Origin of the sequence: Burkholderia sp. AU31624 (assembly GCF_020420065.1) — a bacterium.
Classification (GTDB): Bacteria; Pseudomonadota; Gammaproteobacteria; order Burkholderiales; family Burkholderiaceae; genus Burkholderia.
In genome coordinates this window covers 839,022-895,083 of the sequence record NZ_JAIZRT010000003.1, presented here as the reverse complement: position 1 = coordinate 895,083, position 56,062 = coordinate 839,022, and the positions used below count along the sequence as shown (strand labels likewise).

56 protein-coding genes (2 of these 56 only partly in view) are annotated in these 56,062 nt (G+C 68.2%); 26 read left to right on the top strand and 30 right to left on the bottom strand.

The annotated features are described in order from the left end of the window. On the bottom strand, nt 1-237 hold the 5' portion of the coding sequence (locus LGM89_RS14430) for a helix-turn-helix domain-containing protein (protein WP_089495799.1). The gene continues 549 nt to the left of window position 1, outside the view; the window shows 237 of its 786 coding nt (coding positions 1-237); it begins with the start codon at nt 235-237; its stop codon lies beyond the left edge, outside the window. A 434-nt stretch (nt 238-671) separates the two neighbouring features. On the opposite strand from LGM89_RS14430, the gene LGM89_RS14425 reads away from it, so the two are divergent. After that, entirely contained in the window at nt 672-2,522 is a 1,851-nt protein-coding gene (locus tag LGM89_RS14425) for a M24 family metallopeptidase (RefSeq protein ID WP_226273283.1), read from the top strand. Between the two features lie 19 nt (nt 2,523-2,541). On the opposite strand, the gene LGM89_RS14420 is transcribed toward LGM89_RS14425, so the two are convergent. The 4 genes from LGM89_RS14420 to flgA form a co-directional block, all read right to left on the bottom strand. Further along, nucleotides 2,542-3,897: an SGNH/GDSL hydrolase family protein gene (locus LGM89_RS14420; RefSeq protein WP_226273282.1), complete on the bottom strand. Its 1,356-nt coding sequence runs from the start codon at nt 3,895-3,897 to the stop codon at nt 2,542-2,544. 165 nt (nt 3,898-4,062) lie between these two features. After that, a complete protein-coding gene (locus tag LGM89_RS14415) occupies nt 4,063-4,503 on the bottom strand; it encodes a flagella synthesis protein FlgN (protein ID WP_089431819.1) in 441 nt (146 codons plus the stop codon). A gap of 71 nt (nt 4,504-4,574) precedes the next feature. Then, nucleotides 4,575-4,904: a flagellar biosynthesis anti-sigma factor FlgM gene (flgM, locus tag LGM89_RS14410; protein WP_089426519.1), complete on the bottom strand. Its 330-nt coding sequence runs from the start codon at nt 4,902-4,904 to the stop codon at nt 4,575-4,577. Between the two features lie 118 nt (nt 4,905-5,022). Then, nucleotides 5,023-6,318 (bottom strand): flagellar basal body P-ring formation chaperone FlgA, encoded by a 1,296-nt coding sequence (flgA, locus tag LGM89_RS14405; RefSeq protein WP_226273281.1) that lies wholly within the window; start codon nt 6,316-6,318, stop codon nt 5,023-5,025. Between the two features lie 204 nt (nt 6,319-6,522). On the opposite strand from flgA, the gene flgB reads away from it, so the two are divergent. From flgB to LGM89_RS14340, 13 genes are all read left to right on the top strand, one after another. Continuing rightward, nucleotides 6,523-7,011, top strand: a complete 489-nt coding sequence (flgB, locus tag LGM89_RS14400) for a flagellar basal body rod protein FlgB (RefSeq protein WP_039369170.1) — start codon at nt 6,523-6,525, stop codon at nt 7,009-7,011. Nucleotides 7,012-7,051: 40 nt separating this feature from the next. Beyond that, nucleotides 7,052-7,477 carry a flagellar basal body rod protein FlgC gene (flgC, locus tag LGM89_RS14395; RefSeq protein ID WP_011353470.1) on the top strand — a complete coding sequence of 142 codons (426 nt, stop codon included), beginning with the start codon at nt 7,052-7,054 and terminating at the stop codon, nt 7,475-7,477. 44 nt (nt 7,478-7,521) lie between these two features. Further along, nucleotides 7,522-8,271: a flagellar hook assembly protein FlgD gene (locus tag LGM89_RS14390; protein WP_089495795.1), complete on the top strand. Its 750-nt coding sequence runs from the start codon at nt 7,522-7,524 to the stop codon at nt 8,269-8,271. Between the two features lie 33 nt (nt 8,272-8,304). After that, complete coding sequence (gene flgE, locus LGM89_RS14385; RefSeq protein ID WP_089495794.1) at nt 8,305-9,546, top strand: flagellar hook protein FlgE; 1,242 nt, start codon at nt 8,305-8,307, stop codon at nt 9,544-9,546. Nucleotides 9,547-9,565: 19 nt separating this feature from the next. Then, the gene (flgF, locus tag LGM89_RS14380; RefSeq protein ID WP_089426515.1) at nt 9,566-10,324 is read left to right on the top strand and encodes a flagellar basal-body rod protein FlgF; all 759 of its coding nucleotides are present in this window, start codon (nt 9,566-9,568) and stop codon (nt 10,322-10,324) included. A 34-nt stretch (nt 10,325-10,358) separates the two neighbouring features. Then, a complete protein-coding gene (flgG, locus tag LGM89_RS14375; protein WP_069249069.1) occupies nt 10,359-11,147 on the top strand; it encodes a flagellar basal-body rod protein FlgG in 789 nt (262 codons plus the stop codon). Between the two features lie 20 nt (nt 11,148-11,167). Beyond that, a complete protein-coding gene (flgH, locus tag LGM89_RS14370; RefSeq protein WP_089495793.1) occupies nt 11,168-11,860 on the top strand; it encodes a flagellar basal body L-ring protein FlgH in 693 nt (230 codons plus the stop codon). 5 nt (nt 11,861-11,865) lie between these two features. After that, the gene (locus LGM89_RS14365) at nt 11,866-13,050 is read left to right on the top strand and encodes a flagellar basal body P-ring protein FlgI (protein WP_089495903.1); all 1,185 of its coding nucleotides are present in this window, start codon (nt 11,866-11,868) and stop codon (nt 13,048-13,050) included. Then, complete coding sequence (gene flgJ / locus LGM89_RS14360; RefSeq protein WP_226273280.1) at nt 13,051-14,034, top strand: flagellar assembly peptidoglycan hydrolase FlgJ; 984 nt, start codon at nt 13,051-13,053, stop codon at nt 14,032-14,034. 220 nt (nt 14,035-14,254) lie between these two features. Continuing rightward, nucleotides 14,255-15,010 (top strand): flagellar brake protein, encoded by a 756-nt coding sequence (locus LGM89_RS14355; protein WP_089431814.1) that lies wholly within the window; start codon nt 14,255-14,257, stop codon nt 15,008-15,010. Nucleotides 15,011-15,207: 197 nt separating this feature from the next. Continuing rightward, entirely contained in the window at nt 15,208-17,190 is a 1,983-nt protein-coding gene (gene flgK, locus LGM89_RS14350; RefSeq protein WP_226273279.1) for a flagellar hook-associated protein FlgK, read from the top strand. Nucleotides 17,191-17,212: 22 nt separating this feature from the next. Then, nucleotides 17,213-18,454, top strand: coding sequence for a flagellar hook-associated protein FlgL (gene flgL, locus LGM89_RS14345; RefSeq protein WP_089495790.1), 1,242 nt, complete (start codon nt 17,213-17,215; stop codon nt 18,452-18,454). A 288-nt stretch (nt 18,455-18,742) separates the two neighbouring features. Continuing rightward, the gene (locus LGM89_RS14340) at nt 18,743-20,050 is read left to right on the top strand and encodes a solute carrier family 23 protein (protein ID WP_226273278.1); all 1,308 of its coding nucleotides are present in this window, start codon (nt 18,743-18,745) and stop codon (nt 20,048-20,050) included. A 58-nt stretch (nt 20,051-20,108) separates the two neighbouring features. Here the strand turns inward: LGM89_RS14340 and LGM89_RS14335 are convergent, their stop codons facing one another. Further along, on the bottom strand, nt 20,109-20,993 hold the full coding sequence (locus tag LGM89_RS14335) for a transcriptional regulator GcvA (protein ID WP_089495786.1): 885 nt from the start codon (nt 20,991-20,993) through the stop codon (nt 20,109-20,111). Between the two features lie 96 nt (nt 20,994-21,089). Between LGM89_RS14335 and LGM89_RS14330 the strand changes: the two genes are divergently transcribed. The 6 genes from LGM89_RS14330 to gor all read left to right on the top strand — a co-directional run bounded on the left by LGM89_RS14330 (nt 21,090) and on the right by gor (nt 26,689). Continuing rightward, nucleotides 21,090-21,728: a chromate transporter gene (locus LGM89_RS14330; protein ID WP_226273277.1), complete on the top strand. Its 639-nt coding sequence runs from the start codon at nt 21,090-21,092 to the stop codon at nt 21,726-21,728. Further along, a complete protein-coding gene (locus LGM89_RS14325) occupies nt 21,725-22,252 on the top strand; it encodes a chromate transporter (RefSeq protein ID WP_089495784.1) in 528 nt (175 codons plus the stop codon). Before LGM89_RS14330 ends, LGM89_RS14325 begins: the two co-directional genes overlap by 4 nt. Before the next feature lie 57 nt (nt 22,253-22,309). Continuing rightward, complete coding sequence (locus LGM89_RS14320; RefSeq protein WP_089495783.1) at nt 22,310-23,008, top strand: YoaK family protein; 699 nt, start codon at nt 22,310-22,312, stop codon at nt 23,006-23,008. 350 nt (nt 23,009-23,358) lie between these two features. Then, a complete protein-coding gene (locus tag LGM89_RS14315; RefSeq protein WP_034190325.1) occupies nt 23,359-24,480 on the top strand; it encodes a porin in 1,122 nt (373 codons plus the stop codon). A gap of 375 nt (nt 24,481-24,855) precedes the next feature. Then, entirely contained in the window at nt 24,856-25,086 is a 231-nt protein-coding gene (locus LGM89_RS14310) for a hypothetical protein (RefSeq protein ID WP_069249385.1), read from the top strand. A 244-nt stretch (nt 25,087-25,330) separates the two neighbouring features. Next, nucleotides 25,331-26,689 carry a glutathione-disulfide reductase gene (gor, locus tag LGM89_RS14305; RefSeq protein ID WP_226273276.1) on the top strand — a complete coding sequence of 453 codons (1,359 nt, stop codon included), beginning with the start codon at nt 25,331-25,333 and terminating at the stop codon, nt 26,687-26,689. 73 nt (nt 26,690-26,762) lie between these two features. Here the strand turns inward: gor and LGM89_RS14300 are convergent, their stop codons facing one another. From LGM89_RS14300 to LGM89_RS14250, 11 genes are all read right to left on the bottom strand, one after another. Further along, a complete protein-coding gene (locus LGM89_RS14300; protein WP_226273275.1) occupies nt 26,763-28,064 on the bottom strand; it encodes an NAD(P)/FAD-dependent oxidoreductase in 1,302 nt (433 codons plus the stop codon). 25 nt (nt 28,065-28,089) lie between these two features. Further along, a complete protein-coding gene (locus tag LGM89_RS14295; RefSeq protein WP_226273274.1) occupies nt 28,090-29,394 on the bottom strand; it encodes an NAD(P)/FAD-dependent oxidoreductase in 1,305 nt (434 codons plus the stop codon). Between the two features lie 111 nt (nt 29,395-29,505). After that, entirely contained in the window at nt 29,506-31,101 is a 1,596-nt protein-coding gene (locus LGM89_RS14290) for a DUF3138 family protein (RefSeq protein ID WP_089473680.1), read from the bottom strand. Between the two features lie 116 nt (nt 31,102-31,217). Continuing rightward, on the bottom strand, nt 31,218-32,057 hold the full coding sequence (locus LGM89_RS14285; protein ID WP_089473679.1) for an ABC transporter permease subunit: 840 nt from the start codon (nt 32,055-32,057) through the stop codon (nt 31,218-31,220). Then, nucleotides 32,054-33,040, bottom strand: a complete 987-nt coding sequence (locus LGM89_RS14280) for an ABC transporter permease subunit (RefSeq protein ID WP_226273273.1) — start codon at nt 33,038-33,040, stop codon at nt 32,054-32,056. Before LGM89_RS14280 ends, LGM89_RS14285 begins: the two co-directional genes overlap by 4 nt. A gap of 10 nt (nt 33,041-33,050) precedes the next feature. Further along, nucleotides 33,051-34,205, bottom strand: a complete 1,155-nt coding sequence (locus tag LGM89_RS14275) for an ABC transporter ATP-binding protein (protein WP_089495777.1) — start codon at nt 34,203-34,205, stop codon at nt 33,051-33,053. 188 nt (nt 34,206-34,393) lie between these two features. Further along, nucleotides 34,394-35,512, bottom strand: coding sequence for a polyamine ABC transporter substrate-binding protein (locus tag LGM89_RS14270; protein WP_089495776.1), 1,119 nt, complete (start codon nt 35,510-35,512; stop codon nt 34,394-34,396). 63 nt (nt 35,513-35,575) lie between these two features. Beyond that, nucleotides 35,576-37,018 (bottom strand): aspartate aminotransferase family protein, encoded by a 1,443-nt coding sequence (locus LGM89_RS14265; protein WP_226273272.1) that lies wholly within the window; start codon nt 37,016-37,018, stop codon nt 35,576-35,578. A 37-nt stretch (nt 37,019-37,055) separates the two neighbouring features. Next, nucleotides 37,056-38,393 carry a glutamine synthetase family protein gene (locus tag LGM89_RS14260; protein ID WP_089441191.1) on the bottom strand — a complete coding sequence of 446 codons (1,338 nt, stop codon included), beginning with the start codon at nt 38,391-38,393 and terminating at the stop codon, nt 37,056-37,058. Between the two features lie 27 nt (nt 38,394-38,420). Beyond that, a complete protein-coding gene (locus LGM89_RS14255; protein ID WP_226273271.1) occupies nt 38,421-39,206 on the bottom strand; it encodes a gamma-glutamyl-gamma-aminobutyrate hydrolase family protein in 786 nt (261 codons plus the stop codon). Between the two features lie 283 nt (nt 39,207-39,489). Continuing rightward, a complete protein-coding gene (locus LGM89_RS14250) occupies nt 39,490-39,675 on the bottom strand; it encodes a hypothetical protein (protein WP_043184603.1) in 186 nt (61 codons plus the stop codon). A 455-nt stretch (nt 39,676-40,130) separates the two neighbouring features. Here LGM89_RS14250 and LGM89_RS14245 point away from each other — a divergent pair, with 455 nt between their 5' ends. Both LGM89_RS14245 and LGM89_RS14240 read left to right on the top strand, forming a co-directional pair. Further along, entirely contained in the window at nt 40,131-40,682 is a 552-nt protein-coding gene (locus LGM89_RS14245; RefSeq protein WP_069249383.1) for a cupin domain-containing protein, read from the top strand. A 96-nt stretch (nt 40,683-40,778) separates the two neighbouring features. Beyond that, nucleotides 40,779-42,269, top strand: coding sequence for an aldehyde dehydrogenase (locus tag LGM89_RS14240; RefSeq protein ID WP_226273270.1), 1,491 nt, complete (start codon nt 40,779-40,781; stop codon nt 42,267-42,269). A gap of 64 nt (nt 42,270-42,333) precedes the next feature. Here LGM89_RS14240 and LGM89_RS14235 read toward each other — a convergent pair whose 3' ends face one another. Next, nucleotides 42,334-42,534, bottom strand: a complete 201-nt coding sequence (locus tag LGM89_RS14235) for a heavy-metal-associated domain-containing protein (RefSeq protein ID WP_011353438.1) — start codon at nt 42,532-42,534, stop codon at nt 42,334-42,336. 349 nt (nt 42,535-42,883) lie between these two features. Between LGM89_RS14235 and LGM89_RS14230 the strand changes: the two genes are divergently transcribed. Together LGM89_RS14230 and LGM89_RS14225 are read left to right on the top strand one after the other, a co-directional pair. Next, on the top strand, nt 42,884-43,216 hold the full coding sequence (locus LGM89_RS14230; protein ID WP_039355343.1) for a cupredoxin domain-containing protein: 333 nt from the start codon (nt 42,884-42,886) through the stop codon (nt 43,214-43,216). Between the two features lie 12 nt (nt 43,217-43,228). Beyond that, the gene (locus LGM89_RS14225) at nt 43,229-44,065 is read left to right on the top strand and encodes an FTR1 family iron permease (protein WP_089495773.1); all 837 of its coding nucleotides are present in this window, start codon (nt 43,229-43,231) and stop codon (nt 44,063-44,065) included. A 117-nt stretch (nt 44,066-44,182) separates the two neighbouring features. Here LGM89_RS14225 and LGM89_RS14220 read toward each other — a convergent pair whose 3' ends face one another. From LGM89_RS14220 to LGM89_RS14190, 7 genes are all read right to left on the bottom strand, one after another. Further along, on the bottom strand, nt 44,183-44,401 hold the full coding sequence (locus LGM89_RS14220) for a hypothetical protein (RefSeq protein WP_011353435.1): 219 nt from the start codon (nt 44,399-44,401) through the stop codon (nt 44,183-44,185). Further along, nucleotides 44,401-44,892 carry a hypothetical protein gene (locus LGM89_RS14215; protein ID WP_226273269.1) on the bottom strand — a complete coding sequence of 164 codons (492 nt, stop codon included), beginning with the start codon at nt 44,890-44,892 and terminating at the stop codon, nt 44,401-44,403. The genes LGM89_RS14220 and LGM89_RS14215 overlap by 1 nt, the downstream gene beginning before the upstream one ends. A gap of 59 nt (nt 44,893-44,951) precedes the next feature. Further along, nucleotides 44,952-46,769, bottom strand: coding sequence for a glutamine--fructose-6-phosphate transaminase (isomerizing) (gene glmS, locus LGM89_RS14210; protein WP_089495771.1), 1,818 nt, complete (start codon nt 46,767-46,769; stop codon nt 44,952-44,954). A gap of 50 nt (nt 46,770-46,819) precedes the next feature. Continuing rightward, nucleotides 46,820-48,181, bottom strand: coding sequence for a bifunctional UDP-N-acetylglucosamine diphosphorylase/glucosamine-1-phosphate N-acetyltransferase GlmU (glmU, locus tag LGM89_RS14205; RefSeq protein ID WP_226273268.1), 1,362 nt, complete (start codon nt 48,179-48,181; stop codon nt 46,820-46,822). Nucleotides 48,182-48,316: 135 nt separating this feature from the next. Further along, nucleotides 48,317-49,312, bottom strand: coding sequence for a tRNA 2-thiocytidine(32) synthetase TtcA (gene ttcA / locus LGM89_RS14200; protein WP_046544270.1), 996 nt, complete (start codon nt 49,310-49,312; stop codon nt 48,317-48,319). Continuing rightward, nucleotides 49,309-49,713 carry a dihydroneopterin aldolase gene (locus LGM89_RS14195; RefSeq protein WP_089495770.1) on the bottom strand — a complete coding sequence of 135 codons (405 nt, stop codon included), beginning with the start codon at nt 49,711-49,713 and terminating at the stop codon, nt 49,309-49,311. The genes ttcA and LGM89_RS14195 overlap by 4 nt, the downstream gene beginning before the upstream one ends. A gap of 79 nt (nt 49,714-49,792) precedes the next feature. Beyond that, nucleotides 49,793-50,536: an SDR family oxidoreductase gene (locus tag LGM89_RS14190; protein ID WP_226273267.1), complete on the bottom strand. Its 744-nt coding sequence runs from the start codon at nt 50,534-50,536 to the stop codon at nt 49,793-49,795. A gap of 13 nt (nt 50,537-50,549) precedes the next feature. Between LGM89_RS14190 and LGM89_RS14185 the strand changes: the two genes are divergently transcribed. Further along, nucleotides 50,550-51,743 carry a class I SAM-dependent methyltransferase gene (locus LGM89_RS14185; RefSeq protein WP_226273266.1) on the top strand — a complete coding sequence of 398 codons (1,194 nt, stop codon included), beginning with the start codon at nt 50,550-50,552 and terminating at the stop codon, nt 51,741-51,743. A gap of 11 nt (nt 51,744-51,754) precedes the next feature. Continuing rightward, nucleotides 51,755-51,949 carry a DUF2905 domain-containing protein gene (locus LGM89_RS14180; RefSeq protein ID WP_089495768.1) on the top strand — a complete coding sequence of 65 codons (195 nt, stop codon included), beginning with the start codon at nt 51,755-51,757 and terminating at the stop codon, nt 51,947-51,949. Between the two features lie 26 nt (nt 51,950-51,975). On the opposite strand, the gene LGM89_RS14175 is transcribed toward LGM89_RS14180, so the two are convergent. The 5 genes from LGM89_RS14175 to LGM89_RS14155 all read right to left on the bottom strand — a co-directional run. Next, the gene (locus LGM89_RS14175) at nt 51,976-52,197 is read right to left on the bottom strand and encodes a hypothetical protein (protein WP_011353424.1); all 222 of its coding nucleotides are present in this window, start codon (nt 52,195-52,197) and stop codon (nt 51,976-51,978) included. A gap of 100 nt (nt 52,198-52,297) precedes the next feature. Then, nucleotides 52,298-53,206: a carbohydrate kinase family protein gene (locus LGM89_RS14170; protein WP_089495767.1), complete on the bottom strand. Its 909-nt coding sequence runs from the start codon at nt 53,204-53,206 to the stop codon at nt 52,298-52,300. Beyond that, nucleotides 53,203-54,483: an AGE family epimerase/isomerase gene (locus LGM89_RS14165; RefSeq protein WP_089461733.1), complete on the bottom strand. Its 1,281-nt coding sequence runs from the start codon at nt 54,481-54,483 to the stop codon at nt 53,203-53,205. The genes LGM89_RS14170 and LGM89_RS14165 overlap by 4 nt, the downstream gene beginning before the upstream one ends. Continuing rightward, the gene (locus LGM89_RS14160) at nt 54,480-55,502 is read right to left on the bottom strand and encodes a LacI family DNA-binding transcriptional regulator (RefSeq protein WP_089441179.1); all 1,023 of its coding nucleotides are present in this window, start codon (nt 55,500-55,502) and stop codon (nt 54,480-54,482) included. Before LGM89_RS14160 ends, LGM89_RS14165 begins: the two co-directional genes overlap by 4 nt. A gap of 363 nt (nt 55,503-55,865) precedes the next feature. Next, nucleotides 55,866-56,062 carry the final stretch of an EAL domain-containing protein gene (locus LGM89_RS14155; RefSeq protein WP_226273265.1) on the bottom strand. 1,642 nt of this gene lie beyond the right edge of the window, so the window shows 197 of its 1,839 coding nt (coding positions 1,643-1,839); its start codon lies beyond the right edge, outside the window — the gene reads right to left on this strand; the stop codon is at nt 55,866-55,868.

Below are 56,062 nucleotides of genomic sequence, written 5' to 3'. Positions count from 1 at the left end.
CTCGTACGAATCGGGCTGGGCCTGGCGCGGCTGGTCGATCAGCGCGCCGAGCGGCACGCCGAGTGCCTTCGCGACGTTGACGAGCGACGACAGCGAGATGCCCGTGAGGTGGCGCTCGACCTGGGACAGGAACCCGACCGACAGTTTCGCCTCGGTCGCGACTTCCAGCAGCGTCTTCTTCGCTTCCCGGCGCAGGCGGCGAATGCGCTGGCCGATACGCATGATGTCTGAATCCATGAATCTCTTTCGTGACAACGAGTCGGGAGGCGAGCGGACGGGCGGTGCAGTCGCCGGACGGTGATTTCCGCGCCTCGCACGAAGCACGGCCGTCGGGACGGCGATGCCGGCGCATTGTACCGCGCCGTGTCGCCGGGCGAATTCATGTGGCGTTGTGCCGGGATGCGCAGGCGCCGCGCCGATTTTAGCCCTACGAAAATTTTAGCTTGACCTCAATTTCGGCGTGCTCTAGATTCTGTCGCGCGTATCAAAAAAAGTTAAGTGGGACGAAAATTTTTTCAAGGACTGCTGCCGGAATGGCACGGCGGTCCGGCGCCGTGCCGCGCCGGGCCGGACGTCCACCTGCAGCGGCGCCGTGCCGCTCAGGCCCGCCTCGGGCCTGCACCCCGCCGCGTCACCGCCGGCCGCCGACAACAATGCATAACGGGCTTCCGATGATCGATCGACTGAAATACAGCTTCTCCGGCCTCCCCCCGTACGACGCATCCGTCGTCGACACGCAGGCGGGCCTGTCGCGCCTGCTCGATGCGGCGCGGCTCGACGCGGTGCTGGTCACGTCGCAGGACGAATACGTGACCGAGTACCTGCCGCTCGCCAACAATCCGCGCTATGCGGTGTCGGGTTTCGACGGCTCGGCCGGCTGCGGGATCTTCCTGAGCGCGGCGACCGCGCAGGCGCTCGATCTGCCCCCGTTCGTGCTGTTCGTCGATGGCCGCTATCACCTGCAGGCCGAGCAGCAGTGCGATCCGGCGCGCGTGCGCATCGAGAAGCTCGGGATGAACGTGACGATCTGGCAGGCAATGGCCGACTGGCTGGTCGCGCACGGCAGCCGGCTTGCGCGGGTCGGCTACGACGCGCGGCGGATCAGCGTCGCGCAGCGCGATCGGCTGTTCGAACGGACGCAGGCCGCGACGCTCGACTGGACGAGCCTCGTCGACCGGGAGATCGATCGCGCGATCGCGCTGCCGGGCTGGGTCGTCGAGCGGCCGATCTTCGAAGTGCCGGAATCGGCGACCGGCCTGAGCGTCGCGCAGAACCTCGACACGCTGAACCGCCAGCTCGCCGCGCATACCGGCGCGCCGGACGGCAAGACCGCGTTCTTTACCTGCGCGTCGGACGACCTCGCCTATCTGCTGAACAGCCGCGGCTATCACATTCCGAATGCGTCTTCGCACCTCGGCTTCCTGTTCGCGGTCGGCGGCCAGGTGGCGTTGTTTCTGCCGGAAGGCTGCGAGCGCTGCGAGGTCACGCTCGCGTCGTATCCGGCGCTGCACGTGATCCGGCGCGATGTCGCGGCGCTCGAACGCTTTCTCGCGCAGTTCGACGTCGAGCACGTGTGCTACGGCTTCGAATCGGTGAACTGCGCGCTCGTCGACGCGGTGAAGCGGGTGTGGCCGCACGCGCGGCAGGCCGACTTCAACCCGGTCGAGGCGATGCGGGCCAGCAAGACGCCGGCGGTGCTCGACCAGTTCCGCGACGCGTTCGCGCGCAGCTCCGCGGCGATCGCCGAGACGATGCGCTGGGCGAAGGCCGGCGAGCCGGGCGCGCGCCATACCGAATACGATCTGGCGCGCACGATCAACGACGCGTACGGCGCACGCTCGGCGGTGGCGCTGACGTTTCCGTCGATCGCGGCGAACGGCGCGAACAGCGCGTTCGCGCATTACACGGCGGCGAGCGCCGACGTCGAACTGACGGAAGGCGAACTCGTGCTGCTCGACAGCGGCGCGTACTACGAAGCCGGCTTCGCGACGGACTGCACCCGTGTGGTGCTGCGCCGGATCCGGCCGGAAACGGTCGCGCAGCCGTGGCAGCGCGAGATCTACACGGTCGCGCTGAAGGCCTGCATCAAGGGGCTCGTCGCACGCTTCCCGAGCACCGCGAAGGGCGGCGACGTCGATGCGCTCGTGCGGCAGGTGTGCCGCGACCACGGCCACGACTTCGGCCACGGCACCGGGCACGGCGTCGGGATTCACGTGCACGAGGGCGGCGTGCGGTTCGCGCCGGGCGCGCAGTACGGGCTCGTGCCGAATGCGGTGATCTCGGTCGAGCCGGGCATCTACGTGCCGGGCAAGGGCGGCGTGCGGATCGAGAACATCGTGATCATCCACCGGGACGACGCGCAGCCGGACACCGTCACGTTCGAGAACATCGTGACGGTCGGCTACGACTGGGACCTGATCGATCTCGACCTGCTGGACGACGACGAGCGCGCGTACCTGCGCGACTACGAGCGGCTGTGCGTGGAGCGCGGCACGCAGGTCACCGCGTGTCCGCTGCTGTAGGCACGGCCGGGCGCGCCGCTCAGTTCAGCAGGCGTGCCCGCACGAACGGCGCGATCCGCTCGGCGAGCCACGCGTGCGTGCGCGTGGTCGGGTGCAGCGTGTCCCAGAACACGAAGCGCGCCGGATCGCGGCAGTCCGCACGCGGCGTCTGCGCGCTCAGGTAGGTGAGCGACGACGGTTTCGGGATGTCGAGGCATGAACGCTTCGCATCGTCGAAGCCGTACTGGGCCGGGTGGCTCAGCAGGTCGTCGAACAGCGCATACGCGTCGAATACCTCGAGCCGCAGCGTCGCGCCGTAGCGGGCGCGCAGCGCGGCGGCCGCGTCCGCGAGGCGCTGGTTGTAGTCCTTCACCTGCGCGGCGACGCTCGCGGTGTCGCTGCGGGTCGCGAACACCGGCGCGCGCGACACGTCCGGCAGCGTGACGAGCATGATCCGCGTCGCGCCGGCCGCGGCAAGCCGCTCGAGGCTGTCGCGCACCGCATTCGCCGCCTGCTCGGGCGAGCGCCCGTAGTTCACCAGGTCGTTGCCGCCCGCGAACACCGCGAACAGCGTGTTGGCGGGCCGGTAGTCCGGCGCGCGATCCATGTATTCGCGCCACGAGTCGATCTGCTGCACGAGGCCCGGCACGACGAGGTGCTGGTCGGTCGCCGCGCCGCCGATTGCCCAGTTGTAGAACGGCAGCCGCAGCGTATTGGCGAGATATTCGGCCCACACCGGGCCGTTGCTGAAGCGCCCCGCATTCCAGCTCGTGCCGTTCGGCAGCTTCCACTGGCTCGCGTTGAACATGTTCTGCGTGTCGGACAGGCTGTCGCCGAACACGATCAGCTTGTTGACGCGCGCGTCCTGCTGCGCGGCGTCGATGGTCCACACCGTGTAATTGAACGACAGCGCGTTGTTCGCCGCGACCGCCTGCACGAGGTCGGTCTTGATGCCTTTCGCGGCCAGCGTCTTGCGGCACACGTCGGCGAGCGTGTCCTGCGGCGTCGTGCTGTAGAACATGTTCTTCCACTGCGTGATGCCGTCCGCCCACCAGTAGCCCGACACGCGATACCAGTCGCCGCCGGCCGGGTTGCGCGCCCATTCGTAGGTCGCGGCCGGCTTCAGCGGGTCCGCGTCGAGCCGGTACCAGCAGCGCAGGTACGTGTAGGTGTCGGAGCCGCGGCGGGACGCGCGCGGCGTGGCGCCGGGCGGACTCGAGGCGGCCGGCGGCACGATGTCGGGGCCGGCCGGCGACAGCGACATGTCGCCCGTCGGCGTGGGCAGCGGCGCGGGGCCGGCGGCCTGTGCGGCGGGGAGCGTCAAGGCGGCGCCCAGCGTGGCGACAGCGGACACGGCGGCGACGCGGGATGAAAACGGAATGCGGAAAGTTGGCATGCGGCCCTCTTCTGATTGTTGTGACGGGACGGCGCGCGGCTGCGCGACCGTGTATCGGAAGGGACCGTGGGTGCCGGGCTCGGGCCCGGTCTGTCGAAACGTGACGTGCCGCGAACGGCGGGGAAAGTACGGTGGTGGCGGCGCTGCCGCCGATCAGTCAGTGCTTCAGCGCGTGAGAGCCGACACGCGGCCGTCGGCGCCGTAGATGCCGGCCGGTGCGGGCGCCGAGCGCAGTACCGCGAGCGCGCGCTCGTTGTAGTCCATCCGGATCCGGATCAGCATCCCGTTGTTCGCGTTGGCCTGGCGCGCGCGTTCGGCGGACTGCTGCAGCAACTGCCAGCGGCCGGCGAGGCGGGCATCGCGCTCGGCGGCCTGGTCCATGCCCTTCTTGCCGGCCGGAAAGCCGAGTGCGGAAAGCTGCGTGTCGCGCGTGCGTTCGAGCTGCGCGAGCCGGTCGATCAGCTCGCTTTTCTTCTCGACGATCCCGGGCAGCATCTCGAGCGGCTGCGCCATCGTCAGCGCCTTTTCCTCGTACGCGAGCAGGGACGCGAACGCCTCGACCGTCGCATGTTCGTCATTGACCGTGGCCAGCAGCTCTTCTCTCATCGCGTCGTGCTCGTCGCGCCGGCGCGGGGAGCGCCGGCAAACCGGGGGGGGCGGGCCTCGCGAGGCCCGCTTCAGTTGCCCGGGCGCTGCTGCTGCAGCAGCTCTCGGGCGGTATTCAATACGCCGTCGGCGATCTTGTTCGCGTCGATCGTCAGCGTGCCGTTGTTCAGCGCGTCCTTGATCGACTGGACCAGGCCCGTGTCGATATCGCCGTTGCCGGACGCGGATACCGAGCGCAACTGGCCGGACAGACCCGACAGGTTCACGCTCCGGTCGCCGCCGGTCGACCCCGCATCGGCCGCCTGCGCGGACGAAGACGAGGCCGTGCCGGATTGCGCACGGGTCGCGCCGTTGCCGGTCGGCGCCAGGGGGCTCGGGTTCGGAGTGGAATCGATCTTCACGATGGGTTTCCTGTTCGGTTTGACCCAGATAACGGCCGGGTCGGCCCGAACTTTAGCATCGCGAGCCCGAAATGCCCCGAATAAACAATTCTTTACATTCTTGCCGCGAGATCCGTCCCTATAGCGGAATTTCCACGGTGCCGGCGTCCTTGACGATCGCCGTGACGATCTGGCCCGCCGCCATCCGCACCCGTACCGACTGGCCGGGCGCCGCATTCGCCAGCGCGCTGCCCTCGGCCGAAATCGTGAAACCGGGCCCGGCCGCGACCACCCGCACCGTCTGGCCGGCCGACACCGACGCCGCGCTCTTCAGCAGGTCCTGCCGCAGCGGCAGCCCGGCCGAGATGCGCGCTAGCGCGGTCGCGCCGATCGCCTGCGCCGGATCGGTGATCACCGCGAGCGGCAGCACGGTCAGGTCGCCGTCGCGGGCGACCAGGTCGGCCGCGGAAAGCGGCTCGCCGGGCGCGATCTGGCGCGCGGCGACGTAGTAGGTGGCCTGCACGGTGACTTTCGCCTGCAGGTAGACGGTCCACGGCCGCTCACCCGCGCAGCGCACGCCGACCGTCGTGCGGCCCCACAGGCGCGCGCCGGTCGGCATGAACGGCTCGAGCGTCGTGCACGCGGCGAGCCCGCGCGGAAACGCGGTCGTGACCGTCGTGGTGGTCTTGCCGGGCAGGCCCGCGACCTGCTGCTGCAGGAACGCGAGGGCCGTGCGGCGGATCGACTCGGGATCCTGCTGGCCGGGCGGCGTCGCGGGCTGGGCTGCATTCGCCGCATTGGCCGCATTGGCCGCATTGGCCGCGTTGGCGACATTGGCCACCGGGGCCGGGTTCGCGGAAACCGGGACGGCGCGCGGCGCCGGCGCGGCGGACGCGGCGCGGGCCGCCGCCAGGCGCGCGGCCATGGCCGGCTGCGGGGCCGGCCGTACGGGATTCGATGCGGGTTCGGCCGTGCCGGCGACGACCGTCGCGATCGCGTTCGGATCGGCGGCGCGCGGCGCGCCATATCCGGTTCCGGCGTTCATGCGGGCGGCTGCGTAGACAGGGCGCGGCACCGGGGCTGGCGCAGGCGCCGGGACGGTCGTCACGACCATCGTGCCAGCCGGTTGCGCCGCGTAGCCGGCGCCGGACGCGCCGGCGGCGGCACCTGCACCCGCGCCGCTCGCGGCACGACCCGTGTCCGGCGCCAGGCCCGAACCCGGCGCCGTCGCCGCATTCCCGCCGAACTGCCCGCCGCTCGCCGCATTGGCGTGCGCGAGCGCGGTTTCGGCCGTCTCGCCGCGCCCCGGAATCACGATCATCGCGTCGTCCGCGTGCGCGGCCGGGGCGGCGATCCACAGCGCCGCGGCGAGCGCAAGCGCACGCCGGACGTGCGTGAGCCGCCCGTTCCTTCCGCGAAGTGCGCTGCCAGTCATCGCCGTATCCCCGATCCGTTGCTCCGCTTCGCATTCTAGGGAGCGGGGCGGTCGCGCAAACGATGAATAGAGGGGGCCTTTGCCGCGTTATTCGCCCGATTGCCGGTTGCGTCCGGCGCCTACCATCGCTGTCATGGAAAAAAGCCTCTCGAGTCGCCATCCGGCGCGAGGGGCGTGCAGCGCTTCATACGGAGAGACGCACACATGCTGGACAAACTCGATGCGGAATTCGCGTTCGGCCGACAGGCGCTGGACGTGCGCGCCTACCGGCAGGAACTGCTGTCGTCGAACATCGCGAACTCCGACACGCCCGGCTACCAGGCCCGCGACGTCGATTTCGCGTCGACGCTCGCGCGCTCGCTGAAGCAGGCGGGCGGCGGCCTCGCGCCGAGCAACGCGGCGCAACTGCCGATGGCGCAGCCGGCCGGCGTGACGAACGGGATGTCGATGGTGTCGACGGCGGCGGGCCACATGGCCGGCACCGCGAAGCTGATCCCGACGGGCGGCCCGTCGGACGACTACGGCCGTGCGCAGTACCGGATGCCGCTGCAGCCGGCGCTCGACGGCAACACGGTCGATCTCGACGTCGAGCGCGTGCAGTTCGCGAACAACGCGCTGCACTACCAGACCGGGATGACCGTGATGACCCAGCAGATCAAGGCGATGATCGCCGCGATCACGTCGAACCAGTGACGGCGCGCACCGCCGCCGAATCCGAGCAAAAGGAGCTTCCATGCCCTCGTTGATGAACATCTTCGGCGTCGCCGGCTCGGCGCTGTCCGCGCAGTCGCAGCGCCTGAACGTCACCGCGTCGAACCTCGCGAACGCCGACAGCGCGACCGGCCCCGACGGCAAGCCGTACAAGGCCAAGCAGGTCGTGTTCGCGACCGACCCGATCGGCGGCGCGCGCACCGCGTCCGGCCAGGGCGTGGGCGGCGTGCGCGTGACGAAGGTGATGGACGACCCGTCGCCGATGAAGTCGACCTACGACCCGTCGAACCCGGCCGCCGATTCGAACGGCTACGTGCAGATGCCGAACGTCGATCCGGTGCAGGAGATGGTGAACATGATCTCGGCCTCGCGCTCGTACCAGGCCAACGTCGAGACGCTGAACACCGCGAAGACGCTGATGCTCAAGACGCTGACGATCGGCTCGTAAGCCGCGCCGACCGACCTTACCGACCCGACAGAAGGCCACCCAGGATGACTTCCTCCAGCACGACGATCGGCAGCAACGGCACCAACGTGTCGAACCTGCCGACCGACACGATGAACACCAACAAAGTGTCGACCAACGGCACGTCGGCGAGCGACCTGCAGGCGACGTTCCTGAAGCTGCTCGTCACGCAGCTGCAGAACCAGGATCCGACCAGCCCGGTCGACAGCTCGCAGATGACGTCGCAGCTCGCGCAGATCAACACGGTGAGCGGCATCGCGCAGCTGAACACGTCGCTCACGTCGCTGTCCTCGCAGCTCACGGCCGGCCAGCAGACGCAGGCCGCGCTGCTGATCGGCACGAACGTGCTCGCGCCGGGCAACGCGGTCGCGGTGAAGAGCGGCGCGGCGTCGCCGTTCGGCGTGTCGCTCGCGAATTCGGTGTCGAACCTGACGATCACCGTGAAGAACGCGGCGGGCACCGTGGTGAACACGATCAACGCGGGCGCGCAGTCGGCCGGCACGGTGCCGTTCAACTGGACGCCGACCGACGCGGCGGGCAACGCCCTGCCGGACGGCAAGTACACCGTCAGCGCGTCGTACACCGACAGCAACGGCACGCCGCAGCCGGCCACGACGCTCGCGGCGTCGACCGTGCAGAGTGTGATCAAGCAGGCGGACGGCACGGCGGGTCTCGTGCTGTCGAACGGCACGACCGTGGGGCTGACCCAGGTTGCGTCGATTTTCCCGAACACCACCGCGTCGCCGCCATCGGGCAGCGGCACCACCTCCAACTGATACTGATCGAGCAATCTCGAAACGGAGACCGAAATGGGTTATCAACAGGGTCTGAGCGGCCTCGCGGGTGCATCGAACGCGCTCGACGTGATCGGCAACAACATCGCGAACGCGAACACGGTCGGCTTCAAGTCGAGCACCGCGCAGTTCGCCGACATGTATGCGAACTCGGTCGCGACGTCGACCAACACGCAGATCGGTATCGGCACGTCGCTGAACGCGGTGCAGCAGAACTTCGGCCAGGGCACGATCAACACGACGAGCTCGTCGCTCGACGTCGCGATCAACGGCAACGGCTTCTTCCAGATGTCGAACAACGGCGTGACGACCTACTCGCGCGACGGCACGTTCCAGCGCGACAAGAACGGCTTCATCGTCGACTCGCAAGGCCGTAACCTGATGGGCTATGCGGCCAACGGGGGCGGCGTGATCAACACCGCGCAGACCGTGCCGCTGCAGGCGCCGACGACCAACATCGCGCCGACCGCGACGACCAAGATCGGCGCGCAGTTCAACCTGAATTCGCAGGACGCGGTGCCGGCCAAGACGCCGTTCAGCGCGACCGACAACACGACCTACAACTACTCGACGTCGATCCAGGTGTACGACTCGCTCGGCGGTTCGCAGGCGGTCAACATGTACTTCGTGAAGTCCGCGGCCGGCACGTGGGAAGCGTACGCGGGCGTGCAGGGCGGCGCCACGACGGATCTCGGCACGGTCACGTTCGACGCGTCGGGCGCGATCAAGAGCACGACCACGGGCACGCCGCCCACGCCGACCACGTCGGTCGGCCAGTTCCAGTTCACGGTGCCGAACACCGACGGCTCGGCGACGCCGCAGAGCCTCACGCTCGACCTGACCGGCACGACGCAGTACGGCGGCAAGAACGGGGTGAACAACCTCGCGCAGGACGGCTACGCGAGCGGCACGCTGACGACCTACACGATCGGCACCGACGGCAAGCTGACCGGCAACTACTCGAACGGCCAGACCGCCGTGCTCGGCCAGATCGCGCTCGCGAACTTCAACAACCCGAACGGGCTGGTGAGCCTCGGCGGCAACCAGTACGCGGAAAGCTCCGCGTCGGGCGTGCCGCAGATCTCGGCGCCGGGCAGCACGAACCACGGCAAGCTGCAGGGCAGCGCGCTGGAAAACTCGAACGTCGACCTCACGTCGCAGCTCGTCAACCTGATCACCGCGCAGCGCAACTACCAGGCGAACGCGCAGACGATCAAGACGCAGCAGGCCGTCGACCAGACGATCATCAACCTGTAAGCGCGGATAACGGGCAGCCATGGACCGACTGATCTACACGGCGATGACGGGTGCGTCGCAGTCGCTCGACCAGCAGGCGGTGGTCGCGAACAACCTCGCGAACGCGTCGACGACGGGCTTTCGCGCGCAGCTCGCGACGTATCGCGCGGTGCCGATGAATTTCGGCGACGGCAGCACGAGCGACCCGACGACGACGCGCACCTACGTGCTCGCGTCGACGCCCGGCGCCGACTACACGCCGGGTCCGATCACGCGCACCGGCAACCCGCTCGACGTCGCCGTGCAGGGCGCGGGCTGGCTGGCGGTGCAGGCGGCCGACGGCAGCGAGGCGTACACGCGCGCCGGCAACCTGCACGTCGACGAGAACGGCCAGCTCGTCAACGCGAGCAACCTGCCGGTGGTCGGCAACGGCGGCCCGATCTCGGTGCCGCCGAACGCGGAAGTGACGATCGGCAAGGACGGCACGATTTCCGCGCTGATGCCGGGCGACCCGCCGACGGCGGTCGCGATCGTCGACCAGATGAAGCTCGTGAATCCCGACCCGGCCACGCTCACGCGCGGCAACGACGGGCTGTTCCGCACCGCCGACGGCAATCCGGCCGACGCCGACCCGAACGTGGTCGTCACGCCGAATTCGCTCGAAGGCAGCAATGTGAACCCGGTGACCGCGATGGTCGCGATGATCGACAACGCGCGCGCGTTCCAGCTGCAGTCGAAGCTGATCCAGACGGCCGACCAGAACGAGCAGACGGCGAACCAGCTGCTCAATTTCAGCTGAGCGCCCGCGCCACCCTACGCAGGAGAACTGACAAGTGAACCGTTCGCTCTACATCGCCGCCACCGGCATGAATGCGCAGCAAGCGCAGATGGACGTGATTTCGAACAACCTCGCGAACACCAGCACGAACGGCTTCAAGGCGTCGCGCGCGGTGTTCGAGGATCTGCTGTACCAGACCATCCGCCAGCCGGGTGCGAACTCGACGCAGCAGACGGAACTGCCGTCGGGCCTGCAGCTCGGCACCGGCGTGCAGCAGGTCGCGACCGAGCGCCGGTACACGCAGGGCGGCCTCACGCAGACCGGCAACGCGAAGGACGTCGCGATCAACGGCGCGGGTTTCTTCCAGGTGCTGATGCCGGACGGCACGAACGCGTACACGCGCGACGGCGCGTTCCAGACCAACGCGCAGGGCCAGCTCGTCACGTCGAGCGGCTACCAGGTCCTGCCGGCGATCACGATCCCGCAGAACGCGACGTCGCTGACCATCGGCAAGGACGGCGTCGTGACGGTCACGCAGGCGGGCTCGACCAATTCGGTGCAGATCGGCTCGCTGCAGGTCGCGACCTTCATCAACCCCGCCGGCCTCGAGGCGCGCGGCGAGAACCTGTTCTCCGAGACGACGTCGTCGGGCGCGCCGAACGTGTCGCAACCGGGGCTGAACGGCGCGGGCACGCTCAACCAGAACTACGTCGAAGCGTCGAACGTGAACGTCGTACAGGAGCTCGTCAACATGATCCAGACGCAGCGTGCCTACGAGATCAACAGCAAGGCCGTGACGACGTCCGACCAGATGCTGCAGACCGTCACGCAGATGAAGAGCTAACCGGAACACCCGCCGTCGCCATGAAGCAGGTTCGCCTCCTCCCGTCAGCCACCGTCCGCGCCGCATGCGCGGTCGCGGTGGCGGCGTTCGCCGCCGGTTGCGCGCAAATTCCGCGCGATCCGATCATCCAGCAGCCGATGACGGCGCAGCCGCCGACGCCGATGTCGATGCAGGCGCCCGGCTCGATCTACAACCCCGGCTACGCGGGGCGGCCGCTCTTCGAGGATCAGCGTCCGCGCAACGTCGGCGACATCCTGACGATCATGATCGCGGAGAACATCAACGCGACCAAGTCGTCGGGCGCGAACACGAACCGGCAGGGCAACACCGACTTCAACGTGCCGACGGCCGGCTTCCTCGGCGGGCTGTTCGCGAAGGCGAACCTGTCGGCGGCCGGCAACAACAAGTTCGCGGCGACCGGCGGCGCCAGCGCGGCGAACACGTTCAACGGCACGATCACGGTGACCGTCACCAACGTGCTGCCGAACGGCAACCTCGTGGTCAGCGGCGAGAAGCAGATGCTGATCAACCAGGGCAACGAATTCGTGCGCTTCTCGGGGGTCGTCAACCCGAACACGATCTCGGGCGCGAACTCCGTCTACTCGACGCAGGTCGCCGACGCGAAGATCGAATACTCGGCGAAGGGCTACATCAACGAAGCCGAGACGATGGGCTGGCTGCAGCGCTTCTTCCTCAACATCGCGCCGTGGTGATGACGATGCAGAAGACGCTTCTCGACCGCCTGTCTGCCCGCGTGCACGCCGCCGCGCGGCTCGCCGTCGCGTTCGTGGCCGTGGCCGCGGCGTGTGGTTTCGGCGCGGCGCCCGCGCACGCGGAACGCCTGAAGGATCTCGCGCAGATCCAGGGCGTGCGCGACAACCCGCTGATCGGCTATGGCCTCGTCGTCGGCCTCGACGGCACGGGCGACCAGACGATGCAGACGCCGTTCACCACGCAGACGCTCGCGAACATGCTCGCGAACCTCGGCATCTCGATCAACAACGGGTCGGCCAACGGCGGCGCGTCGCAGCTGAGCAACATGCAGTTGAAGAACGTCGCGGCCGTGATGGTGACCGCCACGCTGCCGCCGTTCGCGCGGCCGGGCGAGGCGCTCGACGTCACCGTGTCGTCGCTCGGCAACGCGAAGAGCCTGCGCGGCGGCACGCTGCTGCTGACGCCGCTGAAAGGCGCGGACGGCCAGGTCTACGCGCTCGCGCAGGGCAACATGGCGGTCGGCGGCGCCGGCGCCAGCGCGAACGGCAGCCGCGTGCAGGTGAACCAGCTCGCGGCCGGCCGGATCGTCGGCGGCGCGATCGTCGAGCGTTCGGTGCCGAACGCGATTGCGCAGATGAACGGCGTGCTGCAGCTGCAACTGAACGACATGGACTACGGCACCGCGCAGCGAATCGTGTCCGCGGTCAACTCGAGCTTCGGCCCGGGCACCGCGACGGCGCTCGACGGGCGCACGATCCAGCTCGCCGCGCCGGCCGATTCGGCGCAGCAGGTCGCGTTCATGGCGCGGCTGCAGAACCTCGACGTCAGCCCGGACAAGGCCGCGGCGAAGGTGATCCTGAACGCGCGCACCGGCTCGATCGTGATGAACCAGATGGTCACGCTGCAGAGCTGCGCGGTCGCGCACGGCAACCTGTCGGTCGTCGTCAACACGCAGCCGGTCGTGTCGCAGCCGGGGCCGTTCTCGAACGGTCAGACGGTGGTGGCGCAGCAGTCGCAGATCCAGCTGAAGCAGGACAACGGCGCGCTGAAAATGGTGACGGCCGGCGCGAATCTCGCCGACGTCGTGAAGGCGCTGAACACGCTCGGCGCGACGCCCGCGGACCTGATGTCGATCCTGCAGGCGATGAAGGCCGCCGGCGCGCTGCGCGCCGACCTGGAGATCATCTAAATGGCAGCCAGTCTCCCGAACGCGAACGACCTCACGCAGCGCTTTGCGCTCGACGTGCAGGGTTTCGACGCCCTGCGCGAGCAGGCCAGGCAATCGCCGCGGGCCGGTGCGAAGGCGGTCGCCGGCCAGTTCGACGCGATGTTCACGCAGATGATGCTCAAGAGCATGCGCGACGCGTCGCCCGACGGCGGGCTGTTCGATTCGCATACGTCGAAGATGTACACGTCGATGCTCGACCAGCAGCTCGCGCAGCAGATGTCGACGCGCGGGATCGGCGTGGCCGACGCGCTGATGAAGCAGCTGCTGCGCAATGCGGGGCAGGGCGCGGGCAGCGACACGGCAGCCGGCGTCGGCGCGGCCGGGCTGGGCGCGGACGGCTTCGGCGCGTCCGGCAACGAAGGCGGCCTCGCCGCGATGAACGCGATGGCGAAGGCCTACGCGAACTCGGCCAACAACGGCGGGCTCGCCGGCACGCGCGGCTATTCGGCCGGCAGCGCGCTGACGCCGCCGCTGAAGGGCGCGAGCGGCGTGCAGGACGCCGACGCGTTCGTCGACCGGCTCGCGGGCCCCGCGCAGGCGGCCAGCGCGTCGACCGGCATCCCGGCGCGCTTCATCGTCGGCCAGGCCGCGCTCGAATCGGGCTGGGGCAAGCGCGAGATCCGCGCGACCGACGGCTCGACGAGCTACAACGTGTTCGGCATCAAGGCGACCAAGGGCTGGACCGGGCGCACGGTGTCGGCGCTGACCACGGAATACGTGAACGGCACGCCGCGCCGCGTGGTCGCGAAATTCCGCGCGTACGATTCGTACGAGCACGCGATGACCGATTACGCGAACCTGCTGAAGAACAACCCGCGCTACTCGGGCGTGCTGAGCGCGAGCCGCAGCGTCGAAGGCTTCGCGCACGGGATGCAGAAGGCCGGCTACGCGACCGACCCGAACTACGCGAAAAAGCTGATCTCGATCATGCAGCAGATCGGCTGACGGCCCCCGTCGGCGCCCGCCTGTTGCACCCTCTGGACCGCGCCCGGCAGCCCGCCGCGCGCGGTTTCAACGTTTGCGCGAAAAAAATCCCCAATTCGATCTAAACTTTCGGTCAGCACTGCCGCTAAGTGTGAGAGACCTGCGACCGGGCCCCCGTTCTGGCCCGGTTTTATTGCGCACCGGTTGCCCGGGCGCCCATGACAAGAATGACCGGCTAGCCATGAATATCGAAACGTCGACGGACCCCAGCCTGGATGCAGGCCACTCCGGGCCCGACTATGCCCGCCGCAATCCGCTGGAAATCGGCGTGCAGCTGCGCAACCTCGTCAATCGCGGCGATTTCCTGACCGTCCAGTACCCGGGCGGCCAGCTCGTCACGCGCCTGCTCGAGGTGGATGTCGGCGCGCGGACGTTTACGTTCGACTGGGGTGCGCTGGCGGAGCAGAACGCCAGCATCCTCGGCGCGTCGCACTGCACGTTCGCGGCCGCGCCGGAAGGCGTGCGCGTCGAATTCTCCACGGGCACGCCGCGCGAGACGCGCTACGAGGGGCTGCCCGCGTTCGTCGCCGATTTCCCCGACGTGCTGATGTGCATCCAGCGCCGCGAATATTTCCGCGTCGATGCGCCGATCGTCGATCCGTTCCTGTGCCGCGGCAAGCTGCCGGACGGCGAAAGCTTCCTGTTCGAGGTGCATAACCTGTCGCTCGGCGGCGTGGGGCTGCGCACGGCCGACGAGCGCGTCGAGGCGCTCGAGGTCGGCACGCTGCTGCCCGACGTCGAGCTCGAGCTGACCGGCCACGGCAAGCTGTCGCTCGACCTGCAGCTCGTGTCGCAGCGTTCGACGCAGATGCCGAACGGGTCGCGGCGCTACCAGCTCGGCTTCCGCTACATGTCGCTGCCGGGCAGCGCGGAAAACACGCTGCAGCGGCTGATCACGCAGCTCGAGATGAAGCGCCGCTCGCTCGCGCGGGCCTGACGCGCTGGCGGCGGCCGGCCCCGCCCGGGGCGGCCCGCACGGCGTTTGCGGCACCCTCGGCCGTACGCCCGTACCGGCGACGCGCACGTGCGCGTCGCGCGTGCATTTTTTCCTCAATTTTTTCGATCGGCGGCCGTTATACCGGGAGTCACGCAACCCGGCGGCCGCGACGCGCGGCCGGCTCATCAGGATCGCGCATGTCCAACACACTCATGAACCTCGGCGTCAGCGGCCTGAATGCCGCGCTCTGGGGCCTCACGACGACCAGCAACAACATCAGCAACGCGGCGACGCCCGGCTATTCGGTCCAGCGGCCCGTGTATGCGGAAGCGAGCAGCCAATACTCGGGCAGCGGTTACATGCCGCAAGGCGTGAACACCGTCACCGTGCAGCGGCAGTACAGCCAGTACCTGAGCGACCAGCTGAACACCGCGCAGACGCAGGGCGGCGCGCTGTCGACGTGGTACACGCTCGTCGCGCAGCTGAACAACTACATCGGCAGCCCGACGGCGGGGGTCTCGACCGGGATCACGAACTACTTCACCGGGCTGCAGAACGTCGCGAACAACGCGTCCGACCCGTCGGTGCGGCAGACCGCGATCAGCAACGCGCAGACGCTGGCCAACCAGCTCAACGCGGCCGGCCAGCAGTACGACGCGCTGCGCCAGAGCGTGAACACGCAGCTCACCAGCACCGTGTCGCAGATCAACACGTACACCGCGCAGATCGCGCAGCTGAACCAGCAGATCGCGGCTGCGAGCAGCCAGGGGCAGCCGCCGAACCAGCTGCTGGATCAGCGCGACCTCGCGGTGTCGAACCTGTCGGGCCTCGCCGGTATCCAGGTCGTGCGCAACGACAGCGGTTACAGCGTGTTCATGTCGGGTGGCCAACCGCTCGTCGTCGCCGACAAGAGCTACCAGCTGGCGGCCGTCACGTCGCCGTCGGATCCGAGCGAACTGACCGTCGTGTCGCAGGGGATCGCCGGCGCGAAGCCGCAGGGGCCGAACCAGCCGTTGCCCGATTCGTCGCTGTCGGGCGGCACGCTCGGCGGCCTGCTTGCGTTCCGCAGCCAGACGCTCGACCCCGCCCAGGCCCAGCTCGGCGCGATCGCGACCAGCTTCGCCGCGCAGGTCAACGCGCAGAACGCGCTCGGCATCGACCTGTCGGGCAACAAGGGCGGTAACCTGTTCGCGACGCCGTCGCCGACCGTGTACGCGAACCAGGGCAATACCGGCAACGCGTCGCTGTCCGTGTCGTTCGCGAACGCGTCGCAGCCGACGACGAGCGACTACACGTTGTCCTTCGACGGCGCGAACTACACGCTGACCGACCGCGCGAGCGGCGCGGTGGTCGACCAGAAGGCGGGGCCGATGCCGGTTTCGCTCGGCGGCCTGAATTTCTCGATCCCGTCGGGCTCGATGAGTGCCGGTGACAAGTTCACCGTGCTGCCGACGCGCGGCGCGCTGAACGGCTTCAGCCTCGCCATGACGAGCGCGTTGGCGATCGCGGCAGCCTCGCCGGCGGTCACGTCGGCGGCGAGCACCAACACCGGCACGGGCAAGATCACGCTGGGCGGCGTCACCGCGGGCTATCAAGTGCCGACGACCAAGCTGACCTATGACGCGACGGCGAAGACGCTGACGGGTTTCCCGGTCGGCACCACGGTGACGATCGGCACCACGCCGCCGACGTCGGTCACGATCAACAACCCGACGGACACCGTCCCGTACGACCCGGCGGCCGGCGCGACGATGACGATGTCGGGAACGGCCGCGGGCGCGCTCAACGGCGTGAGCGTCACGCTGTCCGGCGCCCCGGCGACCGGCGACTCGTTCACGATCGGGCCGTATGCGGGCGGCACCAGCGACGGCTCCAACGCGCTCGCGCTGTCGAAGCTGGTCAACGCGAAGGCGTTCGGCAACGGCACGACGACGCTCACGGGCGCGTATGCGAGCTACGTGAACGGCATCGGCAACACGACGACCCAGCTGAAATCGTCGAGCGCCGCGCAGACCGGGCTGATCGGCCAGATCACCCAGGCGCAGCAGTCGGTGTCGGGCGTGAGCACGAACGAGGAAGCGGCCAACCTGATGCAGTACCAACAGTTCTACCAGGCGAACGCGAAGGTGATCCAGACGGCGGCGACGCTGTTCCAGACCGTGCTCGGCCTGTTCAATTGACCGGATTCGAGGGATAGAAGCGATGCGGATTTCCAGCGCCCAGTTCTTCCAGCTGAACGTTTCACAAATGAACGATCAGCAGGCCCAGCTTGCGCAGCTGTATCAGCAGATCTCGAGCGGTGTGAGCCTGCAGACCGCGGCGGACAATCCTGCCGGCGCGGCGCAGGCCGTGCAGCTGTCGATGACGTCGGCGACGCTGTCGCAGTACGCGACCAACCAGAGCGCGGCGCTCGCGTCGCTGCAGGCCGAGGACCAGACGCTGCAGAACGTGAGCACCGTGCTGACGAACACGCAGTCGCTGCTCGTGCGCGCCGGCGACGGTTCGATGTCCGACAGCGACCGCTCGGCGCTCGCCACGCAGCTGCAGGGTTACCGCGACCAGTTGATGACGCTCGCGAACACCAACGACGGCGCGGGCAACTACCTGTTCGCCGGCACGAAAAATTCGGCGGCGCCGTTTTCGACGACGGCGAGCGGCAGCGTCGTCTATGTCGGCGACACCGGTACGCGCCAGGTGCAGATCGCCGATTCGAGCACCGTGTCGCAGGGCGACACGGGCGCGGCCGTCTTCATGTCGGTGCCGGCGATCGGCAGCTCGCCGGTGCCGTCGGCCGGCGCGGGCAACACGGGCACCGGCACGATCGGCGCGGTCACGGTGACGAACCCGTCGATCGCGACGAACGGCCATCAGTTCTCGATCAAATTTGGCGGCACGGCCGCCGCGCCGACCTACACCGTGACCGACAACTCGGTCACCCCGCCCACCACCACGCCGGCGCAGGCCTATTCGTCGGGCTCGGCGATCTCGCTCGGCGGCGGAATGACGGTGGCGGTGTCGGGCACGCCGGCCGCCGGCGACACGTTTGCCGTTGCGCCGGCGCCTCAGGCGAGCGGCGGCTCGGACGTGTTCTCGACGCTCGACGCGATGATCGCGGCGCTGAAGACGCCCGTGACGGGCAACGCGGTGGCGGGCGCGGCGCTGAAGAACGCGCTGATGACCGGCTCGACCAAGCTGGGCAACACGATGCGCAACGTCACGACGATCCAGGCATCGGTCGGTGGCCGCGAGCAGGAAGTCAAGGCGATGCAGGCCGTCAACCAGACCGCGTCGCTGCAGGTCACCAGCAACCTGTCCGACCTGACGAGCACCAACATGGTGACGACGATCAGCCAGTTCCTGCAGGTGCAGAACGCGCTGACGGGCTCGCAGAAGGCGTACGCGCAGTTGCAGAACCTGTCGCTGTTCCAGTACATCAACCCCTGATGTCAGCCGCGCCGGCCGCGATGTGAGCGCCCGCTTGCGTCGCGGCCGGCACCGATCGCCGCCCGCGCTGGTTCCCGCGCAGGCAGGCGCTTCATCGAGGCGCGCCATCGTGCCCCGTTTCGCACACGCGGCAAGCCGCGCAACGTGCTCGCCGGCGCCGCTCGGCGGCCCGCTTTTCCGCCCCGTTGTCGGCCTGCTTGCCAGCCCCATTTCCGCTCCGTAAACTCGCGCCAGATTCCAGACCGGCGCATCCTCCGCAGCCGGCGACCGACAGGAGCCCTTTTCCCCATGTCCGATTCCTACTTCCCGCGCTGGCGGGTGCAATCGACCGGCGCGGCCTCGCGCGTGGTCGGCCCCGACGAGCGCCTCGCGTGGCCGCAGATGGTCGCGATGGGCGTGCAGCACGTCGTCGCGATGTTCGGCTCGACCGTGCTCGCGCCGCTGCTGATGGGCTTCGACCCGAACCTGTGCATCTTCATGTCGGGCGTCGGCACGCTGCTGTTCTTCGTGCTGGTCGGCGGCCGCGTGCCGAGCTACCTCGGCTCGAGCTTCGCGTTCATCGGCCTCGTGATCGCGGTGACCGGCTACGGCGGCAGCGGCCCGAACCCGAACATCCCGGTCGCGCTCGGCGGGATCGTCGCGTGCGGCGTCGTGTACGTCGCGCTCGGCCTGCTGGTGCAGGCGATCGGCACGCGCTGGATCGAGACGCTGATGCCGCCCGTCGTGACCGGCGCGGTGGTCGCGGTGATCGGGCTGAACCTCGCGCCGATCGCGGTCAAGGGCGTGTCCGCATCGACCTTCGAATCGGTGATGGCGCTCGTCACCGTGCTGTGCGTCGGCGGCGTCGCGGTGTTCTCGCGCGGCATGGTGCAGCGCCTGCTGATCCTCGTCGGGCTGGTGATCGCCTACGCGATCTACGCGGTCGCGACCAACGGGATGGGGCTCGGCAAGCCGATCGATTTCTCGATCGTCGGGCAGGCGGCCTGGTTCGGGGTGCCGAGCTTCCGCGCGCCGGTGTTCGATCCGCACGCGATGCTGATGCTCGCGCCGATCGCGGTGATCCTGGTCGCCGAGAACCTCGGCCACATCAAGGCCGTCAGCGCGATGACGGGCGCGAGCCTCGATCGCTACGTGGGCCGTGCATTCATCGGCGACGGGCTCGCGACGATCGTGTCGGGCAGCGTCGGCGGCACGGGCGTGACGACCTACGCGGAGAACATCGGCGTGATGGCCGTCACGCGGATCTACTCGACGCTCGTGTTCGCGGTCGCCGCGGTGATCGCGATCGTGCTCGGCTTCTCGCCGAAGTTCGGCGCGGTGATCCAGACGATTCCGGGCCCGGTGCTCGGCGGCGTGTCGATCGTCGTGTTCGGGCTGATCGCGGTGACGGGCGCGCGGATCTGGGTCGTCAACAAGGTCGACTTCTCCGACAACCGCAACCTGATCGTCGCGGCCGTCACGCTGGTGCTCGGTGCCGGCGATTTCTCGCTGAAGATCGGCGGCTTCGGGCTCGGCGGGATCGGCACCGCGACGTTCGGCGCGATCATCCTGTACGCGATCCTGCGCAAGGAAAAGGAACCTGGCCCGGTGGTCTGAGCGTTCGGCGGGCGGTGTGCCGCCGCCCGCGTCATCTTGTGCGTCGACCGTCGACGCGCTACGCGCCGACGTTCGACTGCGTCTGCAGCCACGCGCAGAACTGCGCGACGAGCGGATCGTCCGCCGGTGCGCGCGGCGCGATCCACCAGTAGCTGCGCGTCGCGATGCGCGGCCCCTCCAGCGGCATCACCAGCCGGCCGCTCGCGAGCTCATCGTCGATCAGCGGCAACGGGCCGAGCGCGACGCCCAGGCCGTCGACGGCCGCCTGCAGCGCCAGGTAGAAGTGGTCGAACGACTGCCGCTTGCGCCCCTTCATCGCCACGCCGGCCGCCGCGAACCAGTCGCGCCAGCCTTCCGGCCGCGTATCCGAATGCAGCAGCACATGGCGCGCGAGATCGTCCGCACGCGCGATCGGCGCGCGCTTGAGCAGTGCGGGGCTGCAGACGGGAATCACGCTTTCGTCGAGGAAGTGGCCGCTCGTGCAGTTCGGCCAGTGGCCGGGGCCGCGCCGGATCGCGACATCGAAGCCGTCGAGCGTATCGAGCGGCGCATTCGACGTCGACAGCTTCAGCTCGACGTTCGGCACGTCACGCTGGAACCGGGACAGGCGCGGCAGCAGCCATTTCATCGCGAAGGTCGGCAGCGCATTGATGCGCAGCACGCGTGCCGCGCCCGTGTTGCGCAACTGCTCGGTCGCGCGCGCGATGCTGTCGAATGCCGCGCGCACGGTGTCGAGGTAGCGGCGGCCTTCGTCGGTGAGCTTCACGCGCTTGCCGTAGCGGTGGAACACCGGCTTGCCGAGCCAGGCCTCGAACCCGGCGATCTGCCGGCTGATGGCACCGTGAGTCACATGCAGCTCGTCGCCGGCGGCGCTGAAGCTTTCATGTCGTGCCGCGGCTTCAAAGGCCCGAAGCGCGGAAAAGGGCGGGAGATCGCGTGCCATGCTTGTGATTCTAGATCACAAGGGCGCGCCGATAAAATCGTTTTGCCGGCATGCCGAACGGCGGTAACCTCGGTTCACCGTTTGATAAGGAACCCCATGCAATCCGCTTCTCCGCCGGCCGCGCCGCCGCCGGCCGCCTCGCCCCGCGGCGTCGGCCTCGCCGAGCTGTTCACCGGTTTCCTGTCGCTGGGCCTCATGTCGTTCGGCGGCGCGCTGCCGTTCGCGCGGCGCACCATCGTCGAAGAGCGCAAGTGGCTCTCCGCCGACGAATTCACCGATCTGCTCGGGCTGTGCCAGTTCCTGCCGGGCGGCAACGTGATCAACCTGTCGGTGGCCGTCGGCATGCGCTTTCGCGGCGTCGCCGGCGCGTTCGCCGGCATTCTCGGGCTGATCGCGGGCCCGACGCTCGTCGTCGTCGCGCTCGGCGTGCTGTACGCGAAGACGCAGAACGATCCGCGCGTGCAGCACCTGTTCGCGGGGCTGGCCGCGGCGGCGGCCGGGCTGCTCGTCGCGATGGCCGTGAAGGTCGTGAAGCCGCTGCGGCATGCACGTGCGGCAGCCGGCATCGCGGTGCTCGCGTTCGTCGCGATCGCGGTGCTGCGCATTCCGCTGTTGACCACGATGCTCGTGCTGACGCCCGTCAGCGTGTGGTTCGCGTCGCGCCGCCGCGACGCGGGCACGCCGCAGCCGGCGCCGGCCGCGGCGCGCGACGCGCAGCGAGGAGGCCGGCCATGACCGACACGCTGATCGCCATCGCGACGATCTTCAGCCAGTTGTCGCTGCTTGCGTTCGGCGGCGGCAACACGATCCTGCCGGAGATGCAGCGGCAGGTCGTCGACGTCCATCACTGGATGAGCGCGCACGAGTTCACCGCGCTGTTCGCGCTGGCCCAGGCGGCGCCCGGGCCGAACATGATGATCGTGTCGCTGGTGGGCTGGCACGTGGCCGGCTGGAGCGGGCTGCTGGTCGCGTCGCTCGCGAAGTTCGGGCCGTCGTCGATCGTCACCGTGCTCGCGCTGCACGCGTGGGAGCGCTTTCGCGACCGGCCGTGGCGCCGCTACGTGCAGCAGGGGATGATGCCGGTCACCGCCGGGCTCGTCGCGGCGAGCGCGGTGCTGATCTCCGAGGCGTCGAACCGCACCGCGATCCAGTGGGGCATCACGGCCGCGTGCGCGGTGCTCGCGTGGCGCACGCGCATTCATCCGCTGTGGCTGCTCGCGGGCGGCGCGCTGATCGGGCTCACGGGCATCGGGCAATGACCGGCGCACTTTGACCGCCCGTGCGCCATACTGGCGCGAATCTTCACGGGAGGCTCGATGGATCTCGACGGCGCCAGCCGCAATCTCACTGTCGCCGCGTTGCTGACGCTGTCCGGCGGCTACCTCGACGCGTACACGTATGTCGGCCACGGCCACGTGTTCGCGAACACGATGACCGGCAACGTCGCGCTGCTCGGCATCAACCTGTCGGCCGGCGATTGGGCCGCCGCGCTGCATCACGTGCCGCCGCTCGTCGGCTTCACGCTCGCGGTGTTCGTCGCGCACCTGCTCGGGCTTGCCGCGCAGCGCGGCTGGATGAAGCACACGGCGTTCGCGAGCCTGCTCGTCGAGATCGCTTTTCTCGGCGTCGCCGCGAGCGGCCTCGTCGGCGCGTCGAGCGCGTGGCTGATTCCGGGCATTTCGTTCGTCGCGACGCTGCAGACGCTGTCGTTCACCCATCTCGAGGAACTGTCGTACACGTCGGTGATGACCACCGGCAACCTGCGGCGCGCCGCGCAGAAGCTGTTCGTCGGGCTGATCCCGCGCTACGACGCGGGGGCGCTGCACGACTCGGCGCTGCTCGCGACGATCAGCTTCTGCTTCCTGGCCGGCGCGGTGGTCGGCGGCCTCGTCACGCGGCTCGCGCCGGAGGTCGCGCTGTGGGGCGCCGTGCTGCTGCTCGTCGGTGCGTTCGCGGAGATCGTGCGGCGCGCGTGGCGCCGGCACTCGGCCGACGGCGGGCCGGCCGCGGCGTGACCGCGCATCCCGCGGGCGCACCGGTGCGTGCGCTCCGGGGGCACCCTTGCGTCCGCCCGTTCCGCGGCACCTGCCGCGCGACCCTTACAGACCCGACGCACCGTCAGCCGCGCGAGCGGCCGCTGCCGTGCGGCGCCCGATGCCGCCCGCTGCCCGCCGGACGCGCGTTGCCGCGCGCAACGTTGTGCGCGGGCGACAGTTCCGCCGTTACCGCACATTTCAATTTCTTTCAGCGATTGCACTCGTCATATGATTCAGCCCACATCGCGCGCGCCAAGAACGTGAGCGATCGCCACCCGGTTGCGCACGCGGCCGGCCATGAATGGAGACACCTACAAAAGGGAAAGCTCATGAAGCAGACCACCCGACTCGCAGCCATCGCAGGGGGCGCCGCGCTCGCATTTGCCAGCCAGTACGCGGCCGCACAAAGCTCGGTCACGCTCTGGGGCGTCGCCGACGCCAGCATCCGTTACCTGACCAACGCCAACGCCAAGAACGACGGCCTGCTGTCGATGACCAACGGCGCGATCACGAACAGCCGCTTCGGCATCTACGGCACGGAAGACCTCGGCGGCGGCCTGAAGGCCGTGTTCAACCTCGAGAGCGGCGTGAACCTGCAGAACGGCGCGTTCGCCGACAGCGGCCGCCTGTTCAACCGCGCAGCGTACGTCGGCCTGCAGAGCCCGTACGGCACGGTGACCCTCGGCCGCCAGAAGACGCCGCTGTTCGACCTGCTGTCGGATACCTACGATCCGCTGACGGTCGGCAACTACCTCGAAAACGCATGGCTGCCGGTCGCACTCGGCGGCGGCCTGTATGCGGACAACCAGATCAAGTACACGGGCAAGTTCGACGGCCTGACCGCGAAGGCGATGTACTCGACCGGCACCAACTACGAATCGACCGGCGCGGGCGGCTTCTCGGGCCAGATCCCGGGTTCGCTCGGCAAGGGCAATGCGTGGGGCGTGTCGCTGTCGTACGTGATGGGCCCGCTCAGCATCGCGGCCGGCGCGCAGCAGAACAGCGACAACTCGGCGCGCAAGCAGACGATCTACCACGCGAACGTCGTGTATGCGTTCAGCAAGGCGAAGATCTACGCGGGCTACCTGCGCTCGAAGGACGACACGGGCTTCGTCGACAGCCTGCTCGCACAGCAGACGATTCCGGTCGCGAAGGGCACCGGCCGGATCGACGACGGCCCGTTCGCGGGCGTGAGCTGGCAGGTCAGCGCGCCGCTGACGCTGACGGGCGCGTTCTACTACGACCACATGCGCAACGCGATGACCACCAATGGCACGCTCGCGAGCGGCAACCGCTACGCGATCGTCGGCATCGCCGAGTACGCGCTCAGCAAGCGCACGGAAGTCTACGGCACCGTCGACTTCAACAAGACGAACGGCGCGGCGAACGTCGAGCTGCCGGGTCGCAGCAACCAGACCGGCATCGCGATCGGCCTGCGCAATATCTTCTGACGAACGTCGGAACGCATCGGCCGGCAGTCGTCCGGCCTGCATCGAAGGGGCGCCGCGAGGCGCCTCTTTTTTTTCGTCATGCGAGCTTCATACACGCGCACGACTATTCGGCGAATGCTTCATCACGAGACCCCCGCGCCGTAAGGGTTTCGTCGGTAATCCAGAACATACTTTTACAGTGCGCGCGCAGGCTTTCCGCTACGCTGCGTGCATCGCCCGTTGCGTGCCGCCTGGCGCGCGCGTGCGTCGTTCCGGTTGCGCTCGGCGAGTGCGGCCGGCCTGGTGCGTAACTTGTGTATCCGGTGATGACAATCGCGGTCCGCCGGTTTTTTTCGTGGGACGATGCGCTCACGATTTTCTTGAAAGGGGATGACGATGGGTATCCTGAACACCGTGGGTGAAATCGCTGGCGCGGTCGCGGCTGTCGAAGGCGCGGAAAAGCTGGATCCGGATGCGGGCCTGCTGACCAAGGCGGCCGCCGCCGTCGCCGGCTTCAAGGGTGCGGAAGCGATCGAAGGCATGCTCGAGAAGAAAAAGGAAGACCAGCCCGAACAGGCTGCAGACGACACGCAGGCGACGGACGGCAGCGACACGTCGCAGGCATGAGCATGGCGGCTGGTCCGTCCGTGGGCGCGCCCTTCGCGCGCCCGGGCGGACCGGTGCCGCGCAGCCGGCAGGTCGGGCATGCGGTCGATCGGTGACGCATGACACACCCGGCAGCTGGTTTGACCGGCGAGAGGCAACGTCTCTCGCCGTTTTTTATGGGGCGCGCGCCGGGCTGCACCGTGCGCCGCAAGCATCCCGGATTCTTGCTATCGTGCCGTCATCCGAACTGCGATGAGGGAATGCGATGGATTTCGACTACGACCTGTTCGTCATCGGCGCCGGCTCGGGCGGCGTGCGGCTCGCACGCATGTCCGCGTCATACGGCGCGCGTGTCGGCATAGCGGAAGAAGAGCAGATCGGCGGCACCTGCGTGCTGCGCGGCTGCATTCCGAAGAAGCTGCTCGTCTACGCATCGCACTACCCGCATGAAGTCGAGGACGCGAAGGGCTTCGGCTGGCGCTTCGGCGCCGGCACGCTCGACTGGCCCGCGCTGATCGCCGCGAAGGATCGCGAGATCAACCGGCTCAGCGACATCTACATCAACCTGCTGCGGCAATCGGGCGTCGAGATGCACGTGGGGCGCGCGACGCTCGTCGATGCGCATACGGTCGCGATCGGCGAACGCACGATCCGCGCGCGCCACATCGCGATCGCGACCGGCTCGCGCCCGTCGATGCCGGCGCGGCCCGGCATCGAGCATGCGATCACGTCGCGCGAGGCGCTGTCGCTTGCCGCGTGCCCCAGGCGCATCGCGGTGGTCGGCGGCGGCTATATCGCGGTCGAGTTCGCGGGCATCTTCAACGGCTTCGGCAGCCACGTCGACCTGTTCTATCGCGGCGAGAAGATCCTGCGCGGCTTCGACGACGACGTGCGCCAGTTCCTGACCGACGAGATGACGAAACAGGGTGTCACGATCCATGCACGCTCGGTGATCGAGTCGATCGAGCGCGCGGACGACGGCACGTTGAGCGTGCGCGTCGGCGCTGCACGACACGGGCCATACGATCAGGTGCTGTATGCGACCGGCCGCGTGCCGAACGTCGACGGCCTCGGGCTCGAGCAGGCGGGCGTGATGCTCGACGCGCGTGGCGCGATCGCCGTCGATGCGTATTCGGCGACGTCGGTGCCGTCGATCCATGCGATCGGCGACGTCACGTCGCGGCCGCAGCTCACGCCGGTCGCGACGCGCGACGGCGGCCTGCTCGCCCGCACGCTGTTCGGCGGGTCGCGCGTCGCGGCGGATCACGAATGGGTGCCGTCGGCGGTGTTCAGCCAGCCCGAGGTCGCGACGGTCGGGTTGACCGAGTCGACCGCGCGCGACCTGTACGACGGCGACGTCGATATCTACCGCACGTCGTTCAAGGCGCTGCGCCATACGCTGTCGGGCCGCGACGAGCGCACGCTGATGAAGCTGGTCGTCGCGCGCGACAGCCAGCGCGTGGTTGGCGCGCACATGGTCGGCCGCGATGCGGGCGAGATCATCCAGGGCATCGCGATCGCGATTCGCGCGGGTGCGACCAAGGCGCAGTTCGACGACACGATCGGCATTCACCCGACCGCGGCCGAGGAGTTCGTGACGATGCGGCAGAAGGTGGCGGATTAGCGGGCGCGTCAGCGCACGGCGGCAACGGAACGGCTGCGCTTCGGCGCGGCCGTTTGTCGTCGATGTGACCCGCTCAATGCACGCCGAGCGCGTCGAGCAGCCGGTACCAGCTCATCGCGAGCACCAGCGCCGGCGTGCGCAATGCCTCGCCGCCGGGGAAGTCGCGATGGCGGATCTTGTCGAACAGGTCGAAGCGGCTCGCCTGTCCGTTGATCGCCTCGGCGATCAGCTTGCCCGCGAGCGCGGTCGTGTTCACGCCGTGCCCCGAGAACCCCTGCGCGAAATACATCGTCGGCGCGATGCGGCCGAAGTGCGGCGCGCGGTTCATCGTGATGTCGACGAAGCCGCCCCACGCGTAGTCGACCTTCACGTCCGCCAACTGCGGGAACGTCTTCAGCATGTCCGCGCGCATTGCCGCCGCGAGATCGCGCGGCTCCCGCGTTGAATAGCTGACCTTGCCGCCCCACACGAGCCGCGTGTCGGGCGCCGGCCGGAAATAGTCGAGCACGAAGCGGCTGTCGCAGATCGCCGCGCGCGCGGGCATCAGCGCGGCGGCGCGCGCGTCGCCGAGCGGCTCGGTCGCGATCACGTAGGTGCCGACCGGCATGATCTTCTTCGACAGCGCGGGCGCGAGCGTGCCGACGAAGGTATTGCACGCGAGCACGACGAAGCGCGCGCGCACGTTGCCGCCGCTCGTCTCGACGACATGCCCGCCCGCGACGTCGCGCACGCGCGTCACGCAGCTGTCCTCGTGGATGCGCACGCCCGCGTCGGTCGCCGCGCGGGCGAGGCCGAGCGTGTAGTTCAGCGGATGGAGGTGGCCGCTGTCCGGGTCGTACAGGCCGCCGCAATAGCGCTCGGACTGCACGTAGTCGCCGAGTTCATCGGCTTCGACGAAATGGAAGCGGTCGTAGCCGAAGCGCTTCGCGGCTTCATCGCGCCAGCGCTTCAGGCCGTCGGCGTCGCGCTCGGTGTTCGCGGCGGTGAGATAGCCGGGCACCAGCGCGCAGTCGATTTCGTGCTGCGCGATGCGCGACTTCACGAGCGACAGCGTTTCGAGCCCCATGTCCCAGATGCGCTTCACGTCGCCTTCCGGCATGAACTGCCCGAACGTGTCGATGTCGCACGCGAACCCGCCGATCAGTTGGCCGCCGTTGCGGCCGCTCGCCGCCCATCCGACCCGCGACGCTTCGAGCACGGCTACCGAATGGCCGCGCTCGGCGAGGTTGAGCGCGGCGGACAGGCCCGTGAGGCCCGCGCCGATCACGCACACGTCGGCATCGATCGTGCCGGCGAGCGGCGCGTGGCGGGTCGTATCGTTGGCGGTCGCCGCGTAGTAGGACGCGACGTGCGGCTGGTTGGCGAATGTCTGCATGGTCAGGATAACGGAGGAGTTTGACTCAGAATAGCTCGCGCACGCGGTGATACAGCATCCCGAGTTCGAGCGCGGGTTGCCGCCACGCGTCGCCGCCGGGGAAGCGCCGGTGACGCATGCGCGCGAACAGGTCGAACGCACGCGTGTCGCCCGCGATCGCGCCGGCGACCGCGCGCCCGGCGATGCCGGTGAGCGCGACGCCGTGGCCGCTGAAGCCCTGGACGTAGAAGAAGTTCGGATCGAGCGCGCCGAAATCCGGCGCGCGGTTGCGCGTGACGTCGACGAAGCCGCCCCACGCATGGTCGACGCGCACGTCGCCGAGCTGCGGGAACACGCCGACCATGCGGCGCCGGATCGTTTCGGCGAGCGTGGCGGGCGACGCGCCGGCCGAATTCGCGCGGCCGCCGAACAGCATCCGGTGGTCGGCCGACAGCCGGAAATAGTCGAGGAAGAAGTTGTTGTCGCACACGGCTTCGCGCTGGGCGATCAGCGCATCGGCGCGCGCCTGGCCGAGCGGCTCGGTCGCGATGATGTATGACGCGATCGGTGCGATGCGGGCGGCCGTCGCGGCCGGCAGCACGCCGCCGGGGCCCGCGTTGCAGCACGACACGACGAAGCGGCAGCGCACGTCGCCCGACGGCGTGCGCACGACGGGCCGCTCGCCGCGCACGACGTCGAGCGCGGGCGTATGCGCGTACAGCGCGACGCCTTCGCGGCGCGCGGCATCGGCCAGGCCGAGGCAGTACTTGAGCGGATGCAGGTGGCCCGACAGCGGATCGTAGACGCCTGCGAGATAGCGCGTCGATGCGATGCGCGCGCGGATCTCGCCGGTGTCGAGCCACGACAGCGACGGATGGCCCCAGCGCTGCGTTGCGGCGTCCATCCACCCGTGCAGGTCGTCGATGCGGCGCGGTTTCGTCGCGACCGTCAGATAGCCGCGCGTGAAGTCGCAGTCGATCCCGTAGCGCGCGATCCGCTCGGCGATCAGCGCGACGCCGTCGAGCGACAGCGACCACGCGGCGCGCGCGCCGTCGGCGCCGAGCTGCCGCTCGATCTCCTCGTCCTTCGCGAAGCCGGTGATCGCCTGGCCGCCGTTGCGGCCCGACGCACCCCAGCCGGGCCGGTGCGCGTCGATCACCGCGACGGACAGCCCGCGCGCGCGGCAGTCGAGCGCCGTCGACAGGCCCGCGAAGCCGGCGCCGATCACACAGACGTCGACGTCGATCGCCCCGTCGAGCACGGGGTCGTCCACGGCGGGGCGCACGGCCGTCGCTTCGTAGTACGAGTCGCGCGCGAGCGCATCGGCGCGGCGGGTGAAAGACTGCGTCATGAATCCGGCTCCCTCGTTGCAGCCGGCGGCGGTGCATCGCGCACCGTCATCCGGCCGGTAAAAACGGCGCGGGACGCCGTGCGTGCGGCACGGCGTCCCGCGCGGGCTGCGTCAGAACGAATAGATGAACTGCGTCGCGAGCAGGTCGTTGGACTTGCCATACGACCCGTCGTTGCGCAGGAACACCTTGTTGTTCGCCCAGTCGTGGCGGTATTCGACCTTCACGGTGATCTGCTGGGTCGGATAGAACAGCAGGTCGAGCGCGACATCCTGGCGCACCGCGCCCTTGCATTCGAAGCCCAGGCCGCCGCCGGCCTTCGACTGCGCGAGGCAGTCCGCGTCGACGCCGAAGCCGTTGCTCGGGTCCATCCCGTTGCCGTTCAGCGCGATGCCGCCGCCGCCACCACCGTTCTTCGAGTTCGCGAGCAGGTCGTAGCGCAGCGTCACGCCCATCCGGCCGACCACCGGCGCGTTGAACTTGCGGTGCGCGAGCAGCGACAGGCCGTACCACTGTGCGAGCCCGCCGTTGAACGCCGCATGCTGCTGACGGCCGTAGTCGACTTCCGCGTTGTACTGAATATCGGCGAGCGTGTAGGTCGCGTCGAGTTCACCGAAGAAGAACGAACCGTACGCGCTCGGTGCTGCACCACCCGGGCCGTAGTTGACGCCGATTTGTTGGCCGGTAACCGGATCTGTCACAGCTGCCGACGACAGCGTCTGGCGACCGATATTGAACGAACCGCCGATGTCGAGCGCACTCGACCACGTGTAGTCCGCGCGTGCGGTGAAGGTCGGCACCTTGTTGCTGGTGGTGATCGGGTCGCCGAGCGCATTCACGCCTTTCTGCGTGACCGAACCGTACGTGCGGTACTGCTCGTTGCCGAGGAAGAACTTCCACGCCCAGTTGCCCTTCGTGTAGTTCGCGCCGATCCCGACGTAGCTGCCCGGATCCGAGAAATCGTACAGCAGGTTGTGCGTGAGCGTGAGCATCTGGTTCGACTGCTGCACCTCGTAGCCGCCGAAGCTCGGGATCAGGCCGGCGACCAGCGTCGTTTCGGCGGTGATCGGCACGTTGATGACCGCGGTGTTCAGCAGGTTGTCGGTGATCGAGCCGCGCGAATTCTGCAGCAGCGTGATGCCGTTGCCGCGGTTCGGCATCAGCGTGATTTCCGCCGACGGCGCCATCGGGCCGACGCCGAACGTCTTCTTGATGTCGAGGTAGAGATCGCCGAACGTGCTGTTGAAGTAGTTGTACGCGTTCTCGTGGTTCGCGAACAGGAACGACGACGTGCCGGCCGCGCGGTTGTAGATGTAGGTCGGATCGATGTAGCCGGTGACCGACAGGCCTGCGAGCGGGCCCGTGTTGGCCGCGTCCGTCAGCGAGTCTACCTTCAGCTGCTGGTTCGCGATCTGCTGCTTCATTTCGCCGACCTCGTCGTTGGTCAGCGTGGCCTGCGCCTTGCCGTAATCCGGCGAGCCCGGGTCGATGGCCACGGCGGCCGGCGCGGCGCCGGCCCCTGCCTTCGTGCCGGCCTGTGCGGTCGCGGGGCCGCCCTTCGCCGACAGTTGCGCCTGCATCGCCTTCATCTGCTTCTGCAGCGCCGCGACCTGCGCCTGCAGCGCCTTGATCTCGGCGGATGTCGAGTCGGCCAGCGCGATGCCCGGTAACGCGCCGGCCACCAGCAGGCAGATCAGTTTCTTCTTCATTGCGGATTCTCCTTGTCGTGCGCCTGTCAAATCGGAATCGAATCGCGCGCCCCCCCTGGGGCGGCGCATGTTGCTTGTCTGCAGTGCTTGTTATCTTTGCAGCAGGACGCGGGGCGTCACGCCACCGCGAACGCCGCCTTCATGTCGGCGATACGGCGCCGCTCGCGCGCGATCATCATCCGGTTCACGACGATCACGCCGATCGTCACCGCCGTGATGAACAGCGTCGCCAGCGCGTTCATCTCCGGGTTCAGCCCCAGCCGCACGCGCGAGAACACCACCAGCGGCAGCGTCGTCGAGCCCGGCCCGGACAGGAACGCCGACAGCACCAGGTCGTCGATCGACAGCGTGAACGACAGCAGCCAACCCGACAGCAGCGCCTGCGAGATCAGCGGCAGCGTCACCACGAAGAACACCTTCAGCGGCGTCGCACCGAGATCCAGCGCCGCCTCTTCCAGCGACTTGTTCATCTCCTTCACACGCGACTGCACGATGATCGCCACGTACGACACGCACAGCATCACGTGACCGATCCAGATCGTCACCATCCCGCGCCCCTTCGGCCAGCCGAACATCTGCTCCAGCGCAACGAACAGCAACAGCAGCGAGATGCCCTGGATCACTTCCGGGATCACCAGCGGCGCGTTGATCATCCCCGTGTACAGCGTGAAGCCCTTGAAGCGGCCGAAGCGCGCGAGCACGAAGCCCGCCCACGTGCCGATCACGACCGATGCGGTGGCCGTCAGCAAGCCGATCTTCAGCGACAGCCACGCGGCGCTCAGCAGCTCGTCGTCGTCCAGCAGCGCCGAGTACCACTTCAGCGAGAAGCCCGACCACACCGTCACCAGCTTCGACTCGTTGAACGAGTACACGACCAGGCTGATGATCGGGATGTACAGGAACAGGAAGCCGAAGGCGAGGACGCCCGTCGACAGCGGTTTGCTCGGCTTGATCATTTCGCGTCCTCCAGTTCCTTGACCTGGTAGTACTGGAACAGCGCCATCGGCACCAGCAGCAGCAGCACCATCGCGACCGTCACCGCGGACGCCATCGGCCAGTCCATGTTGTTGAAGAATTCATCCCACATCACGCGGCCGATCATCAGCGTGTCGGCGCCGCCGAGCAGCTCCGGAATCACGTACTCGCCCACCGCCGGGATGAACACCAGCAGGCTGCCGGCGATGATCCCGTTCTTCGACAGCGGCAGCGTGATGCGCGTGAACGCGACCCACGGCTTCGCGCCGAGGTCGTACGCGGCTTCGAGCAGCGTGAGGTCCATCTTCACCAGGTGCGCGTACAGCGGCATCACCATGAACGGCAGGTACGAATAGACCATCCCGATGTAGACGCCCGCGTCGCTGTGGTAGAGGCGCAGCGGCGTGTGGATGATGCCCAGCGCGATCAGCGTGTGGTTCAGGAGGCCGTCGTCCTTCAGGATGCCGATCCAGGCGTACACGCGGATCAGGAACGACGTCCAGAACGGCAGCATCACGGCCATCATCAGCACGTTGCGGCGGTTCGGTTCCGAGCGCGCGATGTAGTACGCCATCGGGTAACCGATCAGCAGGCACAGCACCGTCGAGACAGCGGCCATCTTCAGCGAGCTGAGGTAGGTCGCGATGTACAGGTCGTCCTGCAGCAGGAACGCGTAGTGCGACAGCTGCAGCGCGAAGTGCACGATGCCGTCCTTGATCTCGACGAGCGACGTGTACGGCGGAATGCCCATCACCTGGTCGGCGAAGCTGATCTTCAGCACCAGCACGAACGGCAGCGCGAAGAACACGGCCAGCCACACGAACGGCACGCCGATCGCGACGCTGCGGCCCGACGGCAGGAAGCGCGACAGCGCGGCAAGGCGGCCCGGGCGGGCGCGGGCGGCACCGGCGCTCGCGGCGCCGGTTGGCACCGGCGCGGACGGATTGGAGGCGGAGGTTCTCATCGTGGCGTCCTCACTGCGTCAGCACGACGCCGCTGGCCGGCGACCACGACACGAACACGTCGTCGTTCCACGCCGGTGCGTTGTCGTTCATCAGGTGCGAGCTCGACAGGTTCGACACCACCGTCTTGCCGCTTGGCAGGCGCACGTGGTACAGCGAGTAGCTGCCCATGTACGCGATGTCGGTCACGACGCCGCGCGCCCAGTTGTGTTTCGAGCCGGGTTTTTCGCGCGACACGTGAATGCGCTCCGGGCGCACGGAGATGCCGACGGGCATCCCGAGCGGGCCGGTGATGCCGTGGCTCACGTACATGCGCGCTTCGAGGTCGTCGCTTTCAACGAAGATGTGATCGGGTTCGTCCTCTACCACGCGCCCTTCGAACAGGTTGGTCGAGCCGATGAATTCGGCCGAGAAGCGGCTGTTCGGAAACTCGTACACCTCGCCCGGCGCGCCGATCTGCACGATCTTGCCTTCGCTCATCACCGCGAGGCGGCTGGCCATCGTCATCGCCTCTTCCTGGTCGTGCGTGACCATCACGCAGGTCACGTCGACCTTCTCGATGATGTTCACGAGTTCGAGCTGGGTCTTCTGGCGGATCTTCTTGTCGAGCGCGGACATCGGCTCGTCGAGCAGCAGCAGCTTCGGGCGCTTGACCAGCGAGCGGGCCAGCGCGACGCGTTGCTGCTGGCCGCCGGAGAGCTGGTGCGGCTTGCGCTGCGCGTACTTGCTCATCTGCACGAGCGCGAGCGCATCGGCCACGCGCTCCTTGATCTCGTGCTTCGGCGTGCCTTCCTGCTTCAGGCCGAACGCGACGTTCGATTCGACCGTCATGTGCGGGAACAGCGCGTACGACTGGAACATCATGTTCACCGGGCGACGGTACGGCGGCAGCGAAGCAAGGTCCTCGCCGTCGACGAAGATCTTGCCGGAGGTGGCCGTCTCGAGCCCGGCGAGCATGCGCAGCAACGTCGACTTGCCGCAGCCCGAGCTGCCGAGCAGCGCGAACAGCTCGTTCTTCGCGATCGTCAGGTTCACGTTGTCGACGGCGGTGCTGTCGCCGAATTTCTTCACGACGTTTTCGATGCGGACGAAGGCGTCGTTTTGCGTACGGGCCGCGGGGGCCGGTTGGGTCTGTCGTGCAGCAGCGGAAGAGGGTATCGATTGCATGGGATTCACCATTCGTTCTTCACGGATTGCAGGCGTGAGCGCCCCCGCGCGAGGCGTAAAACGCGACTCACGGGCGACGGCTCGTGCCGGATGGAACAGTGCGCGCGGCGCGCGCGGGCGGACGGAGGTCCGCGGATCTCAGGCGGGCAGGCTTGAAGCGCCGCCTGCGCCGCCGGAATTCAGGTCGATCAGTGGCCGGTCTTCAATTGGGCCCACAGGCGGTTCTCGAGGCGCAGGATGTCGGCCGGCATCGGCTTCATCAGCACCATCTTCTTCAGTACGTCTTCAGGCGGGTAGACGGTCGGGTCCTGTGCGACGGCCGGCGTGACGAACTGGTGCGCGGCCTTGTTCGCGGTCGGGTAGAACACCGTGTTGGTGATCGCCGCGTTGACCTTCGGATCGGACACGTAGTTGATCCACTTCAGCGCGCTCTCGGGGTGCGGCGCATCCTTCGGGATCACCATCACGTCGAACCACAGCAGGCCGCCTTCCTTCGGGTTCGAGAACTTGATGTCGTACGAACGCTTCGCTTCGGCCGAGCGGCGATGCGCGATGCCGACGTCGCCCGACCAGCCGAGCACGACGCACACGTCGTTGTTCGCGAGGTCGTTGATGTAGCCGGACGAGTTGAACTGGGTGATGTACGGGCGGACTTTCTTCAGGACTTCGAACGCAGCCTGGTAGTCGCCGGGATTCTTGCTGTTCGGGTCCTTGCCCATGTATTGCAGCGTGGCGGCGAACACGTCGACGGCCTGGTCGAGGAACGACACGCCGCAGCTCTTCAGCTTTTCCATGTTGGCCGGGTCGAACACCAGCGCCCAGCTGTCGACCGGCGCCTTGTCGCCGAGCGCCTTCTTCACCGCCTGCGCGTTGTAACCGATGCCGTCCGTGCCGTAGGCCCAGGGCACGCCGTACTGGTTGCCCGGATCGGCATCCGAGATCATCTTCATCAGCAGCGGGTCGAGGTTCGCGAGGTTCGGCAGCTTCGACTTGTCGAGCTTCTGGTACACGCCGGCCTGGATCTGCTTGGCCATGTAGTTCGACGTCGGCACGACGATGTCGTAGCCCGAACTGCCGGCCAGCAGCTTCGCCTGAAGCGTGTCGTCGCTGTCGTAGTTGTCGTACTTGACGTGGATGCCCGTCTGCTTCTGGAAGTTCGGGATCGTGTCGGGTGCGATGTAGTCGGACCAGTTGTAGACGTTCAGCTCGTCGGCCGCGTGTGCCGTCGGGCTGGCGACCGACGTGAACGCGGCCGCGGCGGCAAGGGCGGCAACGGAACAGGCTTGGCGAAGAAAGCAGGCACGCATGGTGGAATTCCCTTGGGTTATGGCGGCGTGCGGCGCCCGCCGCACGCCTGTAGGCAAAAACCGTTACGAAATACCCAGTTGCTGGGCGGTTGCATCGACTGCTTTTTTCGCCTTCGATACGAGTTCATCGATTTCCGGACGCGAGATCACGAGCGGCGGCGACAGCAGCATCCGGTCGCCGGTCGCGCGCATGATCAGGTTGCCGTTGAAGCAGAAGTCGCGGCAGATCGTGCCGACGTCGCCGCCGTTCGCGAAGCGGCGGCGTTCGGCCGGCGCCTCGGCGAGCTGCAGGCTCGCGACGAGGCCGTGGCCATGCACTTCGCCGACGATCGGGTGACGCGCGAAGGTTTCGCGCATCAGCGCCTGGAAGTACGGGCCCGTGTCGTTCTTCACGCGCTCGACGATCCTTTCGTCGCGCAGCAGCTTCAGGTTCGCGACCGCGACGGCCGCCGCGACCGGGTGGCCCGAGTACGTGAGGCCGTGGTTGAATTCGCCGTTGTCGATGATCGGCCGCGCCACGCGCTCGTGAATGCCGACCGCCCCCATCGGCACGTAGCCCGACGTGAGGCCCTTGGCCATCGTGATGAGATCGGGTTCGAAACCGAAGTGCTGGTGTGCGAACCATTCGCCGGTGCGGCCGAAGCCGCCGATCACTTCGTCGGCCACCAGCAGGATGTCGTACTTGCGGCAGATCCGCTGGATTTCCGGCCAGTACGTCGACGGCGGGAAGATCACGCCGCCTGCGCCCTGGAACGGCTCGCCGATGAACGCCGCGACGTTCTCCGCGCCGAGTTCGAGGATCTTCGCTTCGAGCTGCTGCGCGCGCGCCAGGCCGAATGCTTCCGGCGTTTCGCCGGCCGCTGCTTCGCCGAAGAAATACGGCTGGTCGATGTGCACGATGTGCTCGACCTTCGACGGCATCTGCTCGTGCATGTAGCCCATCCCGCCGAGCGTGCCGCCGGCGATCGTCGAGCCGTGATAGCCGTTCTTGCGCGAGATCACATACTTCTTCTGCGGCTGACCCTGCACGCGCCAGTACTGGTGCACGAGGCGCAGCACGGTATCGTTGCCTTCCGAGCCGCTGTTGCAGTAGAAGAAGTGGTTGAACCCGGCCGGCGTGACTTCCGCGAGCATCGCGGAGAGCTCGATCACCGGCGGGTGCGTGGTCTTGAAGAACGTGTTGTAGAACGGCAGTTCCTGGATCTGGCGATACGCGGCGTCGGCGAGTTCCTTGCGGCCGTAGCCGACGTTCACGCACCAGAGACCGGCCATCCCGTCGATCACCTTGTTGCCGTCCGAGTCCCACAGGTAGACGCCGTCGGCCTTCACGATCACGCGGCTGCCCGCGCGGTTCAGCGCGCCCATGTCGGAGAACGGGTGGATGTGGTGCGCGGCGTCGAGCGCGCGGTATTCGGCGGTCGTGCGCGCCTGCGTCGCGCGCGGTGCGGCGGCCGTGGCGCTCGGTGCGGCAGGCTGGACCCAGGCTGATTCGTTGCGATACGTCATGTTTCCTCCGTGATTCCGTATTCGGTCGGGTGCACGCTCAGACGTGCAGCAGCAGATGGCGGCGTTCCCACGAGCTGATCACGCGGAAGAACGCTTCGTATTCGGTTTCCTTCAGCGCGAAATACGCCTTCAGGAACTTGTGGCCGAGGATCTCGCCGAGCGGCTCGCAGGCCGCCATCAGCGTCAGCCCTTCCTCGAGGTTGCGCGGCAGCTGGTACGGCAGCTCGTAGCCGTCGCTGACGAGCGGCTCGGTCGGCTCCAGGCGCTGCGTCATGCCGAGATAGCCGGCCGCGAGCGTCGCGGCGAGCGCGAGGTACGGATTGCAGTCGACGCCCGGGATGCGGTTCTCGATACGGCGTGCCGACGGGCCCGAGTGCGGAATGCGGAAGCCGACCGTGCGGTTGTCGTAGCCCCACTGCACGTTGATCGGCGCGGCCATGAAGCGCGACAGGCGGCGGTACGAGTTGATGTACGGCGCGAAGATCGGCATCAGCGCCGGCGTGTACTTCTGCAGCCCGGCGAGGTAGTTGTAGAACATCGACGTCGCGCCGCCGGTTTCCGGCGACGTGAACAGGTTCTGGCCGGTTTCCTCGTCGACGATGCTCTGGTGCACGTGCATCGCCGAGCCCGGTTCGTCTTCCATCGGCTTGGCCATGAACGTCGCGTACATGTTGTGACGCAGCGCGGCCTCGCGCACCGTGCGCTTGAACAGGAACACCTGGTCGGCCAGCGACAGCGCGTCGCCGTGCATGAAGTTGATCTCCATCTGCGCGGCGCCGACTTCGTGGATCAGCGTGTCGATGTCGAGGTTCTGCGCTTCGCAGTACTCGTAGATGTCCTCGAACAGCGGGTCGAACTCGTTGACGGCCTCGATCGAATACGACTGGCGGCCCGTTTCGGGGCGACCCGTGCGGCCGACCGGCGGGCGCAGCGGCAGGTCGGGGTCCTTGTTCATGTCGACCAGGTAGAACTCGAGTTCCGGCGCGACGACGGGCTTCCAGCCCTTCGCCTTGTACAGGTCGAGCACGCGGCGCAGCACGTAGCGCGGCGAGATTTCGACCGGCGAGCCGTCGAAGTGCACGCAGTCGTGGATCACCTGCGCGGTCGGGTCGACGGCCCACGGAATCAGGCGGATCGTCGACGTGTCGGGCACGCACACCATGTCGGGGTCGGTCACGCCGGTCAGCGAGCCGTCTTCCGGATATTCGCCGGTGACGGTCTGCACCATCACGGCTTGCGGCAGGCGCATCGATTCGCCGGACGTGAACTTGTTGCGCGGCGTGATCTTGCCGCGCGCGATGCCGGCCATGTCGGGGATGATCGCTTCGACTTCGGTAATCCGGTGCTGCTTCAGAAAATCTTCGATGTCTTGCATGTCTGTTCTCGTTGGTTGGGTCGGCGCTCAGGCGAGCGCGGCGGCCGTGGCGCGCGTGCGGGCAGCGCGGCGGGCGCGGCAGGCATCGCCGAAGGCGCGGAAGATCGCGCTCGACAGCGGGTCCTGCGCATGGCGCCATTCCGGATGCCACTGCACGGCGAGGGCGAAGGCCGGTGCATCGACGACGCTCACGGCTTCGATCAGCCCGTCCGGCGCGACGGCTTCGACGGCGAGGCCGGAGCCGAGCTGGGCGATGCCCTGCTTGTGCAGCGAATTCACGTGCACCTCGTCGCGGCCGCCGGCGAGCGCGTGCAGCGTGCCGCCGGGCGTCAGGCGCACGACGTGCGCGGGGCCGTACTGCGTCTCCATCGGCGCGTCGTCGTCCTCGCGGTGATCGGCGAGGCCCGGCACTTCGTGCACGCGCTGGTGCAGCGTGCCGCCGCAGACGACGTTAAGTTCCTGGAAGCCGCGGCAGACGGCCAGCACGGGCACGCCCGCGGCGATCGCCGCGCGCAGCAGCGGCAGCGTGGTCGCGTCGCGGGCCGGGTCGTGCTTCGTGCCCGGCGCGCTCGGTTCGCCGCCGTACCGATGCGGCTCGACGTTCGAGTAGCTGCCGGTAAACAGCAGGCCGTCGACCGTGTCGAGTACGTCGTCGACCGACTGGCGCTCGCCGAGCGCGGGCAGCACCATCGCGAACGCTTGCGCGCCGTCGACGATCGCGGCGACGTATTTGTCGCCGACCGTATGCGACGCATGCGCGCCGATTTGCGTGTGGTCGGCGGTGATGCCGACGAGAGGTTTCCTTCTATCCATGACGTCAATCAGTTATCCGGAGGGTCGTTGCGTCTTGCTTGCCGGATGTGGCGAAACGCCGGCGTGCAACAGCCCCGCAGCCTTGCGCGAGACGCAAGGCCGCTGGTGAATGGGCGCAACGGGATGGCGTGGCGATCCGCGCTGCGCGCGACGATCAGGCCGTCGTTCGTTTCATTGCGACACGCGACGCGGCAATGCATGCGCGAACGCGTTCCGTCACCGCACGGACGATGCGGTTGGCGAATCGGCAGATGAAACGAACGACGTAAAGAAAGGAGAGGCGCTACGGCAGCAGCGACGCCACTTCGTCGGTATCGACGGCGACGAATGCGCGTGCGGAAACGGCGTTGTGACGCCGAACGGAACGACGGGACAGGATGGTGTAGATCGACAGGTGAAGCAGGCGAGGACTATGCCAGCCGCAACTGCCGTCGTCGGAAGCGGACGCCGCGCTGCGCAAACTTCGCACATCGCCTCGATCCCACCTCACCAGAGGGCCACGGACTCTCACGATTACACTCGACTGGGTTGTTGAAAGTATTGAACACCTGACCGTTTCGACGCGCTGGGCGTTTAAAATAATCAAGGCGCCGGTTACGCGTTATTTACATTGATGGGCATCAATCTTTGCGTTGCAATAACGTTTTTTGCTGCCGATGAATGCTTGATGACGCTAACCTGAGAGCCAGCATATACGAGCCAAAAACGGCGTCAAATGTTTTTTAACGGTGTTGCATCAGGGCTTTCCCGAGCAGTGCGAACAAAAGATTCGTAAAAGGAATAATCGGCACGGCGTTCATTATTTCGAACGCCTTTCAGGGTTTTCCCCGCTGATGCGCGGCATAAAGTGATTAGAATATTCAACGGCTGTCCACCGCGTCGTTTCACTTTGTCATCGCACTTATCGTGTCCGAAACCGAATCGATGTCCACCGAAGTCGCCGAGCGCCTGCGTTTCGTGCGCAACAAGCAGGGCCTGTCGCAGCGCGAACTCGCGAAGCGGGCCGGCGTGACCAACGGCACGATCTCGCTGATCGAACAGGGCCGTGTGAGCCCGTCGGTCGGCTCGTTGAAGAAGCTGCTCGAATGCATCCCGATGAGTCTCGCGGAGTTCTTCACGTTCGAGCTCGTCGAATCGCGCTCGGTCGTGTCGCGTCGCGACGAGATGCCGAACCTCGGCAACGACACGCTCGCGTTTCATCTGGTCGGCGCGAGCATGAAGGATCGCAACATGTGCATCCTGCGCGAGATCTACCAGCCGCAGGCCGATACGGGGCCCGAGATGCTCGTGCACGCGGGGCACGAGGGCGGTGTCGTCGTGTCGGGCCGGCTCGAGCTGACCGTCGACGGCGCGACGTGGCTGCTCGACCCCGGAGACGGCTACTACTTCGAAAGCCGTTTGCCGCACCGTTTTCGCAATCCCAGCGCGGACCTGATCTGCGAGGTCGTCTCGGCCAATTCGCCGGCGACCTTCTGACCTTCCCCCGCGCGTCACTGCATTCGCTGCCGGCCGGCTGCGCGTCACGCGCAGCGGCGTGTCGCATCGCGAATGCCAAAAAACTGAGGCATCCTGATGAACAAGTTGACTTTGGCTGACTGGCAGGACAAGGCGGCGTCGCTCGAGATCGAAGGGCGCGCATTCATCGACGGCGCGTCGCGCGACGCGCACGGCGGCAAGATGTTCGACTGCGTGAGCCCGATCGACGGCCGCGTGCTGGCGAAGGTCGCCGATTGCGGCGAAGCCGACGTGAACGCGGCTGTGGCCGCCGCGCGCCGCGCGTTCGACGCGGGCGTGTGGGCCGGGCTGAACCCGCGTGCGCGCAAGGCCGTGCTGCTGCGCTGGGCCGCGCTGATGCGCGAGCATCTCGACGAGCTGTCGCTGCTCGAAACGCTCGACGCCGGCAAGCCGATCGGCGACACGACGACGGTCGACGTGCCGGGCGCCGCATACTGCGTCGAATGGTTTGCGGAGGCGATCGACAAGGTGGGCGGCGAAGTCGCGCCGGCCGATCATCATCTCGTCGGTCTCGTCACGCGCGAGCCGGTCGGCGTGGTGGCCGCCGTCGTGCCGTGGAACTTCCCGATCCTGATGGCCGCGTGGAAATTCGGCCCGGCGCTCGCGGCCGGCAACAGCGTCGTGCTGAAACCGTCGGAGAAATCGCCGCTGACCGCGATCCGTGTCGCGCAGCTCGCGTATGAGGCCGGCATTCCGGCCGGCGTGTTCAACGTCGTGCCGGGCGCGGGCGAGCCGGGCAAGCTGCTCGCGCTGCATCGCGACGTCGACTGCATCGCGTTCACGGGCTCGACGGCGGTCGGCAAACTGATCATGCAGTACGCCGCGCAGTCGAACCTGAAGCGCGCGTGGCTCGAACTCGGCGGCAAGTCGCCGAACATCGTGCTGCCCGATTGTCCCGATCTCGACCGCGCGGCACAGGCGGCTGCCGGTGCGATCTTCTACAACATGGGCGAGATGTGCACGGCAGGCTCGCGCCTCCTCGTGCATCGCGACATCAAGGACACATTCATCGAGAAGCTCGTCGCGGCGGCGCGCGCGTACGTGCCCGGCAATCCGCTCGATCCGGCGGTGTCGATGGGCGCGATCGTCGACGGCATCCAGCTCGAGCGCGTGCTCGGCTATATCGAGGCCGGGCGCAGCGAAGGCAGGCTCGTCACGGGCGGTGCGCGCGTGAAGGCGGAAACGGGTGGCTTCTACGTGGAGCCGACGGTGTTCGAGGTGAAGCCGGACGCGAAGATCGCGCGCGAGGAGATCTTCGGGCCCGTGCTGTCGGTGATCGTGTTCGACGACGTCGACGAAGCGGTGCGAATCGCGAACGACACCGAATACGGGCTGGCGGCGGCCGTGTGGACGTCGAACCTGACGACCGCGCACGACGTGTCGCGCCGGCTGCGTGCGGGCACCGTCTGGGTGAACTGCTACGACGAGGGCGGCGACATGAACTTCCCGTTCGGCGGCTACAAGCAGTCGGGCAACGGCCGCGACAAGTCGCTGCATGCGCTCGAGAAATACACCGAGCTGAAGTCGACGCTGATCCGGCTGCGCTGACGCGCAATCGGGCGCGGGCGCAGCGCCGCTCGGCGATGTGCCCGCGGGTCGCGGCGCGCGGGCGTTATGCGGCGCGCAGCGCGGGGTGGAAGCCGGCGGCTTCGATGATCGACTGCACGCGCTCGGCGCCTTGCGCCGATTCGACCTTGACGATCTTCGCCGCGACGTCGATGTCGAGCTTCGCGGCGGGATCGGCGGCCGTCACCGCGCGCGTGATGGCGTTGGCGCAGCCGCCGCAGGTCATGTCCTGGACTTCGAATTCCATCGTGTTCTCCTGAGTTGACGATTGACAAGCATCGACAGCATGAAGCTTGCCACGGTGGGAAGGTCAAGCGTACGCGGGTTGCCGGAAATCCGTGTCGCAGCCTTGCTGCAGCGACAGGCTGTTGTAAACGTGAAGTCTGATGAATTGCGATTGCGCCGTCGACGTCATTCGGAATTTATCCCGATTGACGGCGGCGCGTTCCGGGTGCGGCGGGGCGGATGCCTTGTCGGGCCTTGCGCGACGGCGATCCGTGAAGCGTGATCACCATGACGCCAGTAAGGGTACGCGAGTTGAAAATGCGAATCGATCTTAGTATCGGTTCCCTTCGATATTTCAATTCGTTACCGTCATGAACCGTTTTGCTTTCGGCTTCGCGCTGGCCCTGCTGGGCGCATCGGCCACGTCCGCATTCGCGGCCGACGATGTCGTCAACCTGACCCTGAAGGACCACAAGTTTTCGCCCGATGGCGTGACGATCCCGGCCGGCAAGAAGGTGAAGTTCGTCGTGAAGAACCTCGACGCGACGCCCGCCGAATTCGAGAGCGACGACTTCAAGGCGGAGAAGGTCGTGCCTGCAGGCAAGTCGGTGGAAATCATGGTCGGGCCGCTGAAGGCCGGCACGTACGAATTCCACGACGAGTATCACGAAGCGCAGTCGAAGACGCACCTGACCGTCAAATAAGCCCCTATCGCCATGTTGTCTACTGCCCTGATCGTCTTTCGTGAAGTGCTCGAGGCCGCGCTGGTGGTGTCGATCGTGATGGCCGCCACCAAGGGCGTGCCGCGGCGCGGCTGGTGGGTCGGCGGCGGGCTGGTGGGCGGCGTGATCGGCGCGGGCCTGATCGCCGCGTTCGCCGACGTGATTTCGCAGTGGGCGTCCGGCATGGGGCAGGAGGTCTTCAACGCGGGCGTGATGTTCGTCGCGACGCTGATGCTCGCGTGGCACAGTATCTGGATGAGCCGGCACGGCCGCGAGATGGCGATGCAGATGACCGAGGTCGGGCGCGCCGTCGCGGACGGCAGCAAGCCGCTGACGGGGCTGGCGATCGTGGTCGGCGTCGCGGTGCTGCGGGAAGGCTCCGAGGCCGTGCTGTTCCTGTACGGCATCGCGGCGGGCGACCCGGGGCAGACGCCGCAGATGATCGTCGGCGGGCTGCTCGGCGTGCTGGGCGGCGCCGGGCTCGGCTACGGGATGTATGCGGGCCTGCTGCAGATTCCGCTGAAGCGCCTGTTCTCCGTCACCAACTGGCTGATCGTGCTGCTCGCGGCGGGGATGGCCAGCCAGTGCGTCGGCTTCCTGCTCTCGGCGGGCCTCGTGCCGTCGTGGGGCGACGTGATCTGGGATACGTCGTGGCTGCTCAAGGATTCGAGCCTCGTCGGCAAGGCGCTGCATACGCTGATCGGCTATACCGCGCGCCCGGCGGGCATCCAGATCGTCGCGTACCTCGCGACACTGGCCACGATCGTCGGGCTGGCACGGCTCGTCGGCCGGCCGCAGACGGCCATGCGGCCGCCACGGCCTGCAGCCTGAATTGTTCGGGTTCGAATAGGAAAGGGGCGTCCATGACGCCCCTTTTTCATGTGCGGTGTGCGGCCGGCCGATGCGCGGCGTCGGCGGCAGCGTGCCGGTTGCGCACGCCGCGCCGGCTCAGCGGTGGCTGTCGATCCAGGCGCGAGCCCATTCGAGCCCCGCGTCGCGCGCGTCGTCCTCGGTGTCGAACACGCCGAGCACGCCGGACGCCTCGACCAGCTTGTTGTTCTGCGTGATCGTGCCGCTCGCCGCGAAGCGCTCGGGTTGCAGGATCTCGTCCTGCTGCAGGATCGCGTGGCCCCAGATCTGGTAGCCGTGGTAGGTTTGCGCTTCCATTATCGAGTCACCTCCGCGGAGCGGCCGTGCGTGCCGACCTGCAGCACGTTGCCGTCCGGCGTGTATTGACGCGGGATGTTGGAGTAATTCAGTGCGTGCGGCGCATCGGGCGCAGCCGGCTGCATCACCGTCAGGCGTCCCGGTGCGGGCTGCGCAACGGGGCGCGGAGCGGCCGGCGCCCCGGCCGCGGGCGGACGATGCGAATCGGCTTTCACGGCCTGCGCGACGCGGCGCTTGTGCGGCTTCGCCGCGGCTTTCGGGGTGACGTTCGCGTGCTTCTCCGCGCTCTTGCCGGCGCGCGCGTCGGCGCCCGTGTGCGTGGCCGGGTTACGGGCATCCGGCGTACGGGCATCCGGCGTACGGGCTTCCGGCGCATGGGCTGCCGGCTTCCGCGCCTCGGGCGGGTTCCAGACCTCGACGTAATGCTCGGCGGCCCAGCCCGTCGACGCGAACGTCAGCGCCAGCACACCGCATCCAATCAGTCTTACCATTGTCTCTCCGTCTGTCTCGGCGGCGCACACGTCGCCGGTGCGCCGACCGGTGCCCTGCCTTACTCCACCGTCACCGACTTCGCGAGGTTCCGCGGCTTGTCGACGTCGGTGCCGCGTGCGCACGCGGTGTGATACGCGAGCAATTGCAGCGGCACGACGTGCAGGATCGGCGACAGTTGCCCGTAGTGCTCCGGCATCCGGATCACGTGCAGGCCGTCGTCGTTGACGATCTGCGTGTCGGCATCGGCGAACACGTACAGCTCGCCGCCGCGCGCACGCACTTCCTGCATGTTCGACTTCAGCTTCTCGAGCAGCGTGTCGTTCGGCGCGACCGTGACGACCGGCATCGCTTCCGTGACGAGCGCGAGCGGCCCGTGCTTCAGTTCGCCGGCCGGATAGGCTTCGGCGTGGATGTACGAGATTTCCTTCAGCTTCAGCGCGCCTTCGAGCGCGATCGGGTAGTGCAGCCCGCGGCCGAGGAACAGCGCGTTTTCCTTGCGCGCGAATTCCTCCGACCACGCGATGATCTGCGGCTCCAGCGCGAGCACGCTGTTCAGCGCGGCCGGCAGGTGGCGCAGCTGCTTCAGGAATTCGGCTTCCTGCGCGGCATCGACGTGCCCGCGCAGCTTGCCGAGCGTGGCCGCCAGCACGAACAGCGCGACGAGCTGCGTCGTGAACGCCTTCGTCGACGCGACGCCGATCTCGGTGCCCGCGTGCGTCAGGAACTGCATTTCGGTGAGGCGCACCATCGCGCTCGTCGCGACGTTGCAGACGGCGAGCGTATGGGTGTGGCCGAGCGACTGCGCATGCTTGAGCGCGGCGAGCGTGTCGGCCGTCTCGCCCGACTGCGAGATCACCAGCACGAGCTGGCGCGGGTTCGGCACCGATTCGCGGTAGCGGTATTCGCTCGCGATCTCGACCTGGGTCGGGATCTTCGCGATCGATTCGAGCCAGTACTTCGCGGTCAGGCCCGAGTAGTAGCTCGTGCCGCACGCGAGGATCAGCAGGCTGTCGATGTCCGCGAACGCGGCGGGCGCGGCGTCGCCGAACAGCGTCGCGTCGAACGCGTCCGTCTGCGGCACGGTATCGCTGATCGCGCGCGGCTGCTCGAAGATTTCCTTCTGCATGAAGTGGCGATACGGTCCGAGTTCGACCGCGCCGCCGTAGGCGCTGACCACGCGGATCTCGCGCTGCGCGGTGGCGCCGTTGCGGTCGACGATCTTCACGCCGTCGAGCGACAGCTCGCACACGTCGCCTTCCTCGAGGAACGTGAAGTGGTCGGTGCTGCCCGCGAGGGCGAGCGCGTCGGACGCGAGGAAGTTCTCGCCGTCGCCGTGGCCGACCACGAGCGGCGAACCCTGGCGTGCGCCGACGACGGTGTGCGGCTGGTCCTTGTGGATCACGGCGATCGCATACGCGCCGTGCAGCTGGCCCACCGCCTCGCGCACCGCGTCGAACAGGTTGCCGCGATACAGGCTGTGCACGAGGTGGGCGATCACTTCGGTGTCGGTCTGCGACACGAATTCGTAGCCCTTCGCGCGCAGCGCTTCACGCAGCGATTCGAAGTTCTCGATGATGCCGTTGTGGACGAGCGCGAGCGCGTTCGACGAGAAGATCGGGTGCGCGTTGTGCGTGACGGGCGCGCCATGCGTCGCCCAGCGGGTGTGCGCGACGCCGGTGGTGCCTTCGAGGTTTGACTCGCGCACCTGCGCGTCGAGATCGGCGACGCGTGCGACGCTGCGCGCGCGCTTCGGTGCGTCCGGCTCGAGCACGGCGACGCCGCACGAGTCGTAGCCACGGTATTCGAGGCGCCGCAAACCTTCGATCAGCACCGGAACGATATTACGCTGCGCAACTGCGCCGACAATGCCGCACATGAAATCTACCTTCCATAGGGAAGCGGGCGCCGTCCGGCACCCGCGTGATGTTAACTTTTCTTCTTGACCGGGCGGACGTAGCCGCTCTTCGCGGTCTGGGTCTTCTCGTTCAACGCGAGCAGGCCGTCGGCCACGTCCTTCCAGATCGTCGTGCCGGCGGCGATCGTCACGCCGCGGCCGACGCGCACGGGCGCGACGAGCTGCGTATCGGAGCCGACGAACACGTCGTCCTCGATCACGGTGCGGAACTTGTTCGCGCCGTCGTAGTTGCAGGTGATCGTGCCCGCGCCGATGTTCACGCGCGCGCCGATGTCGGCGTCGCCGATGTACGCGAGGTGGTTCGCCTTCGAGCCGTGGCCGATCACCGCATTCTTCACCTCGACGAAGTTGCCGACGTGCGCTTCGTCCGCGAGTTGCGCGCCGGGGCGCAGCCGCGCGTACGGGCCGATCACGGTGTGCGCGCCGAGCTCGGCGCCGTCGATGTGCGTGAATGCGTCGATGCGCGTGCCCGCGCCGACCGATGCGTTGCGGATCACGCAGTTCGCGCCGATCGTCACGTTGTCGGCGAGCGTCACGTTGCCTTCGAACACGCAGTTCACGTCGATCGACACGTCGCGGCCGCAGCGCAGCGTGCCGCGCACGTCGACGCGCGCCGGATCGGCGAGCGTGACGCCCGCGACGAGCAGTGCGTCGGCGATGGTGCGCTGGTGGATCCGCTCGAGTTCGGCGAGCTGCGCCTTGCTGTTCACGCCGAGCGTTTCCCATTCCTCGTCGGGCTGCGCGGTGACGACCTCGAAACCGGCCTCGATCGCGAGTTCGACGACGTCGGTCAGGTAGTACTCGCCCTGCGCGTTCTCGTTCTTCAGCGCGCCGAGCCACATCGACAGCTGGGCCGTGGGCGTGACGATGATGCCGGTGTTGATCTCGGCGATCTTCAGCTGTTCGGGCGATGCGTCCTTCTGTTCGACGATGCGCGTGACGAAGCCGGCCGCGTCGCGCACGATGCGGCCGTAGCCGGTCGGATCGTCGAGCGTGACCGTCAGAATCCCGTAGCGACCCTCGCGCGCGGCATCGACGAGGCGCTGCAAGGTCGACGCGCGCGTGAGCGGCACGTCGCCGTACAGCACGAGCGTCGGTTGCGCGGGATCGAGGAGCGGCAGCGCCTGGCGCACCGCGTGGCCGGTGCCGAGCTGTTCGGCCTGCACCGCGAACTGGACGTCGGGTGCGGCGACGGCCGCCTGCACCTGCTCGGCGCCATGACCGACGACGACGACGAGCCGGGACGGCTGCAGCGTGCGCGCGGTGTCGATGACGTGGGAGAGGAGCGGCCTGCCGGCCAGGGGATGAAGCACTTTCGGCAGCGCGGAACGCATGCGCTTGCCGGTGCCTGCCGCCAAAATCACGATATTCATGGCGTCAGCTTGTCAGAGGAGTTCGAAGCCGACCATTTTAGCATGCGGCCTCCGCCGTCCCGGGGCTGTCGCGGCGGGGCGACAGCCCCGGAAAGCGGCCTTGCGGCCCCGTTCCGGCGGGTGTTCCGGCCCTGCTTACAGGTCGTCGAACTGGACGATCGAGATCGGTTGGGCGCCGCCCGGTGCCGCGCTGTCGTCGCCCGACGCGCACGGTTCCTCGTCGAACGCGATGTCGCCCTGCGGATCGGCCTCGCCCGTCGCGCGCAGCGACTGGAACGGGTACAGCGTCGTGTCCATCAGGTGCGACGGCACGACCTTCGCGAGCGCGTTGAACATGTTCTCGACGCGACCCGGGAAGCGCTTGTCCCATTCGCGGATCAGCGCCTTCATTTCCGCGCGCTTCAGGTTCGGCTGGCTGCCGCACAGGTTGCACGGGATGATCGGGAATTCGCGCAGCTCCGCATATTTCTCCAGATCGGTTTCCTTCACGTACGCGAGCGGGCGGATCACGATGTTCTTGCCGTCGTCCGACTGAAGCTTCGGCGGCATCCCCTTCAGCTTGCCGCCGTAGAACATGTTGAGCAGCAGCGTCTGCACGATGTCGTCGCGGTGGTGGCCGAGCGCGATCTTGGTTGCGCCGAGTTCGCCGGCCACGCGGTACAGGATCCCGCGGCGCAGCCGCGAGCACAGCGAGCAGGTCGTCTTGCCTTCGGGCACGAGCCGCTTGACGATGCTGTAGGTGTCCTGGTTCTCGATGTGGAACGGCACGCCGACCTGCTTCAGGTATTCCGGCAGCACGTGCTCCGGGAAGCCCGGCTGCTTCTGGTCGAGGTTCACCGCGACGATGTCGAAATCGATCGGCGCGCGTTCGCGCAGGCGCAGCAGCACGTCGAGCATCGCATAGCTGTCCTTGCCGCCCGACAGGCACACCATCACCTTGTCGCCTTGCTCGATCATGTTGAAGTCGCCGATCGCCTGGCCGACCTGGCGCACGATCCGCTTGAACAGCTTGTTGTTCTCGTACGCGTCCTTCTGCTCGCGGCGCGTCAGCGCCGGGCGGCCGGCCGGGGCGGCGGGCGTGTCGAGGGTGGCGGCATCGGCCGCCGTGTCATTCATGTGGGGGGCGTTCATGCTCGCTTCTCGTCCTTGATGCGGAAGACTTCGACGCCGACGGCGTCGCAGTCCGGATAAGCGTCCGGTTTCTCGGTACGGACGCGTACCGCGCGCACGGCATCGTGCGCCAGCAGGCGCGCGGCGATCGCGTCGCACAGCGTTTCCTGCAGGTGGATGTGGCCGCGCGCCAGGCATTGCGTGACGCTCTGCTTCATCAGATCGTAGTCGACGATTTCATGCAGCCGGTCGTCGACGGGGGTGGACAGCGCGAGCGGCACGAACAGGTCGATATTGATGACGACGCGCTGCTCGCCGCGCTTCTCGTGTTCGAAGGCACCGATGTTGATGTGCACTTCGTAGTCGCGCAGGTAGAGCCTGCGGCAGTCCGCGAGGCGGGGGTGCAGGAGAGCGGAAAACATGGTCGTCCCAGTCAAATTGGCGTGCGCGCACGCAAAGCGGCGCGGGCGGCGGCGCTCAGGCCGCGCGTTTCCGCGCAGTTCATTCATTCGGGCCGGCGGCGGGCGGCACGAGGTGCTCGCCGCCGTCGACGGTCAGCGTCGCGCCGGTGACGCCCGGCGCGCTCGCGAGATAGCAGGCGGCCGCCGCGATGTCGTCCGCGTGCGGCGCGTGGCCGCGCACGAGCGCCGCGACCCGCACCTTCGGCGCGAGCGCCAGTGCGAGCGCCGACGTCGCGCGATTCAGCGCGGCCTGCATCAGCGCGTGCGACATCTGCGCCGGCGCAGGGTGAAACAGGGCCTGATCCAGCACGTGGATCGCGCAGGCGCGCAGCGCCTCGTGCTCGCGCGCGGCGTCGGGCGTCGCATCGGCGAGCGCGCGGGCCAGTGCGAGCGGCGCCGTCACGTTGCGGGCGAGGGCGCCGGCGAGCGAAGCGCCGTCCACCGTGTGCGCGTCGTCGGCGCCGGCGCTGGCACTCACGAACACCGCGCACGCGGGACGGCCGAGCGCCGCGCCGCACGCGGCGACGAGTCCGGCGGCCTCGGCTTCCAGGGCCAGATCGGCGTCGAGCACGACTGCGCGGCGGCCGAGCGCCGCGACTTCGGCGACGAGTGCGTCGGCTGCCGCATGCGGCGCGCCGTGGCTGCGCTGCAGCGCGACGTCCCAGCCGCGCCGGGCGAATCCGGTGGCGAGCGCACGGCCGATCGACGCGGCGTCGGCCGCGCTGCCCAGGGCGCCCGTGACGAGCGCCACGCGCTGGGTCGACGTATCGGCTGAAACGGTCATTTACAATGCCGGGATGAACCCGAAAGCTCACGAACCCGCTAGTTTACCTGCTCCCGGCCCTGACGCGCTCGCGCAGTCCGAAACCCTCGCCGCGCAATTGCGCGACGAGATCGCGGCGGCCGGCGGCTGGCTGCCGTTCGACCGCTTCATGGAGCGCGCGCTGTATGCGCCCGGCCTCGGTTATTACAGCGGCGGCGCGCGCAAGTTCGGGCGCCGCGCCGACGACGGCAGCGACTTCGTCACCGCGCCCGAGCTGTCGCCGCTGTTCGCGCAGACGCTCGCGCAGCCGGTCGCGGAAGCGCTCGCGGCGAGCGGCACGCGCAGCGTGATGGAATTCGGCGCCGGCACGGGCAAGCTCGCGGCCGGGCTGCTCGCGGCGCTCGACGCGCTGGGCGTCGAACTCGACGCCTACCTGATCGTCGATCTCTCGGGCGAGCTGCGCGAGCGGCAGCGCGACACGATCACGGCCGCCGCCCCGGCGCTCGCCGCGAAGGTGCGCTGGCTCGACGCGCTGCCCGAGCGGTTCGACGGCGTCGTGGTCGGCAACGAGGTGCTCGATGCGATGCCGGTGCGCCTGTTCGCGAAGGCGGGCGGCGCATGGCGGGAGCGCGGCGTCGCGCTCGATGCGCGGCAGGCGTTCGTGTTCGAGGACCGTCCGGCCGCACCGGCCGGCCTGCCGCCGGTGCTCGCGAGCCTTGACGACGCGGCGGACGGCTACGTGACCGAGACGCACGAGGCCGCGCTGGCGTTCACGCGCACCGTCTGCACGATGCTCGGGCGCGGCGCGGTGCTGCTGGTCGACTACGGCTTTCCCGCGCACGAGTACTACCACCCGCAGCGCGACCGCGGCACGCTGATGTGCCACTACCGCCACCACGCGCACGACGATCCGTTCCTGTACCCGGGGCTGCAGGACATCACCGCGCACGTCGAATTCACCGGCATCTACGACGCCGCCGTCGCGACCGGCGCCGATTTGCTCGGTTACACGTCGCAGGCGCGCTTCCTGCTGAACGCGGGCATCACCGACGCGTTGTCCGCGATCGATCCGTCGGACATCCACGCGTTCCTGCCGGCCGCGAACGCGGTGCAGAAGCTGATCTCCGAAGCCGAGATGGGCGAGCTGTTCAAGGTGATCGCGTTCTCGCGCGGCATCGACGGCACGCTCGACGCGTTCGCGCGCGGCGACCGCTCGCACGCACTCTGACGGGAGCCGCCATGCTGCGCTGGCTGATGACGTCGTTCGTCGCGGTGATGATCCTGACGCGCTGCTGGCCGTGGCTCGGCAAGCTCGGCATCGGGCGGATGCCGGGCGACGTCACGCTGACGCTCGGCGGGCGGCGCTACCCGTTCCCGTTCATGTCGACGCTGGTGCTGACGATGCTGCTGTCGATGGCGGCGCGGCTGCTCTGAGCCGCGCCGAAAAGAGCGGCGGCGCGCTACAGCTCGATTTCGCCGAGGATCCGGTGCGCGAGCGCCTTCGCCTCGTCGAATGCTTCCTCCTCGCTGGGGCTCGTCGAGTGGACGTCGTAGCGCGTGTTCTCGGTGTCGTCCCCGTCGTCCCGCGCGAGGATCACGTAACCCTGGAACTGCCCGTTGCCCGCATGCTGGGTATGCGCCTTGGCCGTGTAGATGCCCTTCGTGAACGTGTTGGTGTCCATGGTGCTCTCCCGCAAAAGGACACTTCATCGTAGCACTGCGGCGCAGCATGTACAGCGCGGCTTATCGGTGACCGAACGGGATCCGGCCGCCATCCTCCCGTCATCGTTCGATCAGTGCGACGACCTCGTCGAGCGTCGGCGCGTGCGCGCCCGTATGCCGGCAGGCCGCGGCGCCCGCCGCCAGCGCGAACACGAGGTGCTCGCGCCAGGTTCGCTGCGGCGCGGCCATCAGGCTGAACAGCATGCCGCCGATCGACGCGTCGCCCGCGCCGACGGTGTCGGCCACCTCGACGCGCGGCGGGCTCGCTTCATGCACGTCGCCGTCCGCGTAGAGCGTCGCCGCCTGCGCGCCGCGCGTGACGAGCACCGCCGCGCGCGGGTTCAGCGCGCGCACCGCGCCAACCGCGTCGGGGCCGTCGCCGCCGAACAGGTGCCGCAGATCCTCGTCGGACACCTTGATCAGGTCGGCGAGCGCGGCCATCTTCTCGAGCGTCGGCCGGAATGCGGCCGTCATCAGGTTGCGGACGTTCGGGTCGAAGCTGATCTTCACGCCGCGCGCGTGCAGGTCGGCCGCGAGCGCGGCCAGCGTGCCGGCGAGCGGTTCGCGCACGAGGCTGATGCAGCCGAAGTGCGCCCATTTCACGTGATCGGTCCAGCCGGCCGGCAGCCGCGCCGGATCGAACGCGAGGTCGGCGCTCGCTTCGCCGATGAAGAAGTACGCGGGCGGGCGCGTCTCGTGGACGATCGCGAGCAGCGGCGGCCGCGCGACGCGCTGCAGGAAGCGCAGGTCGAGCCCGGCCGCTTCGCTCGTGCGCCACAGCACGTCGGAGAAGCAGTCTTCTCCGATCGAGCCCGCGAGCGCGCTCGGCACGCCGAGCCGCGCAACCGCGCGCGCGACGTTCCAGCCGGCGCCGCCCGGCACCGAGGTCCATTGCGCGTCGCCCGCGCGCACCATGTCGGTCAGGATGTCGCCCGCCGACACGAAAGCCGGAAACGTGCCGCCGCTCATTGCGTCGGCTCGCTGCGCTGCGCACGCGCGAGGGTCGCGAGCACGTCGTAGCACGCGCCCATCGTGTGATAGTCGGTCTTGCCGGCCGGGCTCTTCTCGTCGCTGTACTTGCGGTTGTCGCAGGTGAGGATGCGGTACCACGCGCCGTAGCGGTGATCGACGAAGTGGGCCCAGCTGTAGCGCCAGATCTCGTCGTACCAGTCCCAGAAGCGCTCGCTGCCGGTGCGCGCGCCGAGCATCGCGGCGGCCGCGAAGGTTTCCGCCTGCACCCAGAAATACTTGTTGTGGTCGCAGATCGTGAAGTCGGGGCCGAAGCCGTAGCACAGGCCGCCGTGATCGGCGTCCCACGCGTGCGTGAGCGCCGCGTCGAACAGCTCGGCCGCGCGCGGCACGAGCCAGTCGAGCGGGCGGTGCCGCTCGAGGATCAGCAGCAGCTTCGCCCATTCGGTCTGGTGCCCGGGCTGGAAGCCCCACGGGCGGAAGATGTTCGAGCTGTCTTCCTTGTTGTAATCCCAGTCGACCGACCAGTCCGCATGGTAGTGCTCCCACACGAGCCCGCCCGACAGCGCGGCCTGGCGCTGCGTGATGTGGGACGCGAGCTTTTCCGCGCGATCGAGGTACGTGAGGTGGCCGGTCGCCTCGTACGCCGCGAGCAGCGCCTCCGTCATGTGCATGTTCGCATTCTGGCCGCGGTACGACGACACGATCCAGTTCGGCGTCGCGTCGTCCGCATAGAGGCCCGCGGCCGCGTCCCAGAAACGGTGCTCGGCGAGCTCGAAGGTGGCCGCGATCAGCGGGCGGGCCTCGTCGAGGCCGGCCATCGTCGCGTGCGCGGCCGCGAGCAGCACGAACGCGAGCCCGTAGCAGTGGCGCGTGCCGTCGAGCGTCGCGCGCTTCGCGCCGTCGCGCCAGTCGAGTTCCCAGTCGTAGCCCTGCAGTGCGTCGTCCCAGTGCGCGTCGCGTAGGAACCGCAGCCCATGGCGCGCATATTCCAGGTGGCGCGGATCGCCGAAATGCCGGTACGCCATCGCGTAGTTGAAGACGAACCGGCAACTGCTGACGAGGTGGCGCGACGTGCGGTTGTAGATGCTGCCGTCGTCGCGGAAGTAGTGGTAGAAGCCGCCCGTCGGGTCGAACGCGTTCGTCGCGTAGAAACGCAGCGTGTCCTCGACGTGCGACAGCAGGAACGACGGATCGCGGAAACTCGCGACGAACGGCGCGGCTTGCGTGTGGGCGGCCGGCGCGGCCGTGCAGGGTTGGACCGGGGGCATGTTCATGATGATTCGGTGGCCGTGGCGGTATCGAGTGCCGGGGAGCCGGCGGGCTGGCTGCTGGCCCGTACGATCAGCTCGACGGGCAGGGAAATCTCGGTGCGCTCGGGCGCTTCCGCGAGCAGCAGCTCGACGCCGCGGCGGCCGAGCGCCTCCTTGTCGACCGCGAGCGTCGTGAGCGGCGGGCTTGCGTGCGCGGCGGCCGGGATGTTGTCGAAGCCGACGATCGCGATGTCGTCGGGGATGCGCAGCCCGCGCGCGGTGCAGACGCGCTGCGCGGCGAGCGCGGCCGCGTCGTTGTACGCGAACACGGCTTCCGGGCGCGGGCCCGGCGCGTCGAGCAGCTGCTCCATCGCCCGCGCGGCGCCGGTGTCGGGATCGAGCCCCGCATCGATCGTCACTTCGTACGCGGGATCGAACAGCCGCCCGGCCTCGAAGAACGCGCGCCGGTAGCCGATCGCGCGCTGCGCGATGCTGTAGTGCGCGGGCGAGCCGCCGATGAATGCGATCCGCGTGCGGCCGGTGGCGAGCAGGTGGCGCATCGCGAGCGCCGCGCCCGTTGCGTTGTCGATGTTCACCGAGCGCAGCCCGGGCGCCCACAGGTCGATCAGCACGAGCGGGCGGCCGGTCGCGGCGAGCGCCTCGATCGTCTCCGGCTCGATGAAGCCGGCCACCGCGATCGCGTCGGGCGCGTGCGGGCGCATCTGGCGCAGCACGTCATCGTTCGGCCCGACCGTGAGCAGCGTCGGCACGATGCCGCGCTCGCGGCACGCATCCTCGACGCCGTGCAGCACGTGCGAGAAGAACGGGCTGGCCGGAAAGCGGTTGTGCTGGCGATGCAGCAGGAAGGTGAGCCGGCGGATGCGCGGCCGCAGTTGCGCGGGATCGTAGCCGAGCCGCTGCGCGATCTCGACGATGCGCGCACGCGTCGCTTCGGACAAGCCCGGCTGGTTTTTCAGCGCGCGGGAGACGGTGCCGATCGAGACCTCTGCCGCCCGTGCCACATCGCGAATGGTCGTACCCATCGTTCGGGGTCCGGTTTGTTTAGGGTGAGAGCGATTGTATAGTAAAACGTATTGCGGAATTCGGGCCGGATAGCCGGGGAATACCCGCAAATTCCCGTGTTTTAGGCGCTAATCTGCGAAAACACCGTTACTAAAAATACTAAACAAAACGCGAAAAAGGCAAGGTGAACGTGCGGGTGCATGGCGAGCGGGAAACGGGCGGCAAGCGGGCTGGCTTCACGCATTCGCGCGAGTCGTGCGCGGTTGCCTCCGCGGGTCGCCGGACAGGCGCAGTGCGACTAACGGTCCGGCTGCATGGCGGGTGGACGTGCGCCATCACCGCACCGGGCGCCGCCGTGTCTGCAAGCGGCGGTCACCCGCCGTTCAGCGGATTGCCACGGCCGGCGGTTCGCCACGATGGCGCAGCGCGGCGCGCCCCGCATCGAGGTCGACGACAGCGAGCCCATCCGGCTGCTGTTTCGCGCGCCGCTTCGCGAGCGCGGCGACCGACGCGATCTCGTCGCTGCCGTAGCGTTTCGCGCCGTGCGCGCCGGCCGCCACGCCGACCGCGCCGATCGCCA

Coding starts and splice junctions, on each gene's coding strand:
- LGM89_RS14185 (WP_226273266.1), top strand. CDS start 50,550: ATGAACCCGAAAGCTCACGAACCCGCTAGTTTACCTGCTCCCGGCCCT.
- flgE (WP_089495794.1), top strand. CDS start 8,305: ATGGGTTATCAACAGGGTCTGAGCGGCCTCGCGGGTGCATCGAACGCG.
- gor (WP_226273276.1), top strand. CDS start 25,331: ATGGATTTCGACTACGACCTGTTCGTCATCGGCGCCGGCTCGGGCGGC.
- LGM89_RS14170 (WP_089495767.1), bottom strand. CDS start 53,206: ATGAGCGGCGGCACGTTTCCGGCTTTCGTGTCGGCGGGCGACATCCTG.
- LGM89_RS14285 (WP_089473679.1), bottom strand. CDS start 32,057: ATGATCAAGCCGAGCAAACCGCTGTCGACGGGCGTCCTCGCCTTCGGC.
- glmS (WP_089495771.1), bottom strand. CDS start 46,769: ATGTGCGGCATTGTCGGCGCAGTTGCGCAGCGTAATATCGTTCCGGTG.
- LGM89_RS14415 (WP_089431819.1), bottom strand. CDS start 4,503: ATGAGAGAAGAGCTGCTGGCCACGGTCAATGACGAACATGCGACGGTC.
- LGM89_RS14280 (WP_226273273.1), bottom strand. CDS start 33,040: ATGAGAACCTCCGCCTCCAATCCGTCCGCGCCGGTGCCAACCGGCGCC.
- LGM89_RS14290 (WP_089473680.1), bottom strand. CDS start 31,101: ATGAAGAAGAAACTGATCTGCCTGCTGGTGGCCGGCGCGTTACCGGGC.
- LGM89_RS14315 (WP_034190325.1), top strand. CDS start 23,359: ATGAAGCAGACCACCCGACTCGCAGCCATCGCAGGGGGCGCCGCGCTC.
- LGM89_RS14365 (WP_089495903.1), top strand. CDS start 11,866: ATGCAGAAGACGCTTCTCGACCGCCTGTCTGCCCGCGTGCACGCCGCC.
- flgK (WP_226273279.1), top strand. CDS start 15,208: ATGTCCAACACACTCATGAACCTCGGCGTCAGCGGCCTGAATGCCGCG.
- LGM89_RS14425 (WP_226273283.1), top strand. CDS start 672: ATGATCGATCGACTGAAATACAGCTTCTCCGGCCTCCCCCCGTACGAC.
- ttcA (WP_046544270.1), bottom strand. CDS start 49,312: ATGAACGCCCCCCACATGAATGACACGGCGGCCGATGCCGCCACCCTC.
- LGM89_RS14240 (WP_226273270.1), top strand. CDS start 40,779: ATGAACAAGTTGACTTTGGCTGACTGGCAGGACAAGGCGGCGTCGCTC.
- LGM89_RS14390 (WP_089495795.1), top strand. CDS start 7,522: ATGACTTCCTCCAGCACGACGATCGGCAGCAACGGCACCAACGTGTCG.
- LGM89_RS14230 (WP_039355343.1), top strand. CDS start 42,884: ATGAACCGTTTTGCTTTCGGCTTCGCGCTGGCCCTGCTGGGCGCATCG.
- LGM89_RS14190 (WP_226273267.1), bottom strand. CDS start 50,536: ATGACCGTTTCAGCCGATACGTCGACCCAGCGCGTGGCGCTCGTCACG.
- flgA (WP_226273281.1), bottom strand. CDS start 6,318: ATGACTGGCAGCGCACTTCGCGGAAGGAACGGGCGGCTCACGCACGTC.
- glmU (WP_226273268.1), bottom strand. CDS start 48,181: ATGAATATCGTGATTTTGGCGGCAGGCACCGGCAAGCGCATGCGTTCC.
- LGM89_RS14255 (WP_226273271.1), bottom strand. CDS start 39,206: ATGGATAGAAGGAAACCTCTCGTCGGCATCACCGCCGACCACACGCAA.
- LGM89_RS14310 (WP_069249385.1), top strand. CDS start 24,856: ATGGGTATCCTGAACACCGTGGGTGAAATCGCTGGCGCGGTCGCGGCT.
- LGM89_RS14325 (WP_089495784.1), top strand. CDS start 21,725: ATGACCGACACGCTGATCGCCATCGCGACGATCTTCAGCCAGTTGTCG.
- LGM89_RS14175 (WP_011353424.1), bottom strand. CDS start 52,197: ATGGACACCAACACGTTCACGAAGGGCATCTACACGGCCAAGGCGCAT.
- LGM89_RS14180 (WP_089495768.1), top strand. CDS start 51,755: ATGCTGCGCTGGCTGATGACGTCGTTCGTCGCGGTGATGATCCTGACG.
- LGM89_RS14270 (WP_089495776.1), bottom strand. CDS start 35,512: ATGCGTGCCTGCTTTCTTCGCCAAGCCTGTTCCGTTGCCGCCCTTGCC.
- LGM89_RS14330 (WP_226273277.1), top strand. CDS start 21,090: ATGCAATCCGCTTCTCCGCCGGCCGCGCCGCCGCCGGCCGCCTCGCCC.
- flgH (WP_089495793.1), top strand. CDS start 11,168: ATGAAGCAGGTTCGCCTCCTCCCGTCAGCCACCGTCCGCGCCGCATGC.
- LGM89_RS14265 (WP_226273272.1), bottom strand. CDS start 37,018: ATGACGTATCGCAACGAATCAGCCTGGGTCCAGCCTGCCGCACCGAGC.
- LGM89_RS14420 (WP_226273282.1), bottom strand. CDS start 3,897: ATGCCAACTTTCCGCATTCCGTTTTCATCCCGCGTCGCCGCCGTGTCC.
- flgF (WP_089426515.1), top strand. CDS start 9,566: ATGGACCGACTGATCTACACGGCGATGACGGGTGCGTCGCAGTCGCTC.
- LGM89_RS14235 (WP_011353438.1), bottom strand. CDS start 42,534: ATGGAATTCGAAGTCCAGGACATGACCTGCGGCGGCTGCGCCAACGCC.
- LGM89_RS14245 (WP_069249383.1), top strand. CDS start 40,131: ATGTCCACCGAAGTCGCCGAGCGCCTGCGTTTCGTGCGCAACAAGCAG.
- LGM89_RS14320 (WP_089495783.1), top strand. CDS start 22,310: ATGGATCTCGACGGCGCCAGCCGCAATCTCACTGTCGCCGCGTTGCTG.
- flgL (WP_089495790.1), top strand. CDS start 17,213: ATGCGGATTTCCAGCGCCCAGTTCTTCCAGCTGAACGTTTCACAAATG.
- LGM89_RS14225 (WP_089495773.1), top strand. CDS start 43,229: ATGTTGTCTACTGCCCTGATCGTCTTTCGTGAAGTGCTCGAGGCCGCG.
- LGM89_RS14275 (WP_089495777.1), bottom strand. CDS start 34,205: ATGCAATCGATACCCTCTTCCGCTGCTGCACGACAGACCCAACCGGCC.
- LGM89_RS14295 (WP_226273274.1), bottom strand. CDS start 29,394: ATGACGCAGTCTTTCACCCGCCGCGCCGATGCGCTCGCGCGCGACTCG.
- flgJ (WP_226273280.1), top strand. CDS start 13,051: ATGGCAGCCAGTCTCCCGAACGCGAACGACCTCACGCAGCGCTTTGCG.
- LGM89_RS14340 (WP_226273278.1), top strand. CDS start 18,743: ATGTCCGATTCCTACTTCCCGCGCTGGCGGGTGCAATCGACCGGCGCG.
- LGM89_RS14220 (WP_011353435.1), bottom strand. CDS start 44,401: ATGGAAGCGCAAACCTACCACGGCTACCAGATCTGGGGCCACGCGATC.
- LGM89_RS14300 (WP_226273275.1), bottom strand. CDS start 28,064: ATGCAGACATTCGCCAACCAGCCGCACGTCGCGTCCTACTACGCGGCG.
- LGM89_RS14195 (WP_089495770.1), bottom strand. CDS start 49,713: ATGTTTTCCGCTCTCCTGCACCCCCGCCTCGCGGACTGCCGCAGGCTC.
- LGM89_RS14165 (WP_089461733.1), bottom strand. CDS start 54,483: ATGAACATGCCCCCGGTCCAACCCTGCACGGCCGCGCCGGCCGCCCAC.
- LGM89_RS14335 (WP_089495786.1), bottom strand. CDS start 20,993: ATGGCACGCGATCTCCCGCCCTTTTCCGCGCTTCGGGCCTTTGAAGCC.
- flgC (WP_011353470.1), top strand. CDS start 7,052: ATGCCCTCGTTGATGAACATCTTCGGCGTCGCCGGCTCGGCGCTGTCC.
- LGM89_RS14260 (WP_089441191.1), bottom strand. CDS start 38,393: ATGCAAGACATCGAAGATTTTCTGAAGCAGCACCGGATTACCGAAGTC.
- LGM89_RS14160 (WP_089441179.1), bottom strand. CDS start 55,502: ATGGGTACGACCATTCGCGATGTGGCACGGGCGGCAGAGGTCTCGATC.
- LGM89_RS14355 (WP_089431814.1), top strand. CDS start 14,255: ATGAATATCGAAACGTCGACGGACCCCAGCCTGGATGCAGGCCACTCC.
- LGM89_RS14215 (WP_226273269.1), bottom strand. CDS start 44,892: ATGGTAAGACTGATTGGATGCGGTGTGCTGGCGCTGACGTTCGCGTCG.
- flgB (WP_039369170.1), top strand. CDS start 6,523: ATGCTGGACAAACTCGATGCGGAATTCGCGTTCGGCCGACAGGCGCTG.